Source organism: Streptomyces sp. NPDC005004 (genome assembly GCF_053600675.1).
Genome location: NZ_JBSGAH010000006.1, coordinates 222,002 through 277,780, shown reverse-complemented (window position 1 = coordinate 277,780; position 55,779 = coordinate 222,002). Strand labels below are relative to the sequence as shown.

General features: G+C 72.4%; 52 protein-coding genes and 1 pseudogene (1 of these 53 running past the window's edge). 34 read left to right on the top strand and 19 right to left on the bottom strand.

Annotation, left to right across the window (positions count from 1 at the left end):
• The 3 genes from ACWEEU_RS10950 to ACWEEU_RS10940 all read left to right on the top strand — a co-directional run.
• On the top strand, positions 1-135 hold the 3' portion of the coding sequence (locus tag ACWEEU_RS10950; protein ID WP_451731034.1) for a MarR family winged helix-turn-helix transcriptional regulator. The gene continues 360 nt to the left of window position 1, outside the view; 135 of the gene's 495 nt are visible here — the last part of the coding sequence; its start codon lies beyond the left edge, outside the window; the stop codon is at positions 133-135.
• 135 nt (positions 136-270) lie between these two features.
• Positions 271-843: an RNA polymerase subunit sigma-70 gene (locus ACWEEU_RS10945; RefSeq protein WP_451730887.1), complete on the top strand. Its 573-nt coding sequence runs from the start codon at positions 271-273 to the stop codon at positions 841-843.
• Positions 840-1,088 (top strand): hypothetical protein, encoded by a 249-nt coding sequence (locus ACWEEU_RS10940; protein WP_385741860.1) that lies wholly within the window; start codon positions 840-842, stop codon positions 1,086-1,088. Before ACWEEU_RS10945 ends, ACWEEU_RS10940 begins: the two co-directional genes overlap by 4 nt.
• A gap of 45 nt (positions 1,089-1,133) precedes the next feature.
• On the opposite strand, the gene ACWEEU_RS10935 is transcribed toward ACWEEU_RS10940, so the two are convergent.
• On the bottom strand, positions 1,134-2,291 hold the full coding sequence (locus ACWEEU_RS10935; protein WP_451730884.1) for a cystathionine gamma-synthase: 1,158 nt from the start codon (positions 2,289-2,291) through the stop codon (positions 1,134-1,136).
• A gap of 154 nt (positions 2,292-2,445) precedes the next feature.
• Between ACWEEU_RS10935 and ACWEEU_RS10930 the strand changes: the two genes are divergently transcribed.
• The 5 genes from ACWEEU_RS10930 to ACWEEU_RS10910 all read left to right on the top strand — a co-directional run bounded on the left by ACWEEU_RS10930 (position 2,446) and on the right by ACWEEU_RS10910 (position 7,804).
• Positions 2,446-3,561: a hypothetical protein gene (locus tag ACWEEU_RS10930; protein WP_385741866.1), complete on the top strand. Its 1,116-nt coding sequence runs from the start codon at positions 2,446-2,448 to the stop codon at positions 3,559-3,561.
• 222 nt (positions 3,562-3,783) lie between these two features.
• Positions 3,784-5,415 carry a M48 family metalloprotease gene (locus tag ACWEEU_RS10925; RefSeq protein WP_451730880.1) on the top strand — a complete coding sequence of 544 codons (1,632 nt, stop codon included), beginning with the start codon at positions 3,784-3,786 and terminating at the stop codon, positions 5,413-5,415.
• 62 nt (positions 5,416-5,477) lie between these two features.
• Positions 5,478-6,581: a hypothetical protein gene (locus ACWEEU_RS10920; protein WP_451730878.1), complete on the top strand. Its 1,104-nt coding sequence runs from the start codon at positions 5,478-5,480 to the stop codon at positions 6,579-6,581.
• Between the two features lie 87 nt (positions 6,582-6,668).
• Positions 6,669-7,334 (top strand): peptide-methionine (S)-S-oxide reductase MsrA, encoded by a 666-nt coding sequence (gene msrA / locus ACWEEU_RS10915; RefSeq protein ID WP_385741875.1) that lies wholly within the window; start codon positions 6,669-6,671, stop codon positions 7,332-7,334.
• Between the two features lie 29 nt (positions 7,335-7,363).
• Complete coding sequence (locus ACWEEU_RS10910; RefSeq protein ID WP_451730874.1) at positions 7,364-7,804, top strand: DUF7878 domain-containing protein; 441 nt, start codon at positions 7,364-7,366, stop codon at positions 7,802-7,804.
• Between the two features lie 24 nt (positions 7,805-7,828).
• Here ACWEEU_RS10910 and ACWEEU_RS10905 read toward each other — a convergent pair whose 3' ends face one another.
• Positions 7,829-8,872 (bottom strand): NAD(P)-dependent alcohol dehydrogenase, encoded by a 1,044-nt coding sequence (locus ACWEEU_RS10905; protein WP_385741881.1) that lies wholly within the window; start codon positions 8,870-8,872, stop codon positions 7,829-7,831.
• A gap of 186 nt (positions 8,873-9,058) precedes the next feature.
• On the opposite strand from ACWEEU_RS10905, the gene ACWEEU_RS10900 reads away from it, so the two are divergent.
• The gene (locus tag ACWEEU_RS10900; protein WP_385741884.1) at positions 9,059-9,946 is read left to right on the top strand and encodes a helix-turn-helix domain-containing protein; all 888 of its coding nucleotides are present in this window, start codon (positions 9,059-9,061) and stop codon (positions 9,944-9,946) included.
• 59 nt (positions 9,947-10,005) lie between these two features.
• Here the strand turns inward: ACWEEU_RS10900 and ACWEEU_RS10895 are convergent, their stop codons facing one another.
• From ACWEEU_RS10895 to ACWEEU_RS10875, 5 genes are all read right to left on the bottom strand, one after another.
• Positions 10,006-13,311 (bottom strand): S8 family peptidase, encoded by a 3,306-nt coding sequence (locus ACWEEU_RS10895; RefSeq protein ID WP_451731031.1) that lies wholly within the window; start codon positions 13,309-13,311, stop codon positions 10,006-10,008.
• 221 nt (positions 13,312-13,532) lie between these two features.
• Positions 13,533-14,216, bottom strand: a complete 684-nt coding sequence (locus tag ACWEEU_RS10890) for an ABC transporter ATP-binding protein (RefSeq protein ID WP_385741887.1) — start codon at positions 14,214-14,216, stop codon at positions 13,533-13,535.
• Between the two features lie 113 nt (positions 14,217-14,329).
• Complete coding sequence (locus ACWEEU_RS10885) at positions 14,330-15,781, bottom strand: ABC transporter permease (RefSeq protein ID WP_451730870.1); 1,452 nt, start codon at positions 15,779-15,781, stop codon at positions 14,330-14,332.
• Positions 15,782-15,917: 136 nt separating this feature from the next.
• Positions 15,918-17,165: a L,D-transpeptidase gene (locus ACWEEU_RS10880; protein ID WP_385741893.1), complete on the bottom strand. Its 1,248-nt coding sequence runs from the start codon at positions 17,163-17,165 to the stop codon at positions 15,918-15,920.
• Positions 17,166-17,378: 213 nt separating this feature from the next.
• On the bottom strand, positions 17,379-17,723 hold the full coding sequence (locus tag ACWEEU_RS10875; protein WP_385741896.1) for a hypothetical protein: 345 nt from the start codon (positions 17,721-17,723) through the stop codon (positions 17,379-17,381).
• Between the two features lie 110 nt (positions 17,724-17,833).
• On the opposite strand from ACWEEU_RS10875, the gene ACWEEU_RS10870 reads away from it, so the two are divergent.
• Complete coding sequence (locus ACWEEU_RS10870; RefSeq protein ID WP_199585185.1) at positions 17,834-18,163, top strand: hypothetical protein; 330 nt, start codon at positions 17,834-17,836, stop codon at positions 18,161-18,163.
• 179 nt (positions 18,164-18,342) lie between these two features.
• Here ACWEEU_RS10870 and ACWEEU_RS10865 read toward each other — a convergent pair whose 3' ends face one another.
• Positions 18,343-19,788 carry a DHA2 family efflux MFS transporter permease subunit gene (locus tag ACWEEU_RS10865; protein ID WP_451730865.1) on the bottom strand — a complete coding sequence of 482 codons (1,446 nt, stop codon included), beginning with the start codon at positions 19,786-19,788 and terminating at the stop codon, positions 18,343-18,345.
• Positions 19,789-19,883: 95 nt separating this feature from the next.
• Here ACWEEU_RS10865 and ACWEEU_RS10860 point away from each other — a divergent pair, with 95 nt between their 5' ends.
• Together ACWEEU_RS10860 and ACWEEU_RS10855 are read left to right on the top strand one after the other, a co-directional pair.
• A complete protein-coding gene (locus ACWEEU_RS10860) occupies positions 19,884-20,639 on the top strand; it encodes a TetR/AcrR family transcriptional regulator (RefSeq protein ID WP_451730862.1) in 756 nt (251 codons plus the stop codon).
• Positions 20,640-20,683: 44 nt separating this feature from the next.
• A complete protein-coding gene (locus ACWEEU_RS10855) occupies positions 20,684-21,472 on the top strand; it encodes a hypothetical protein (protein ID WP_451730859.1) in 789 nt (262 codons plus the stop codon).
• Between the two features lie 49 nt (positions 21,473-21,521).
• Here the strand turns inward: ACWEEU_RS10855 and hutH are convergent, their stop codons facing one another.
• The 3 genes from hutH to ACWEEU_RS10840 form a co-directional block, all read right to left on the bottom strand.
• Positions 21,522-23,060: a histidine ammonia-lyase gene (gene hutH / locus ACWEEU_RS10850; RefSeq protein ID WP_385741964.1), complete on the bottom strand. Its 1,539-nt coding sequence runs from the start codon at positions 23,058-23,060 to the stop codon at positions 21,522-21,524.
• Between the two features lie 151 nt (positions 23,061-23,211).
• Positions 23,212-24,354, bottom strand: coding sequence for a diguanylate cyclase domain-containing protein (locus ACWEEU_RS10845; RefSeq protein WP_451730856.1), 1,143 nt, complete (start codon positions 24,352-24,354; stop codon positions 23,212-23,214).
• A 257-nt stretch (positions 24,355-24,611) separates the two neighbouring features.
• Positions 24,612-25,406 carry an enoyl-CoA hydratase/isomerase family protein gene (locus tag ACWEEU_RS10840; protein WP_385741911.1) on the bottom strand — a complete coding sequence of 265 codons (795 nt, stop codon included), beginning with the start codon at positions 25,404-25,406 and terminating at the stop codon, positions 24,612-24,614.
• Positions 25,407-25,605: 199 nt separating this feature from the next.
• Here ACWEEU_RS10840 and ACWEEU_RS10835 point away from each other — a divergent pair, with 199 nt between their 5' ends.
• Positions 25,606-26,352, top strand: a complete 747-nt coding sequence (locus tag ACWEEU_RS10835) for a hypothetical protein (protein ID WP_451730853.1) — start codon at positions 25,606-25,608, stop codon at positions 26,350-26,352.
• A gap of 91 nt (positions 26,353-26,443) precedes the next feature.
• On the opposite strand, the gene ACWEEU_RS10830 is transcribed toward ACWEEU_RS10835, so the two are convergent.
• Together ACWEEU_RS10830 and ACWEEU_RS10825 are read right to left on the bottom strand one after the other, a co-directional pair.
• Complete coding sequence (locus ACWEEU_RS10830) at positions 26,444-27,562, bottom strand: adenylate/guanylate cyclase domain-containing protein (protein ID WP_385741916.1); 1,119 nt, start codon at positions 27,560-27,562, stop codon at positions 26,444-26,446.
• A gap of 480 nt (positions 27,563-28,042) precedes the next feature.
• On the bottom strand, positions 28,043-28,903 hold the full coding sequence (locus ACWEEU_RS10825; RefSeq protein WP_385741919.1) for a biotin--[acetyl-CoA-carboxylase] ligase: 861 nt from the start codon (positions 28,901-28,903) through the stop codon (positions 28,043-28,045).
• Positions 28,904-29,009: 106 nt separating this feature from the next.
• Between ACWEEU_RS10825 and ACWEEU_RS10820 the strand changes: the two are divergent.
• The 5 genes and pseudogenes from ACWEEU_RS10820 to ACWEEU_RS10800 all read left to right on the top strand — a co-directional run bounded on the left by ACWEEU_RS10820 (position 29,010) and on the right by ACWEEU_RS10800 (position 33,092).
• Positions 29,010-30,244: pseudogene (locus ACWEEU_RS10820) on the top strand (RNA-guided endonuclease InsQ/TnpB family protein).
• 102 nt (positions 30,245-30,346) lie between these two features.
• Positions 30,347-31,948 carry an acyl-CoA carboxylase subunit beta gene (locus ACWEEU_RS10815; protein WP_385741922.1) on the top strand — a complete coding sequence of 534 codons (1,602 nt, stop codon included), beginning with the start codon at positions 30,347-30,349 and terminating at the stop codon, positions 31,946-31,948.
• A 29-nt stretch (positions 31,949-31,977) separates the two neighbouring features.
• Complete coding sequence (locus ACWEEU_RS10810; RefSeq protein WP_385741925.1) at positions 31,978-32,187, top strand: acyl-CoA carboxylase epsilon subunit; 210 nt, start codon at positions 31,978-31,980, stop codon at positions 32,185-32,187.
• Positions 32,188-32,321: 134 nt separating this feature from the next.
• Complete coding sequence (gene mmpB, locus ACWEEU_RS10805) at positions 32,322-32,450, top strand: morphogenic membrane protein MmpB (RefSeq protein WP_277952682.1); 129 nt, start codon at positions 32,322-32,324, stop codon at positions 32,448-32,450.
• A gap of 27 nt (positions 32,451-32,477) precedes the next feature.
• Positions 32,478-33,092 carry a Maf family protein gene (locus tag ACWEEU_RS10800; protein WP_385741927.1) on the top strand — a complete coding sequence of 205 codons (615 nt, stop codon included), beginning with the start codon at positions 32,478-32,480 and terminating at the stop codon, positions 33,090-33,092.
• On the opposite strand, the gene ACWEEU_RS10795 is transcribed toward ACWEEU_RS10800, so the two are convergent.
• Positions 33,064-33,600: a hypothetical protein gene (locus ACWEEU_RS10795; RefSeq protein ID WP_385741929.1), complete on the bottom strand. Its 537-nt coding sequence runs from the start codon at positions 33,598-33,600 to the stop codon at positions 33,064-33,066. The genes ACWEEU_RS10800 and ACWEEU_RS10795 overlap by 29 nt on opposite strands.
• Positions 33,601-34,021: 421 nt before the next feature.
• On the opposite strand from ACWEEU_RS10795, the gene ACWEEU_RS10790 reads away from it, so the two are divergent.
• The gene (locus ACWEEU_RS10790; protein WP_385741930.1) at positions 34,022-35,794 is read left to right on the top strand and encodes an acetyl/propionyl/methylcrotonyl-CoA carboxylase subunit alpha; all 1,773 of its coding nucleotides are present in this window, start codon (positions 34,022-34,024) and stop codon (positions 35,792-35,794) included.
• Positions 35,795-36,154: 360 nt separating this feature from the next.
• On the opposite strand, the gene ACWEEU_RS10785 is transcribed toward ACWEEU_RS10790, so the two are convergent.
• Positions 36,155-37,081: a DeoR/GlpR family DNA-binding transcription regulator gene (locus ACWEEU_RS10785; protein WP_385741932.1), complete on the bottom strand. Its 927-nt coding sequence runs from the start codon at positions 37,079-37,081 to the stop codon at positions 36,155-36,157.
• Between the two features lie 185 nt (positions 37,082-37,266).
• Positions 37,267-38,715, bottom strand: coding sequence for an NAD(P)H-quinone dehydrogenase (locus ACWEEU_RS10780; RefSeq protein ID WP_385741934.1), 1,449 nt, complete (start codon positions 38,713-38,715; stop codon positions 37,267-37,269).
• 723 nt (positions 38,716-39,438) lie between these two features.
• Between ACWEEU_RS10780 and ACWEEU_RS10775 the strand changes: the two genes are divergently transcribed.
• From ACWEEU_RS10775 to ACWEEU_RS10755, 5 genes are all read left to right on the top strand, one after another.
• Positions 39,439-39,876, top strand: a complete 438-nt coding sequence (locus ACWEEU_RS10775) for a gamma-glutamylcyclotransferase (RefSeq protein ID WP_018544125.1) — start codon at positions 39,439-39,441, stop codon at positions 39,874-39,876.
• A gap of 146 nt (positions 39,877-40,022) precedes the next feature.
• Positions 40,023-40,835: a purine-nucleoside phosphorylase gene (locus ACWEEU_RS10770; RefSeq protein ID WP_385741936.1), complete on the top strand. Its 813-nt coding sequence runs from the start codon at positions 40,023-40,025 to the stop codon at positions 40,833-40,835.
• A gap of 51 nt (positions 40,836-40,886) precedes the next feature.
• Positions 40,887-42,518 (top strand): phospho-sugar mutase, encoded by a 1,632-nt coding sequence (locus ACWEEU_RS10765; RefSeq protein WP_451730843.1) that lies wholly within the window; start codon positions 40,887-40,889, stop codon positions 42,516-42,518.
• 108 nt (positions 42,519-42,626) lie between these two features.
• Positions 42,627-43,766, top strand: a complete 1,140-nt coding sequence (locus ACWEEU_RS10760) for a phage baseplate protein (RefSeq protein WP_451730840.1) — start codon at positions 42,627-42,629, stop codon at positions 43,764-43,766.
• 11 nt (positions 43,767-43,777) lie between these two features.
• A complete protein-coding gene (locus ACWEEU_RS10755; RefSeq protein WP_451730837.1) occupies positions 43,778-44,146 on the top strand; it encodes a hypothetical protein in 369 nt (122 codons plus the stop codon).
• A 508-nt stretch (positions 44,147-44,654) separates the two neighbouring features.
• On the opposite strand, the gene ACWEEU_RS10750 is transcribed toward ACWEEU_RS10755, so the two are convergent.
• Entirely contained in the window at positions 44,655-45,326 is a 672-nt protein-coding gene (locus tag ACWEEU_RS10750) for a PH domain-containing protein (RefSeq protein WP_385741943.1), read from the bottom strand.
• 136 nt (positions 45,327-45,462) lie between these two features.
• Between ACWEEU_RS10750 and deoC the strand changes: the two genes are divergently transcribed.
• Genes deoC through ACWEEU_RS10735 form a run of 3 tightly spaced genes read left to right on the top strand, consistent with a single transcriptional unit; the run spans position 45,463 to position 48,768 of the window.
• Entirely contained in the window at positions 45,463-46,428 is a 966-nt protein-coding gene (deoC, locus tag ACWEEU_RS10745) for a deoxyribose-phosphate aldolase (RefSeq protein WP_385741945.1), read from the top strand.
• 5 nt (positions 46,429-46,433) lie between these two features.
• Positions 46,434-47,870: an aldehyde dehydrogenase family protein gene (locus ACWEEU_RS10740; RefSeq protein WP_385741947.1), complete on the top strand. Its 1,437-nt coding sequence runs from the start codon at positions 46,434-46,436 to the stop codon at positions 47,868-47,870.
• Positions 47,863-48,768 (top strand): aldehyde dehydrogenase family protein, encoded by a 906-nt coding sequence (locus tag ACWEEU_RS10735; RefSeq protein ID WP_451730832.1) that lies wholly within the window; start codon positions 47,863-47,865, stop codon positions 48,766-48,768. Before ACWEEU_RS10740 ends, ACWEEU_RS10735 begins: the two co-directional genes overlap by 8 nt.
• Before the next feature lie 98 nt (positions 48,769-48,866).
• Here the strand turns inward: ACWEEU_RS10735 and ACWEEU_RS10730 are convergent, their stop codons facing one another.
• Positions 48,867-49,292: a hypothetical protein gene (locus tag ACWEEU_RS10730; RefSeq protein WP_199587859.1), complete on the bottom strand. Its 426-nt coding sequence runs from the start codon at positions 49,290-49,292 to the stop codon at positions 48,867-48,869.
• A gap of 160 nt (positions 49,293-49,452) precedes the next feature.
• Between ACWEEU_RS10730 and ACWEEU_RS10725 the strand changes: the two genes are divergently transcribed.
• A complete protein-coding gene (locus ACWEEU_RS10725; RefSeq protein WP_385747495.1) occupies positions 49,453-50,055 on the top strand; it encodes a uridine kinase family protein in 603 nt (200 codons plus the stop codon).
• Between the two features lie 287 nt (positions 50,056-50,342).
• On the opposite strand, the gene ACWEEU_RS10720 is transcribed toward ACWEEU_RS10725, so the two are convergent.
• Positions 50,343-51,128, bottom strand: a complete 786-nt coding sequence (locus ACWEEU_RS10720) for a SigE family RNA polymerase sigma factor (protein WP_385747446.1) — start codon at positions 51,126-51,128, stop codon at positions 50,343-50,345.
• Positions 51,129-51,398: 270 nt separating this feature from the next.
• On the opposite strand from ACWEEU_RS10720, the gene afsQ1 reads away from it, so the two are divergent.
• The 6 genes from afsQ1 to ACWEEU_RS10690 all read left to right on the top strand — a co-directional run bounded on the left by afsQ1 (position 51,399) and on the right by ACWEEU_RS10690 (position 55,770).
• A complete protein-coding gene (afsQ1, locus tag ACWEEU_RS10715; RefSeq protein ID WP_026248263.1) occupies positions 51,399-52,076 on the top strand; it encodes a two-component system response regulator AfsQ1 in 678 nt (225 codons plus the stop codon).
• Positions 52,073-53,704 carry an ATP-binding protein gene (locus tag ACWEEU_RS10710; RefSeq protein WP_451730827.1) on the top strand — a complete coding sequence of 544 codons (1,632 nt, stop codon included), beginning with the start codon at positions 52,073-52,075 and terminating at the stop codon, positions 53,702-53,704. Before afsQ1 ends, ACWEEU_RS10710 begins: the two co-directional genes overlap by 4 nt.
• Positions 53,701-54,312, top strand: a complete 612-nt coding sequence (locus ACWEEU_RS10705; RefSeq protein ID WP_451730824.1) for a hypothetical protein — start codon at positions 53,701-53,703, stop codon at positions 54,310-54,312. Before ACWEEU_RS10710 ends, ACWEEU_RS10705 begins: the two co-directional genes overlap by 4 nt.
• A 153-nt stretch (positions 54,313-54,465) precedes the next feature.
• Complete coding sequence (locus tag ACWEEU_RS10700) at positions 54,466-55,020, top strand: VanZ family protein (protein WP_385747452.1); 555 nt, start codon at positions 54,466-54,468, stop codon at positions 55,018-55,020.
• 160 nt (positions 55,021-55,180) lie between these two features.
• The gene (locus ACWEEU_RS10695; protein ID WP_451730821.1) at positions 55,181-55,378 is read left to right on the top strand and encodes a hypothetical protein; all 198 of its coding nucleotides are present in this window, start codon (positions 55,181-55,183) and stop codon (positions 55,376-55,378) included.
• A 188-nt stretch (positions 55,379-55,566) separates the two neighbouring features.
• The gene (locus tag ACWEEU_RS10690; RefSeq protein ID WP_161178708.1) at positions 55,567-55,770 is read left to right on the top strand and encodes a PspC domain-containing protein; all 204 of its coding nucleotides are present in this window, start codon (positions 55,567-55,569) and stop codon (positions 55,768-55,770) included.
• The last annotated feature ends 9 nt before the right edge of the window (positions 55,771-55,779 follow it).

The following is a 55,779-nucleotide window of genomic DNA, read 5'->3' as shown; positions in this document are numbered from 1 at the left end:
CGGCAGTTGATGGCCGAGCTGACCCAGGACTGGACCGCGGGGGAGCGCGAGGAGTTCTGCGCGCTGCTCACGCGCTTCAACACCGCGCTCTCCGCCCGTATGACGCCTTCCACGCAGCCGCCCGCCGTCTCCTGAGGCGCGCGGCCCGAGTCCGGCGCTGTTGCCGTCCGGGCTCTTGACCCCGGGCCGTGCCGGGCATCGGATGAGACCGGGCCCATGACGGCGGGCCGGGCCGGTCTTCGTACCGGACCGGTCGGGGGGGGAGGCGCGGTGCGCGGTCGGCAGCCGGCGCGGGACGCCCGGGACAGCGAGTTCACGGAGTTCGCCAGGGGCGTGGGGCCGCGGCTGCTGCGCGCGGCGACCCTGCTCACCGCCGAACCCCCGGACGCCAACCCTCGCGCACGGCGCCTGCTGACGCGGGCGCTCGCCGATGTCTACGCCCACTGGGACCGGCCGCCCGGCGAAGATCCGTACGAGCGGGCCCGTGCGCATCTCGCGGTGCGCTTCGCGCGCGGGAGCTGGTACCGCCGCGCGCCCCTGGGGGGTGTCTCCCCGTTCTTCGCGGGCCGGCGACCACGAGGACCGGGCAGACACCCCCTCGTCCGTCCGCGGGGACCGCTGGCCGCGCTCACCCCGTGGGAGCGGGTGGTGCTGGTGCTGCGGGTGTACGAGGGGGTCGGCGAGGAGCAGACGGCGGCGCTGCTGGGGCTGCCCGCCGAGCGGGTGTACCGGATCTGCGAGCGCGCGACGGTCCGGGTGCTGCGTCCGCCGCCTCCGCCCGCCAGGCGGGCGGCGGTCCGCGGGGCGCCGTCGTGGGTGCGGCGCCCGGGGCGGCCGTCGTGAGCCGGGCCGAGCGGGCGGCAGCCGTACGACGGGTTCTGGAGCGCACGCCGGTGGTCGTGCCGCCGGGGCTGTACGCCGACGCCGCGCGGCGGGGTGCCAGGGCGCTGCGGCTCGGGCGGCTGGCACGCCGGGTGCTGGGGCTGGTGCTGTGCGCGGCGGCGGTGGCGTTCGTGGTGTGGGCGGCGCGGACGCAGCCGTGGGTGGAGCCGCCCTCGCGGACGACTCCACCCGTGCACGGCTGGTGACGGGCGCGGGTGCGTGAGAACCCTGCCCGCTGCCTGCCGGGGCGCTTACTTGCCGAGGGCCTGCTTCAGGTCCTCCAGCAGGTCGTCGGCGTTCTCGATGCCGACGGAGAGGCGCACGAGGTCGGCGGGGACCTCCAGGGCGGAGCCGGACACCGAGGCGTGCGTCATGCGGCCGGGGTGCTCGATCAGCGACTCGACGCCGCCGAGGGACTCGCCGAGGGTGAACACCCGGGTGCGGTTGCAGACCTCGACCGCCGCCTCCTCGCCGCCCTCGACGCGGAAGGAGATCATGCCGCCGAAGGCGCGCATCTGCTTGGCGGCGACCTCGTGGCCGGGGTGCTCGGGCAGACCCGGGTAGAGCACGCTGGTCACTCGCGGGTGCCGGGAGAGCATGTCGGCGATCTTCGTGGCGTTCTCGCTGTGGCGGTCCATGCGCACGGCGAGGGTCTTGGTGCCGCGCAGCACCAGCCAGGAGTCGAAGGGACCGGCGACGGCGCCCATCGAGTTCTGGTGGAAGCCGATCTCCTCGCCCAGGCCCTCGTCGGCGACGATCAGCGCACCGCCGACCACGTCCGAGTGGCCGCCCATGTACTTGGTCAGGGAGTGCACGACGACGTCCGCGCCCAGCGACAGCGGCTGCTGGAGGTAGGGCGTGGCGAAGGTGTTGTCGACGACCAGCTTGGCTCCGGCGGCGTGCGCGACCTGCGCCACGGCGGCGATGTCGGTGATGCCGAGCAGCGGGTTGGAGGGGGTCTCCACCCAGACGGCCTTGGTCTTCGGGGTGATCGCGGCGCGTACGGCGGCCGGGTCGCTGGTGTCGGCGACGGACCACTCGATGCCCCAGCGGGAGGCGACCTTGGCGAAGAGCCGGAAGGTGCCGCCGTAGGCGTCGTTCGGGATCACCACGTGGTCGCCCGGGACGAGCAGCGTGCGCAGCAGGGTGTCCTCGGCCGCGAGACCGGAGGCGAACGCGAAGGCGCGCCGCCCGCCCTCCAGCGCGGCGAGGTTCTCCTCCAGCGCCGTCCTGGTCGGGTTGGCGCTGCGGCTGTACTCGTAGCCGCCGCGCAGGCCGCCGACGCCGTCCTGCTTGTAGGTCGAGACCTGGTAGATGGGCGGGACGACCGCGCCGGTGAGGGGATCGGCGGTGTTGCCCGCGTGGATCGCCAGAGTCTCGAAGTGCTCGCTGATGTGCCTGTCGCTCATGTGCACCGAGCGTAATGCGCTCGCGGGGGTGATGCCGGACGCGAGCGTCCGTGCCCTGTTACGGGAACCTTTCCACAGGCTGTCGCGGGACGTTTTCCACAGGCTGCCCGAGGGGGGTTGGCCAAGTGTCGGGCTCGTCTGGTTCGCTTGTGGCATGGCGATTCTCTGGCTGCTGATGGCGCTGCTCATGCTGTGCTTCGTGCTGCTTCCGTTCCGGCGGCGCAGGCGGGGCATCGAGCAGGTGCACCCCGGGCACCCGGACGCCGCCGACCCGGCGCGGTACGGCTTCGTGCGCCAGGAGGAGCTGGACGTGCGGATGCCCGGTCCCGACGAGGACCTGCTGGAGGTCCTGGACCTGGTGCAGCGCACCGGTGACTACCGGGCCGCGGCCCAGTTGCTGGCGGGCACCGAGGCGGAGAGCGAGACGCGCTGGCAGCGGGTGCAGGCGTTCGCGGGCGCGGCGGCCCTGGAGCTGCAGCGGCGCCCCGGCGGGATACACGAGACGCCGGGCGGTCAGTGGCTCAGGGTGTGGCGGGCCGAGCAGCCGAAGGACGCGGGCGGCGCGGCGGTGCACGCGGAGTTCCTGGTGCAGCAGGCGTGGCGTACGTCGGTGCCGGGCACGGACGACTTCCGGATCATCATGGAGGAGGCCCGGGACGCCTGCGCGCAGGCGGCGCTGCTGGCACCCGGCGACCCGGTGCCGTACATCGTGGAGCTGTCGGTCGCGCGCGGGCTCGGCTACCAGCGCGAGGAGTTCGACCAGCTCTGGCTGAGGATCCTGGACCGCGCCCCGCACCACATGGGCGCGCATCTGGCCGCGCTGCACCACTGGTGCGAGAAGTGGCACGGCTCGCGCGAGGAGGCGTACGCCTTCGCGGAGGCGGCGGCGGCCCGCGCGCCCGAGGGTTCGCTGCTGTCCGCGCTGCCGCTCTTCGCGGTCTTCGAGCACCTGCCCGAGGTCAACCTGGTGATGGGCTTCTACCAGAGCGAGGTCGTCACCAAGGCGATGCACGGCGCGCTGCACGCGGTCGCCACCGCCCGGCCGGACGACCCGGTGCTCGCGCACGTCCGGCATCTGCTGACCTTCTTCCTGGTGCGCGCCGAGCGCTGGGCTGAGGCCATGGACCAGTTCGTGCACGTGGACGGCCATGTCGGGGCGCTGCCGTGGACCCTGTCGGCCGACCCGGCGGCGGAGTTCGCGCTGTACCGCGCGGTGGCGGTCGCGGGGTACGAGGCCAACGGCGGCAGCCCGGCGAACCTGCCGGGCTGACACCACCTCGGCGTCAACCTCGTTTGACCTGACCCGGAATCAGGATTGCCGCGCTGACCTGGGGTAAGGCATACTCCGCTTGCCCCGGTCTTTGCTCCTGCTTTGCCGTGGGCCGCTCCGAGTCCCCCCACACTCACCGGCGGCACCGTCCACCCGGCACCGCCCTGTCCGCGTATCACCGGTTTCCCGATTCACCGGGTCCTGTGGGGGGATCTCTGCCCGATGCTCGCAAGCCTGCGCGCGCTGCGTGCCCTCGTCCTGCTCCTCGGCTTCTACCTGCTGAGCCTTCTCGTGCTCGCCGCGCTGGCCGGCCTCGACATCTCCCTGCTGGAGTACGTCCACGGCTACGCCGCCTTCAAGCTCGTCGGCCTCTCGGTCCTGCTCGCCGTCCCCGTCGTACGCGGCCTGTTCATGCTGCGCACGCCCAAGGGCGAGGACCCGCCCGGCATCGAGGTCACCGAGGCCGACGAGCCCCGCCTGTGGGCGCTGGTGCGCGAGCTGGCCGCCGAGGCGGGCACCCGCGCGCCCGACCGCGTGCTGCTCACCCCCGAGGTCAACGCCTCCGTCCGCGAGGAGCCCCGCCTGCTCGGCCTGCTCCCCGGACCGCGGCGGCTGACGCTCGGGGTGCCGCTGCTGACCGGGCTGAGCGAGGCGCAGGTGCGCGCCATCCTCGGCCACGAGTACGGCCACTTCACCGGCGGCGACACCCGGCTGTCGGTGCTGGTGGTGCGCGGCCGGGTGCAGATCGGCCGGGTCGTCGGACGGTTCCACGAGAGCGCGCGCAAAAAGGCGGCGGAGGAACACGCCCGCCAGGAGAGGGCCGCGGCCAAGCGGATCGCCAAGGGCAAGCAGCCCCGCGCCATCGACACCGCGCACGCCGGGGCGACGTACCGCGCGATGGCGTGGCTCTACACCCAGTACGGCAAGCTCTATCTGCGCGCCTCGCTGTCCACGGCGCGTGCCCAGGAGTACGCGGCGGACCGTACGGCCGCCCGCGTCGCCGGGCGCGACGCGACCGCCTCGGCGCTGCGGGAGGTGGCGGTGCTGGCGAACCGCCACGAGTTCTACCTCGCCTCGTACGCCACCATCGGTCTGTCGGCGGGCTCGATGCCGCCGCGCGGCGAGTTCTTCGGCGGCTTCGGCCGGCTGCTGGCGGCCCGCGAGGAGCAACTGGCTGCGATGCGAGCCGAGTTGCCGAGCGAGGAAACGTCGCCGTACGACTCCCACCCGCCCATCGCCGAGCGGGTACGCCGGATCGAGGAGCTGCCCGCCGACGGGCGCCCGGCCGACGCGGGCGGCCCGGCGCTGGCCCTGCTGACCGACCCGGCGCGCACGCTGGCCCTGCTGGAGGACGCGGCGCTGGTGGAGTCGGCGCTGGCGCTGCCGCGCGCGGCGGACTGGCCCGCGCTGCTGGACGCGACGATGGCCGAGGGGCTGGCGTCGGGGCGGACGCCGTTGCAGCAGGCGCTCGGTGAGTACACCGGGCAGCCGCCGACGCTGGAGGCGCTGCTCAAGCTCGTCGACGACGGGCGGCTGTGGCAGGTGGCCGAGCGGATGCCGCGGTCCGAGGAGGCGTCGGCGGCGACGGGGCGGGCGTTCCGCGAGTTCGCGCGGCCCCGGCTGGTCCGGTCGCTGCGGACGATGGTGCTGGCCGAGCTGAGCGCGCGGTCGCTGCTGCGCTGGGAGTTCTCCTGGTCGCGTCCGGCGGCGGTACGGCTGCCCGCGCTGACGGTGGACCCGGAAGCGGACCCGGACGCCGTGCTGGACGCGGCGCTGTCGGCGGCGGTCGCGGACCGCCCGGACACGGCACCGCTGCGGGCGCTGCTGGAGCGGGCGGCGACACACCCGGTGTGAGACCGGGGCGCTCCTCCCCCACTTGGCAACCAGCTCTTCGCACCTGAACGGACCCCCTCCCGATGACCGTCCTGCTCTGGATCCTCGCCGTCCTGGCCACCCCCCTCGTGCTGCTCGGCGGGTGGCTGGTCTGGGTGTTCCTGAAGGAGTTCTTCTCCACGGACACCGATGCCGCGCTCGCCGAGGACGAGGCCGCCGAGGCGGCGGCGGTGGCCGAGCGGCTCGGGCTGCTGCCCGTCGAACGGCAGAACACCGACCTCGCCGCCCCGCTGCCCGCCGAATGGGCCTCCGCGCTCGCCTCGGTCGGCCGTGGCGAGTGGCGGCCCGCCGCGGAGGTGCTGCACGGCATCGGCCGGGACTGGGAGCGGCGCTCGGCGTTCATGTCCTTGCTCGGGGACAAGGCGGCCGAGGCCGACGAGTGGCTGCTGAGCTGGGAGGACGCGCGGCCCGGCGACCCCGACGCGGCGGTGGTCCGGGCGAGTTCCACGGTGACCCTGGCCTGGAAGCTGCGGGGTGCGAAGCGGGCCAGGTACACCACGAGCGAGCAGTTCGAGGGCTTCCGCCGGACGCTGGAGGGCGCCTCCGTGGACGTGGCACGCGCCGTGGCGCTGAACCCGGACGACCCGACGCCGTATGTCAAGGACATCTGGATCGCGCTCGGCCTCGGCCGCCCGAACGCCGAGATGGACACGCTGTGGGCCCAGCTCACCGAGCGCGCTCCGCACCACTACGAGGCGCACTTCTCGGCGCTCCAGTACTGGTGCGCGAAGTGGCGCGGCTCCGAGCGCCTGGCGGCGGGCTTCGCCGACAAGGCGGCGGCCGGCGCCCCGGCGGGCACTCTGCTGACGGCCCTGCCGCTGATCGCCCATCTGGAACACGACGAGTCCGACGACACGACCGCCGAGAACACCCCGGAGATGATCGCCCGCGTGGACGCCGTCCTCGCGGACGTCGCGGCAGCCGACCCGTCCCACCCGCGCCTGCCCGAGGTACGCCACCTGCTCGCGTACTTCCTCCGCCTCCAGGGCCGCGACCGGGCGGCGCTGGAGCAGTTCCGCCTGGTGGACGGGTACGTCGAGGCACTCCCCTGGCGCTACCGGGCGGACCCGGCGGCGGACTACTGCGCCTTCCGGAACGCGACGGCGAAGGCGGCGGAGGGGGTGTAGCGAGCGGAATGCGAGGGGCACCCGGCCCGTTGCACTAACCGGTGGCCCTTCCGCCATCCCCGAACCACCACAGGGAGACGAGACCCCATGCTCTTCGGCCGCACACCGCAGCTCCCCACCCCTGAGCAGGCGCTGGCGGGGCGCACCACGCCCGCCTTCGACGTCCCCGACCGCCACACCGTCCTCGGCACCCCGCTGCTCGGCCCCTACCCCGAGGGCCTGGAGATCGCCGACTTCGGTCTCGGCTGCTTCTGGGGCGCCGAGCGCAAGTTCTGGCAGCTCCCCGCGGGTGTCTACACCACGCTGGTGGGTTACGAGGGCGGCTACACCCAGAACCCGTCCTACGAAGAGGTCTGCTCCGGCCTGACCGGCCACACGGAGGCCGTCCGCGTGGTCTACGACCCCGCGGTGATCTCCTACGACCGCCTCCTGAAGACCTTCTGGGAATCCCACGACCCCACCCAGGGCTTCCGCCAGGGCAACGACGTCGGCACCCAGTACCGCTCCGCCGTCTACACCCACTCCCCCGCCCAGGCGGCCGCCGCCGAGATGTCCCGCGAGGCCTACCAGAAGGTCCTCACCGCCTCCGGCCTCGGCACGATCACCACGGAGATCCTCCCCGCCGAAGGCCGCCCGTTCTACCCCGCCGAGTCCTACCACCAGCAGTACCTCGACAAGAACCCGGCGGGCTACTGCGGCATCGGCGGCACGGGAGTCTCCTGCCCGATCGGCGTGGCCCCCGCCGAGGGCTGACCGAGCCGTTCGGGGCGAGAGGGGGGACCGTGGCCGTCGAGTTCACGTACCGCAACCTCGGGGCGCGCGACCTGTCCCGGCGGGGGCTGACCCCGCGGAGTGCGCCCGCGCACATCCTGCTGGTCGACCTGGAGGCCGACTTCGTCGTGCGGGACGGGGGGCGGGTCGTCCTGGAGGAGGGGCTGTTCCCGGTGGCGGAGCTGGCTCGGGAGCTGGTGGGGTGGCGCCGGGGAGCCGACGCAAAGCGGGGGGATTTCGCGTTCGACTCGATGTCGTACGACGAGGTCGGGGCGGTGCGGATCGTACGCGCGGACGGCGGCTGGCGGGTCGGGGGTGTGCACGACCCGCAGGTGTGGAGCGCGCCCGTGGCGTGGGACGTGCTGGACACGGCGGTGCGGGAGTTCGTGGACGGGGTGCGGGAGGACGTCGCGGCGATGGGGGTCGGCCCCGGTCTGATCCCTCTGGGGTGAGGGATCGGGCCGGGGCCGGGGGCGTCAGATCGTGGCCGTGTCGATCACGAAGCGGTAGCGGACGTCGCTGGCGAGGACGCGCTCGTACGCCTCGTTGATCTCCTCGGCGGCGATCAGCTCGATCTCCGCGCCGATGCCGTGCGCCGCGCAGAAGTCGAGCATCTCCTGGGTCTCGGCGATGCCGCCGATGCCGGAGCTGCTGAGGCTGCGGCGGTGGCCGAAGAGGGACTGGAGGGTGATCTGCACGGGCTCCTCGGGGAGACCGACGTTGACGAGGGAGCCGTCGGTGCGCAGCAGGGAGGCGTAGGCGGCGAAGTCCAGCGGCGCGGAGACCGTGTTGAGGATCAGGTCGAAGGTGCCGGCCAGCTCTTCGAAGGTCTTGGGGTCGCCGGTGGCGTAGTAGTGGTCGGCGCCCAGACGGAGGCCGTCGTCCTGCTTGCGCAGGGACTGCGAGAGGACGGTGACCTCGGCGCCCAGCGCGTGGGCGATCTTGACGGCGACGTGGCCGAGACCGCCGAGGCCCACGACCGCGACCTTCTTGCCGGGACCCGCGCCCCAGTGCCGCAGCGGCGAGTACGTGGTGATGCCCGCGCACAGCAGCGGCGCGGCCACGTCGAGGGACAGCCCGTCGGGGACGCGGACGACGAAGTCCTCGTTCACGACGATGTTCTGCGAGTAACCGCCGTAGGTGGGCTCGCCGTCCTTGCCGACCGCGTTGTACGTCCAGACGGGACCGCCGCCGGTGCAGTACTGCTCCAGGCCCGCCTCGCAGTTCTCGCACACGCGGCACGAGTCGACCATGCAGCCGACGCCGACCCGGTCGCCGACCGCGAACTTGGTCACCTCCGGGCCGACCTCCGCGACCACGCCCGCGATCTCGTGGCCGGGGACCATCGGGAAGATGCCCTCGCTCCAGCCGTCGCGGGCCTGGTGGATGTCGGAGTGGCAGATGCCGGAGAACTGGATGTCGATGAGTACGTCGTGAGCGCCGACCGGCCGTCGCTCGATGGTGGTCCGCTCCAGCGGGGCCTTGGCGGCGGGCGCGGCGTACGCGGCAACAGTGGTCATGCCGGAACTCTCCTGGTGGGGGTGGTCGTACCTGCCCGGCCGGGGTCCGGCCCGGGCACTCTTCCAGCCTGCCTCCGCTCTCCCCCGGCTGCCCAGTCCTCGCCTTTGCGTACGACCGCCGTGCCTACCACTGGCAAGGTCAGGCTCCCGGACCCACGCACACGCACGGCCACGGATACTGGCCCTATGGACGAACAGCCGGAGACCGGCGGCCCGGCCCTCGACCGGCGGGCCGAGCTGAGCGAGTTCCTGCGCAGCAGACGGGCCCGGCTGAAGCCGGACGACGTGGGCCTGTCCGGCTTCGGCAGGCAGCGCCGGGTACCAGGGCTGCGCCGCGAGGAGCTGGCCCAGCTGGCCGGGGTCTCGGTCGCGTACTACACGCGCCTGGAACAGGGCAACGGACGCAACGTCTCCGCGGAGGTCCTCGACTCCATCGCCCGCGCGCTGCGGCTGACCGACGCCGAGCACGCCCACCTGGTCCACCTGGCCCGGCCGAAGGCGCACAAGAAGCGGCCCGCGGCCCGTCAGCCGCAGGTACGGCCCGCGCTGCGCGAACTCCTGGAGACGATGGACTCGGTGCCCGCGTACGTCGTGGGCCGCCGCTCGGAGATCCTCGCCTGGAACCGGATGGCGGCTGCCCTCTTCGGCGACTGGTCCCGGCTGGCCCCCGCCGACCGCACCTGGGCGCGCCTGGTGTTCCTGCACCCGCCCTACCGCGAGCTGTTCGTGAACTGGGAGCAGAAGGCCATCGACATCGTGTGCGGGCTGCGCATGGACGCGGGCCGCTTCCCTGACGATCCCCGGCTGTCGGCGCTGGTGGGCGAACTCTCCGTGAAGAGCGAGGAGTTCCGCAGGCTCTGGGCCACACACGACGTCAAGGAACAGTGCCACGGCGTCAAGCAACTGCACCACCCCGTGGTCGGCCCGCTCGCCCTCAGCTTCGAGAGCTTCCGCGCCACCGGCGACCAGGACCTCTCCCTGGTCACCTATCACGCCGAGCCGGGCTCGCCGTCGGCCGAGTCACTGCGTCTGCTGTCGAGTTGGGGTACGGACGCGGCGCGCGCCACGCTGTAGGAAACGGGAGGGGCACCCGGAGCCGCGGCCCCGGGTGCCCCCTTTCCCAATCCGTGGAATCACTTGCCCCGATAGGCGTCGTGCACCGTGATCCGCGCTGTGTTGCCCTTCTTGTCAGCGATCTTGGCGCGGAACGAGACGGTCTTGTTCTTCGCCGGGTTCTTCACGGTGATCCGCCCGTCGTGCACGGCGACCTTGGTGAAGGTCGTGCCGTCGTACGAGACGTACACCGCGAGGGACTTGAGGTCGCGGCCCGCCGCCGCGCCCTCGACGGTGACCGGGAAGGTGACCTTCTTGCCCGCCGCGACCCGGCCGTCCAGGCCCACCGAGGCGCCGAAGCGGATCGTGGAGACGGGCAGGACGGTGACGTCGTCGGACTTCTTCTTCGAGCGGAAGGTCCAGGACGCGTCGATGCGCGAGGTGGCCCCGGCGACCTTGGCCGAGCGCTTGACCGAGGTGGTCAGCAGGTAGGCGGCGTCGCCGGACGGGACCGTGAAGAGCCCGTCGCCGTTCAGCGGGTCCGTGTTGGAGCCGACCTTGCTGCCGTTGCGGTACAGGGTGGTGCGCGCCGAGCTGACGGCCGAGCCGCCGAGGTGGCCCGCGCCGTCCGTGAAGAGGGCGAGACGGCCGTAGAGGGTGTTGCCCTCGCGGAAGATGCCGGAGACGTCGCTGACGCGCGGGGCGAAGACCGGCGTGTTGATCTTCTCGCCGTAGGTCTTGCCCGCCTTGTAGCCGCGCGGGTCACCGATGTAGCCCGCGTCGCTGAGCGGGAAGCCGTCCGCGTCCTTGCCGCCGTACTGCTCGAAGTCCAGCTCCCACTTCGCGCCGCCGGTGGCGGACAGGTGCAGGGTGCGGGTGCCGGGCAGCTTCTGCGTGACGGAGATGGAGGTGGCGCCGGAGACGTCGGGCAGCCAGCCCACCGCGCTCACGGCGCCGGTCTTGTTCGCGGCGCTCGCGCCCAGTCCGGCCTTGACGGTGGCCAGTTCGCTCGCCTTGTAGTGCTTGGTGTAGCCGGTGGCGAGGCGGGAGACCGGGCCGCCGGTGGTGGTGTCGTACTCCTCGGTCCTGCCCTTGGTCCAGTGGGTGTCCCACTGCTGGGTCAGCGTGCCGGCCGGGGCCTTCGGGCCGAGGTGCGCGACGCGCAGGCTCTTGAAGCTGTCCATGAACCAGCCGGCGCCGAAGCCGTAGTCACCGGCCTCGACGTCGTACCCGCTGTACCCGGCCTCCAGCTTGGCGCCCGTGGTGGGCACGGTGATGTCCACCGGCCGTGCGGTGCGCGCGTCGACGGTGACCGTGGCGTTCTTGGTGACGGTCAGGTGCGGCTGGGCTATCCAGTCCATGCCCTTGGCCGCGGAGATCGAGCTGTCCAGGACGTACGAGCCCTTGGGCAGCCGCACCTTCGCGGTGCCGGAGGGGTCGTACGGCGTCACCGTGCTGCCCTTGGCCTCGCCCGTCAGGGCGCTGAGGGAGACCTCGTAGTCGGGCGTCGCCCTGCCGTCACGGCCGAGGAACTTCAGCGTCACGTCGTACGACTCGACCTCGCGCTGGACGGCGGCGGCGGTGCGGACGCTCTGGCCGCCGCCCGTCGCCGTGATGTACGCGGAGTAGGCACCGTCGGTGGTGCCGCCGAGGCGGGTGTCGACGGTGAGGCCGACGGCGGCCTTGCCGTGCGCGGGGACGGTGACGTGGTCGTCGGCGAGCTTGAAGAACCCGGCCGGGGCCGCCTTGCCGGTGGGCCCGGTGGCGGTGGTGGAGAGGTCGAGGGTGACGTCCTTGTCGCCGAGGTTGCGGTAGGTCAGCTCCTTGGTCACCGGCTTGTCGTCGGTGTGCGGCCACTGCTGCTCGGGGAAGCTGACCGAGACCGGGTCCGCGATCACGGACTGCCCGATGGCCTTGTCGACCTGCACGCGGCCCGAACCCTGCTCGAACGGCGTGTAATCGCCGCCCTTCGTGGAGCCGGTGAGCGCGCCCTTCAGCTCGGCGTAGCCCCAGTCGGGGTGCTCCTGCTTGAGGATCGCGGCGGCGCCCGCGACGTGCGGGGTGGCCATGGAGGTGCCGGAGATGGTCAGGTAACCCGGCGGGTTCTCGCCCACCTCGTCGTCGATGACGCTGCCCTTGGCGGCCGCGGCGGTGATGTCGACGCCGGGCGCGGTGAGGTCGGGCTTGATGGCGCCGTCGCCGTTGCGGGGGCCGGTGGAGGAGAAGTCCGCGAGCTTGTCCTTGCCGTCCACGGCGCCGACGGTCAGCGCGGCGTCCGCGCTGCCGGGCGAGCCGACGGAGTGCGGGCCCTCGTTGCCCGCCGCGATGGCGAACAGGATGCCCTTCTCCTTGGACAGCTTGTCGACCTCGGCCTCCAGCGGGTCGGTGCCGGGGCTGTCCTCGCCGCCGAGGCTGAGGTTGACGACGTCGGCGCCCTCCTTGGCGGCCCACTCCATGCCCGCGAGGATGCCGGAGTCGTCACCGAAGCCGTCGTCGTCGAGGACCTTGCCGCTCAGGAGCCGGGCGTCGGGCGCGACGCCCTTGTACTTCCCGCCCGACTTGGCGCCGGTGCCGGCGACGATGGAGGCGACGTGGGTGCCGTGGCCGAAGTGGTCGGTGGCGTCGCGGGCGGTGGAGAAGTTCTTCGCCGCGATCACCTGGGTCTTGAGGTCCGGGTGACTGGTGTCGACGCCGGTGTCCAGCACGGCGACCTTGACGCCCTTGCCGGTGTATCCGGCGGCCCACGCGACGGGGGCGCCGATCTGCGGCACGGACTTGTCGAGTGCGGCCTTGCGTACGCCGTCGAGCCAGACATGGGCGATGCCGGAGGCGGCTCGGTCCCCGTCGGTGACCGCGTGCCACAGGGCGGCGGTGTCCCCCGCCGGGGTGCGTACGGCGTCGGCGTCGAGGGCGCCGAGGCTGTGGCGCAGGGTGCCCGCCTCGCGCACGTCGGTGCGGGCGGCGCCCGCGGAGCCCCGGTAGCCGACGATGACCTTCAGGCCGTCGCGCTGGGCCTTGCGGGTGGCGGGCCTGTTCAGCTCGGTGACGTCGAACAGCCGCTGGTCGAGGGTGCCGGAGGCGAGCAGCCGGGCCGCGTCGGCCGGGACGACCAGCGTGTGCGTGCCGGCCCTGCGGACCTGGACGGGTATGTGCTCGCGGCCCTTGGCCCGGTCGAGGCCGACGACGCGGCCCTTGGCGTCGAGGACGACGCGGTCGCCGGTGATCAGGGTGACGTGGTGGCGCCCGGTGCCGGACGTGACGCCGGGCGCGCTCTTGGCGGCCGCCGAAGCGGGCCGTACGGGGTTCGCCGACGCGGGGCTGGTCATTCCCGCTGCGAGGGCGACGGCCGCGGCGGTGGCCACGGTGGCCGCCGCCGCGTTCTTCACTTGTCTGCGCAAGACTCTCCCCCTGGAGATGAGGTGACGGACGAATCCGTGATTCATCCGTTCGGGGGATTGTTCGCACGTATGCTCCACCACCCCCGGATCACGGAGTATGCCGGGGGCGGTCAGGGGGCTCAAGAGGGCTCAGGGGGTCGAGTCGCCCTCTGTGACACGCGTGTGACAGGGAATCAAAGGCTCCGGGACGCTGCCGCCCGGGTGTGCGCTCAGGCGTCCGCGTTCTCCCGCACGGTGATCCTCCCCTTGCGGATCGTCGCCAGGCGCGGGGCCTTGCGGGCGATGGCGGAGTCGTGGGTGACCATCACGAAAGTCAGCCCCTGTTCCTTCCAGAGGCGTTCGAGGACGTCCATGATCTCGTCGCGCGTGTTCTCGTCGAGGTTGCCGGTCGGCTCGTCCGCGAGCAGCACCTTCGGCTTCTTCACCAGCGCGCGGGCGATGGCGACCCGCTGCTGCTGACCGCCGGACAGCTCCGAGGGGAGGTGCCCGAGCCGCTCACCGAGACCGACCGACTCCAGCGCCTCGGCGGCCAGTTCACGCCGCTGCCTCGCCTTGACGCCGAGCGGGACGAGGGCGGTCTCGACGTTCTCCTGTGCGGTGAGCGTCGGGATGAGGTTGAAGGACTGGAAGACGAAGCCGATGCTCTCGCTGCGCACCTTCGTCAGCCGTGCCTCGGACAGCCTGGCCAGATCGGTCCCGTCGAGAACGACCTCCCCGGAGGTGGGCCGGTCAAGGGCACCCAGCATCTGCAACAGCGTCGACTTGCCACCCCCGGTCGGCCCCTGGATGACCAGCCGGTCACCGGCCCCGATGGTGAGATCGACCCCGTCGAGGGCCGGCACGGTGTCCTTGCCGCGGGTGTAGCGCTTGGTGACGTTTCTCAGTTCGTACATGAAGGCTCCTGGGAGGGGTTCGGGGGGCGGGGCGGGTGTGGGCGGGAAGCGGGGCGCCGGACCCGGCGGCACGAGGCACCGACGGGCCGGGCGCCGAGCGGCCGTCGCGGCCGCTACTCCACGCGGCGCAGGGCGTCCGCCGGGCGGAGGCGGGAGGCTCGCCAGCCGCCGAAGGCGCCGGCGACCAGGCCGCCGGCGACCGCGAGGCCCACCGCCAGGGCGATCGTGGTGACGCTGACCGGGGCGGTGAGGGCGACCTCCAGGGTCTTCGCCGCCTGCCGGCCGCGGTCCCCGAAACCGCCGCCGCCGAACCCGCCACCCCCGCCGAACCCGCCGCCCGTACTGCCGAGCTGGGCCTGGAGGGTGGGGCTGATCGCGGTGACCGCGTAGGCGCTGGCCAGGCCGAGCGCGATGCCGAGGGCGCCGCCGACCAGACCGTTGACCATGGCCTCACCGGCGACCTGGCGCACCACCCGGCCCGACTTCCAGCCGAGCGCCTTCAGCGTGCCGAACTCGCGCACCCGGCGGGAGACGGCGGCCGAGGTGAGCAGCCCGGCGACCAGGAACGCGGCGATCAGCACGGCGATGGAGAGCCAGCGGCCGACCTTGGTCGCGAGCGAGGAGGCGGTGGACAACGAGCCGGAGACGGTCTTGGCGAGGTCGGCGGAGGTGGTGACCGTCGTACCGGAGACGTTCTTCTGGATGGCGCTCTTGACGGCCGCGATCCGCTGGGAGTCGGTCGCCCGGACGTACACCGTGGTGACCTTGTTCTTCTCGTCCGCGAGGCTCTGGGCCCGCTTGAGCGGGATGTAGAGATCGGCCGCCGCGTCGCCGCTGTCGGCGGTGGCGATGCCGATCACTTTGAAGCTGGTGCCCTTGACGGTGACGGTCGAACCGACCTTGTACTTCTTCTGCTTGGCGTAGGCGGAGTCGACGACGGCCACCTTGGCGTCGGTCTCGGACGCCTTGAACGTACGGCCGCCGGTCAGCTTGGAGGAGGACAGCGGACCGAGGGCGGTCCGGGTGACGTCGGTGCCGAAGATGGTGTACTGGTTGATGTCGAAGTTCGCTCCACCGCCCCGGACTTCGCCCTGCGGCTGGCCGTAGCCGCGCGAACGGCCGCCGCCGGCGCCGCCGTTCTGCTGGAACTGCCCCCGGGTGAACTGCCCGTTCACCTTGAACACGTTGAGGCTGAGGCCCCCGGTGGCCGCCGAAACCCCCTTCTGCGCCGCGACCTTGGAGACGGTCGAGGAGGAGAGGGTGGTGAAGCCCTGGACCATGACGCGGTCGCTGCTCTGCTTGGAGTCGTCGTCGCTGCCACGCGCGTCGAACTTGAAGCGGGGACGCCCCGCGCCGCTGGAGCCCGGCGTCGACGCCTTGGTGACGGTCATGTCCGTGCCCAGGCCGTAGAGCGACTGGAGCACCTTGTCCTGGGCGCTGCTCATGCCGCTGGAGACGGAGTTGACCACGATGACCAGGGCTATGCCCAGGGCGAGACCGGAGGCGACGACGAGGGCCGCCTTTCTACGGCGGCGCAGTTCGCGCCTCAGGTAGGTGAAGAACATGGCGGCACGGTAGGAAGGCCGCCTGATGGCTTGCTGAGGCCGTCATAAGAGCGGGATGAGAAGCGCCGGGAAACGCCGATGCCGCCCTCGGGGAGGGCGGCATCGGTGCGCTCGGGGGGGGCGGGTGGCGGTGGGGTCAGACCGCCGAACCGGCCTTCCACTGCGCCCAGTCCATGTTCCAGCCGTTGAGGCCGTTGTCCGGGGCCACCGTCTTGTCACCGGTGTTCTTCAGGACCACGACGTCACCGACCAGGGAGTGGTTGAACATCCAGGCGGCCGGGGTGTTCGGGTCGCCCGCGCCCTTGGTGTCGGACAGACCGACACAGCCGTGGCTGGTGTTCACGCTGCCGAAGATGGACTTCGCGCCCCAGTAGTTGCCGTGCAGGAAGGTGCCGGAGCTGGTGAGACGGATGGCGTGCGGCACGTCCTTGATGTCGTACTCGCCCTTGCCGTCGTCGTCCGTGAAGCCGACCGTCGCGCCGTTCATGCGGGTCTGCTGGAACTTCTCGGACATGACCATGATGCCGGCGTAGGTCTTGTTCTCGGGCGAACCGGCGGAGATCGGGATCTGCTTGATCACCTTGCCGTCGTGCGTGACCTTCATCTGCTTGGTCGCCGCGTCGATGTACGAGACCTGGTTGCGGCCGACGTGGAAGGTGACCGTCTTCTGCTGGACGCCGTAGACGCCGTTGGCGCCCTCGACACCGTCGAGCGCCAGCTTCAGCGTGACGGTGGAGTTCTCCTTCCAGTACGTCTCCGGACGGAAGTCGATGCGGTTGGCGTTGAACCAGTGACCGACGACCTCCTGACCGCTGCTGGAGGTGACCGTGATCCCCTTCTGCACGGCGGCCTTGTTGGTGATCGCCTTGTCGAAGTTGATCGACACGGGCATACCCACCCCGACGGTGCTGCCGTTGTCCGGGGTGAAGTTGCCTATGAAGCTGTTGGCCGGCGCGACCGTGGTGAAGGACGCGTTCTCGTGGGCGACACGGCCCTTGGAGTCCTTCGCCTCGGCCGAGACCTTGTAGGTGGTCGAGCGCTCGAGCTGGGCGCTCGGCTTCCAGCTCAGCTTGTCGGCGGAGAGGGCACCCGCGACGTCGTGACCGTCCGACGTGGTCATGTGCACATCGGTGAGCTTGCCCTTGGCGACCTTGACGGCCGCCGAGTTGTTGATGGAGGCGTTGTTCGAGCCGTCCTTCGGCGTGATCGTGATCTGCGCCTCGGACGACTTCGCCGCCGCGGCCTCGTCGGCCTTGGCCGCCGAGTTGTCGCCGCCGTCCGCCGCGCTGGCGTCACCGCCGCCGGAACAGCCCGTCAGTACGAGCACACCACCGAGCAGTGCGGACGCGACCGTGAGGCCCTTGCGCCGCTTACTGTCCGTCATCACACGCTTCTCCATCGTCGCCGAATCCGAAAACCCCGAGAGTCCCCGCTGGAAGATTTCAACGTCACGGCCACGCCGTCCCGTTCCCCGTTCCGGGGAGGTGTGGGACACGCCACGCCCCTGCGAAGGAGGCGGGATCGGCCGTGCTCTCCTGTACAGACGAGAGAACCCGGACGGTGGTTGCCGTCCGGGTTCACGGATGCCCCAGGACGCTCAGCCGATGCCGTCTTCCTCGTCGTCGTCCGACCCATCATCCTCGTCCAGGTCCCACTCCGGCGAATCCGGGTCGTAGTCGATCTGCTCGCTGGACCAGGAGGCTTGCTGGAGCTCGACCCCGGCCACCCCGTTGACCAGGCTGAACGGATCGACGAGATACGCCAGCGCCTCTTCGGTGTCTTCCGTCACAGCGGACTCGACGTGCGCCCGCTCGTCCTCCGGGACCTCCGGATCGCCGGCCAGGCGGTTCACCGCGGCCTGCGTCAGCTCGTCCTCGTCGGTCACCTCCAGGATCAGCTCCACCTGAAGTCGTACAAAACGTGATGTCTTTTCAGCGTCCATGACGTGAGCCTAGGGCCGAAACCTGTCGTGACTTTCCTGTGACCCGCGATTTTCACTAACATCGCTCCACACGGCCAATTCGCCAGTGCCGCAAGGGGGATCGATATTCCGTGTCATCCGCTCGCCGTCCGCTGCTGACCGCCACCGCCGCGGGCACGCTGCTGTGCGCTCTGTGGTTCGTCCCGTCCGCGAACGCGTCCCAGGACGGCCTCCCGAGAGACGTGGTGGAGCAGTCGGCCGTCGCCGACTCCTCGACGCGGATCACCCAGCAGACCGCCACGGTGTCCGGTGACACCGGGCGGCAGGTGACGGAGGAGACCGAACTCGCCGACACCGGCAGCTTCGACACCACGCCGTACGTCGTCACCGGCACACTGCTGCTCGCGGTGGGCGCCGGATTCGTCGTGTATTCGGTACGCCGGGAACGGCTCGGTTTCTGAGACTTCCGAGGTTTCGGGGCTTCTGGGATTCTCGGGGTTTCTGGGGCTTCTGAGGCTTTCGGGGTTTCTTTTCCCGTGACTTCCCGGAGTCTCCCGCGGCTTCCCGCTACTTCCCGCGGCTTCCCGGAGGGGAATTCCGGCGCCGTGCTTTCCGCCCCGCGGAAATGCCCGCGCCGCCCTCAGCCGTGTGCCGACTGCGCGTGCCGGGGCAGCAGCCCCACCAGCAGCAGCGTGCCGAGATTCAGCGCGGCGGCGATGCCGAAGACCAGCTCGGCCGCGCCCAGGTACGACGACACCGACCCGCTGCCCGCCCGCGCGAGGAACACCGTGCCGAGGGCGGCGACGCCGATCGCGCCCGCGAATTGCTGCACGGCGTTGAGCAGGCCCGCGCCGGTGCCGACCTCCTCGGGAGTGGCGTCGCCGATGATGAAGTCCACCAGCGGGACGAACACCAGCCCCGAGCCGAAGCCGGTGACCAGCAGCGCGGGCGCGAGCGTCCAGCCGGTGACGTCGGCGCCCCGGTGGGCGACGGTCCACCACAGGGCCAGCAGCCCCACCACGGCGAGGGACAGCCCGAGGCGCAGGCTCGCGCGGCCCAGCTTCTCGGCCAGTACGGCGCCCGCGAGCAGCACGGCGACGGCGGTGCCGAGCGCCCACGGGATCAGCGCGAGGCCGGTGCGCAGCGGGCTCCAGCCCAGGCCCTGCTGGAGCAGCAGGTTGACGACGAGCACGAAAGCGCTGAGCGAGGCGTAGAACCCGGCCACGACCGCGAGTCCGACGACGAAGCTGCGCTTGCGGAACAGCGACGGCGTGATGACCGGGTGGTCGGTGCGCCGCTGGGAGACGACGAACAGGGCGAGCAGGACGACCGAGCCCGCCGGCATGACGTAGGTCCAGGCGGGCCAGCCGAGGTCGCGGCCCTGGATGAGCGGCACGACCAGCAGGGCGGAGGCGGCCGTGAGCAGCCCGACGCCGGTGAGGTCGAGCCGGGCGGTGCGGTCCTCGCCGCCGTGGCGGGGCAGGACGCGGTGACCGAGGGCGAGGGCGGCGAGACCGAAGGGCACGTTGATCAGAAAGATCGAGCGCCACTGGCTGCCGAACAGGTCCAGACGCAGCAGCCAGCCCGCCAGGATGGGCCCGCCCACCATGGTCAGCCCCATCAGCGGGCCGACCGGGGCGAGCGCCCGGCGCAGATGCTTCGGCGGGAACACCACCTTCACCAGGGCGAGCCCCTGCGGGATCATGACCGACCCGAACAGGCCCTGGAGGGTGCGGGCGACGATCAGGAAGACCGCGTCGGGCGCGAGACCGCAGGCCAGCGAGGCCAGGGTGAAGCCGGTCATGCCGAGCAGGAACAGCCGTCGCCGGCCGAGAAGGTCCCCGAGCCGCCCCGAGGTGACGAGGCCGAGCGCGAAGGCGGCGGTGTAGGCGCTCAGCACCCACTGGACGGTGACCTGACCGGCGCCGAGGTCGGCGCGGATGGCGGGTCCGGCGAGGTTGGCGACGCTGGAGTCGATCAGATCCATGACGTCGGCCAGGACCACGACGACCAGAACGAGCCACGCGGTGCGCAGCGGCAGCGTGGTGGCGGGAGGCGCTTCGGAGGCGCGCTGATTGATGGACACGAACGGTGTTCTACTGCGGAACGGTGTTCGTAGCAAAGCGAACACCGTTCAAAGTGATGCAGAACACTGTTCGCCCCTTCGCTAGACTGCCCCCCATGTCACCGACTCCGCAGCAGCGGCGCGCAGCACGGCACGGCGCCGGTTCGAGCACCTCCGCGACGCGGCGCGGACCGTCCGGCGGGCGCAAGAAGCCGATCACGGTCGACGCCATCCTCGACGCCGCGTTCGGCATCGTGGAGCGGGAGGGCTACGCGGCCCTGACCATGCGGCGCGTGGCCACCGCGCTGGAGACGGGACCGTCCTCGCTCTACGCCCACGTGGTCAACAAGGAGGACCTGGACGAGCTGCTCATCGGGAAGCTGTGCGCGGAGATCGAGCTGCCCGAGCCGGACCCCGCCCACTGGCGGCGGCAGATCACCGACGTCTGCGCCCGGCTGCGCGACCAGTATCTGCGCTACCCGGGCATCTCCCAGGCGGCCTTCGCCGCCGCCCCGTCCAACCTGGACACCCTGCGCGTCGGGGAGGGAATGCTCGCCATCCTGCTCGCCGGGGGCGTCGCACCCCAGGCCGCCGCCTGGGCCATCGACTCGCTGATGCTCTACGTCAACGCCTACAGCCTCGAAGTCTCCCTGGCGAACAGCCGGCTCGACCGCGCCGGGGACACGAGCGGCGGCGGCTGGGTGGTCGGCCGCGACGAACTGCTGCGCCGCTTCGCCGCGTTGCCCGACACCTTCCCGCAGACCAAGCGCTACGCGGGTGAGTTGACCGCCGGAACCGTCCACGACCGCTTCGACTTCACCATCGCTCTGATGCTCGACGGTCTGGGCTCCGGATCGGTGAATATGACATAACGTCTGTTTGACGATCCTTTGACCGAGCGCGCATAGTCCGCCCCATGAGGAGATCATCGGGCGTCCGCCTGTGCGCCACCGCCGCCGTGAGCACACTGTCCGTCGCCCTCGTCACGGGCTGCTCCGGATCGGGCTCGGGATCGGGCTCCGGCACGCGCGGCCGGGCGCTGAACGCCGCCGCGCTGGACCGGCTGGTCATCGCCGAGGGCGAACTGCCCGGTTACGAGATCCGGCCCACCGACCCCGGCACCACCGCCGGTGATCCGCCCCGCTCCGCCGAGGCCGCGTGCCGCCCCCTGCTCCCGCTCCTCGCCGGCAGCGCACCGGGCGCCCCGGCCGCCCAGGTCAGCCGCACGGCGGCGGAGAGGAGCGGCCCCCAGACCCATGCGTCGGCCCTGGACGGCCTGTCCGAGGAGGAGATGAAGGACGCCGTGCGCCGGAGCATGGACCGCGACGTCACCGTGATCACCCTCGCCTCCTACGGCGGCAACGGCGCCCACCGCGCGCTGCGTTCGGTCTCCGGCGCGGTACGAGCCTGCGCCGACGGCTTCGGCGGCACCGGGCCCGGCGTCCGGACGTTCACCGCCTTCACGCGCGAGCACGCCTCGGACGCGGGCGAGGAGTCGGTGGCGTTCGCGGCGGAGGGCGGCGGCTCGGCGGGGAGTTCGTCGGGCGAGGGCGCGGCGGGCGGCGGCTCGGTCCACTTCCAGGTGGTGCGCCACGGCACCACTCTCGCGACGTACATGACGGTGAACGTCGGCGCGATGATGGCGCGTCGGACGTACGCCGTCCCGGCCCGGGTGATCGGCGCGCAGTCGGCCAAGCTGCGCTGACGGACGGGGGCGCCGCCCGGCCGGACGGCGCCCCCGTTTTCCCACCGCCTTACCGCAGCGGCCCGGTGACCGTCTCGGCGGCCGCGACGACCCCGCCCGCGCGGACGAACTCCGCGGCGGCCGCCAGGTCGGGCGCGAGGAAGCGGTCCGGACCCGGACCCTGCACCCCGGCGGCACGTGCCGCGTCGATGACGGCTCGCGAGGCGGGCGCCGGCTCAAGCCCCTCGCGCAGCTCGACGGCGCGCGTGGCGGCGTACAGCTCCACGGCGACGATCCGCGTCAGGTTGTCCACGGCGGTGCGCAGCTTGCGCGCGGCCGACCAGCCCATGGAGACGTGGTCCTCCTGCATCGCGGAGGACGGGATGGAGTCGGCGGAGGCGGGTACGGCCAGCCGCTTCATCTCGCTGACCAGCGCGGCCTGCGTGTACTGGGCGATCATCAGCCCGGAGTCCACGCCCGCGTCGTCCGCCAGGAAGGGCGGCAGACCGTGGCTGCGGTTCTTGTCGAGCAGCCGGTCGGTACGGCGCTCGGCGATGGAGCCGAGGTCGGCGGCGGCGATGGCGAGGAAGTCGAGCACGTAGGCGACCGGGGCGCCGTGGAAGTTGCCGTTGGACTCCACCCGCCCGTCGGGCAGCACCACCGGGTTGTCGACAGCGGCAGCCAGCTCGCGCTCCGCCACCAGGCGGGCGTGCGCCATGGTGTCGCGGCCGGCTCCGGCGACCTGCGGGGCACAGCGCACCGAGTAGGCGTCCTGGACGCGGGGCGCGTCGTCCTGGTGGTGCCCGGTGAGCTGGGAGCCCTTGAGGACGGCGAGCATGTTGGCGGCGGAGTCGGCCTGGCCCGGGTGCGGGCGGATGGCATGCAGCTCGGGGGCGAGCACCTTGTCCGTGCCGAGCAGTGCCTCCAGGCTGAGGGCGGCGGTGACGTCGGCGGACTTGTAGAGCGTGTCGAGGTCCGCGAGCGCCATGACCAACATGCCGAGCATCCCGTCGGTGCCGTTGAGGAGGGCGAGCCCCTCCTTCTCGCGCAGCTCGACGGGCTGGATGCCGTGCTCCCGCAGCAGCTCACCGGCGGGACGGACCTCGCCGTCGGCGTCCTCCGCGTCACCCTCACCCATCAGGGTCAGCGCACAGTGGGACAGCGGGGCGAGGTCACCGGAGCATCCGAGCGAGCCGTACTCGTGCACGACCGGGGTGATGTGGGCGTTCAGCACGTCCGCCATGGTCTGCGCGACCTCGGGGCGGACGCCGGTGTGCCCGGAGCAGACGGTCTTCAGCCGCAGGAACATCAGCGCCCGCACGACCTCGCGCTCGACCCGCGGGCCCATGCCGGCGGCGTGCGAGCGGACGATGTTGCGCTGGAGCTGGGCGCGCAGCTCGGGGCTGATGTGCCGGGTCGCCAGGGCGCCGAAGCCGGTGGAGACGCCGTAGACCGGGTCGGGCTTCGCGGCGAGCGCGTCCACGATCTCGCGGGCGGCCGCGAGGGCCGCCACCGCCTCGGCCGACAGCTCGACGCGGGCGCCGCCGCGCGCCACGGCGAGCACGTCGGACGCGGTCACGCCGGAGGTCCCCACCACCACAGTGTGCATATCCATATTCAGGAGCGTACGCATTGAATTCCGCGCTGTCACCAGTGGATTGCGGTCTCACCCCTTACTTCTCCTGTGCTCCCGCTCACGGCGGCGAGTCCGGCCGCTCACGGCTGCGAGTCCGGCCGCTCACGACGACGGGCTCCGCCGCTCACGGCAGCCGGCCCCGGAAGCGACGGCGCTCGGGCCGGGCGGGCGACGCCTCGTCGGCCAGCCGGACCACCGGGTCGTCCGGACCCTCCCGCCCCGCCACCACCGGCCGGTCCGCCCGCTCCGCCTTGGCCCGGTACTGCGCCGCGTCCGCCAGCCGGAACAGCCGCCGCGCGTCGCGCACCGGCCCGATCGGGTCCTCCGTCGAGGCCACCCCGCACGCCACACCCTCGCCCAGTTCCAGCTCCCCGGCCCTGCGGCACAGCTCGTCGGCCGCCTTCACCACGTCGTCGGCGGGCGCCCCCACAGCGAGCAGGCAGAACTCGTCCCCGCCGAGCCGCGCCGCGAGCGCCCCGGGCACCATCGCCCCGCACAGCGACAGCACCGACCCGAACCGCTCCAGCAACCGGTCCCCGACGGCGTGCCCGTGCGTGTCGTTGACCCGCTTGAGCCCGTTCAGATCGCAGACCACGAGACTGACGGGCACGCCCTCCGCACGGTGCCGCTCGATGGCCTCCTCCAGGCGTACGTCCACGGCCCGCCGGTTGGCGAGACCGGTCAGCGCGTCGGTGAACGCGAGCCGGTTCGCCTCCTCAAGCCGCTCGGTCTGCGCGATGCCCGCCGCCACGACCGCAGCCAGCACGGTCGCGAAGTCGGCGTCCCCCCGGTCGAACACCGGAGCGTCGGCCGCCCGCGCCACATACAGCTCGCCCCACGCCCGGCCGTGCAGCACGACCGGCGCGACGACACAGCAGCCCCGGCCCCGGCGGCGCAGGGCGGCGACCCGCTGGTGGAAGTAGCCCGGGGTGCCCGCCGCGGGCCCCCGCGCGGTCTCGACCCAGGCGTTCGGCTCCCCGCCCCCGGCCCACCGCTCGTGCAGGAACTCGGTGATCTCCGGAAACTGGTGCACCGGATACGCCTCCGCCTCCGGAAACTCCTCCTCGTCCGCCGCCCGCTCCCCCACGTTCACCAGCACCCGCAGCCGACCCAGCTCACGCTCCCACACCGACAGCGCGGCAAAACTCCCGTCCAGCGCCCGGCACGCCCCCAGCGCCGCTGCCCGCCACGACTCCGGCCCGGTCCGCGCCGCCGCCATCCCCTGAGCCAGCGCCACCACCGCGGCCAGCCGCTTGTCCTCACCCATTACTCCAGGTTAGGCATCAATTGCGCCGTGGGTGCCTCCGGCACCGCGATCAGGTGGATTGTGCGGAACGAGCTGCCCTGTAAAGCACGAGGAAAGGGCAGGCTTTCCGCCTGGAGGGGCGCGGGGAGCCTCGCGGCCGGCCCTCACGGCACGTGAAGCCGACGCGGCACCGCAGCCACCCGGGGGCGCGGACAACCGCGCGACAAGCCACGACGGCGCCGCACCGGCTCACCGCCCCCGGCGCCGCACGGCAACCCTCACTCGCCGGGCCACGCGGGCTCCCGCTTCTCGTTGAACGCCGCCACCCCCTCCGCCCGATCCCCCGAGAACGCCGTGGTCCGCCAAGCCGCGTCCTCGACCTCCAACCCCGCCCGAAGCTCCAGCCCCACCCCCAACCGCAACGCCCTCTTCGCAGCCCGCAGCCCCACCGGCGAGTTCCCCGCGATCCGCGCGGCCAGCGCCAACGCCTCCTCGCGGTCCCGCCCCGCCTCCACCACCTGGTCCACCAGCCCCAGCCGCCCCGCCTCGTCCGCCTCCACGCGCCGCGCAGTGAAGATCAGCTCGGCCGCACGCGCCGCGCCGACCCGCCGGGGCAGCAACTGCGTACCGCCGCCGCCCGGGATCACGCCCACCGACACCTCCGGCAGCCCCACCACCGCCGTACCGTCGGCGACGATCAGGTCGCAGGCGAGCGCCAGCTCGAAGCCGCCGCCGAGGGCGAAGCCGTGCACCGCCGCGACGGTCGGCATGGGCAGCTCGAGGACCCCGGTGTAGGCGGCGCGCGCCACCGGCCGCTGGCGCATCAGGTCAGCGTCGGTGAGGGAGTTCCGCTCCTTGAGGTCCGCCCCGACGCAGAACGCCCGTTCGTGCGAGGAGGTCAGCACGACCACCCGCGCGTCCCGGTCGGCGGCCAGCGCCGCGCACGCCGCCGTGAGCGAACGGGCCATCTCCGTGGAGACCGCGTTCATGGCCTTGGGCCGGTCCAGCACCAGCTCCGCCACATGCCCGTGCCGCCGCACCAGCACGAACTCCCCGAACCGCTCCTCGCTCATGACACCCTCCGGTTAACGCGGGTTAACTGAATCCGCCTCGATCATCGCAGCCCCGCCGGGCCCAGGGGAAGGCCGGCCGACCCTGACGTCGCCCTGACTCGACCCTGAGGCCGCCCTACACCCGTTCGAGTGACATCCCGTTCGACTCCTCCCACACCGCCCACAGCAGCGCATAACGTGCGCGGCGGGGAGGGATGACATGACGCCGAGCGATTCGAATGCGAAGACACCGGGCACGAAGACACCGGGGACACGGCGCGACGGCCGGTCCGGCACGCCGTCGAACGCCCCCACCCCCACCAGGCCGATCGCGATCACCCTGGCCGATCTGCCGGAGTCGACGCAGGACGCGGCCGTACCCCCGCCGCACCGGGGCCGGCACCGCCGTCCCCGCCCCCGCAAGGTGCTCCTCGCCGCCGGTGGCCTCGCACTCGCCGCAGGAGTCCTCAGCCTCGTCCGCGTCGCCCCGGAGTCCGGGCTCGCCGGACCCGCCACCGCCGAGGCCGAGCCGCAGCACGGGTGGGGCGCGCAGCGCACCACCGACTCCCCCGGCGCGTCCGCGACACTCGCCGCCGCGCCCACGGCACTGCCGTCGACCGCCGCGGCCCTGGGCGGTACGCGCCCCGCGCCGACCAGTACGGGCGCCGCCGGGCACGAGAAGTCGTCCGCGCCGAGGAACGCTGCAGAAACGGTCGGCCAGGGCACCTCGGCGGCGCACACCTCGCCCCGCACGGACACCGGCACCGGCACCGGCACTCGGCCGAACGGCGCCCCGCACACCACCGACCCCGGACCCGCCCCCGTGCCCCGGCCCGCCACGACGGCCCCCGCCCCGGCGCCGTCCCGCACCGCCGCCCCCGCGCCGGAACCGGCCCACAGCACGGCCCCGCCGCAGCAGAGCGGGGTGTGCCTGCTCGGGCTGTGCCTGCGACTGGGCGGCTCGTGAGGGGTCGTACCCTCCGCACGACCGGTCAGGACGGGCGGCTGCACAGGGGACAGGCGGGTCCCGTAAGCACACGCGAGGACAGGCGAGTCGGTCAGGAAGGCCGGCGCGAGAGCAGCCAGGGCTCGATCACACCGAGGCCACGCACCGGCCGCTGCCACATGGGCTGGAGCGCGAAGCGGTAGGGAGGCGGCTCCTTGCCCTCCTTCTCGGCGGCGGCCACGGCTTCGGCGGCCTCCGCCTCCGAAGCGGGCGCGACGCCGGTCCGGATCAGTTCCTCGGCGAAGGCGCTGTCCACCAGTACGGCGTCGCGCGGCGCTATCGAGGTCAGCCGGGAGGCGAGGTTCACGGTCGTACCGAACACGTCGCCCATCCGGGTGGTCACCGTGCCGAACGCCATGCCGACGCGCAGCTCGGGCATCGTCTCGTCGTTGGCCAGCGTCTCCACCAGGCGCAGCGCGATGTCGGCGGCGAGGGCGGCGTCGTCCGCGACGTACAGCACCTCGTCGCCGAGGGTCTTGATCAGCCGTCCGCCCCGCGCTGCCACCAGGTCGGCGGCGGTCGTCTCGAACGCCTCGACCAGCTCGCCCAGCTCCTCCTCCTCCATCCGCCGGGTCAGGCGGGTGAAGCCGACGAGGTCCGCGAAGGCGACGGCGAGACGGCGGTCGACCATCTCGGCGTCGTCCACCGTCTGCATGACGCGGCCCGCCGACGCGGCGAGCTGGCGCCGCCAGACGTAGACCAGGAACTCCTCCAGCTCGGGCAGGAGCAGCTCGATGATCGGGTACGTCACCTCGGTCCGGGTCATGCCCGGCTCCGGAGGCTCGGTCAGACCCTCCAGGAAGGAGTCGATCTGCCATTCGGCCAGACGGGCGGTGGTCTGCCCGGTGGACCGGGCGACCTGTACGGCCATCGCCTCGCTGAGCAGGCCCGCCTCGACAAGACCGGCGAGCCGTCGCAGGGCGAGTACGTCGGCCTCGGTGAGCGCCTTCGCCTGGCCTATGTCCGCGAAGCCCATGGCCCGCCAGAAACGGGACGCCAGCTCCATGGAGACACCGGCGCTCCGGGCGGCCTGGAAGGGGGTGTAACGGCGCTCGGCGCCGAGGATCAGCTGTTCGAGGCGGAGAGCGAGCGGGTCGTCGCCGGGGTCGGGGGCATCGGGGTCCACCCGGCCCTCCGCGCCCGCGCCGGAGCCCGTGTCGTCGACGCTCACGCCTGCTGCCCTTCCGATCTGCCGCGGTCAGGTCCGACCGGCCTCAACTCTACGGCAGGTGTGCGCCAGCTCACTCCGCTGGGACCGGCCGACCGGACGAACGCGCCCCGCCACTGAAGCACCCGGGTCGCACGGGGCGCGGGCTGCCTCCGGCGGCGAAGCCGTCGCACACCGCCCGGCGCTTCCCCGGCGCCACGCGCCCCCTGCCACGACCCGACCGCCCCCACGGAGGACACCCCGCGCCCCCGCCGGGGCGCCGCAGAGCTGTCGCGCACCCGGCGCGCGGGCCACCCGGGCGCGCCGGGTGCGCGGCAGCGGTCCGCGGCCACCGGCTCTTCCCTCGCGGGGCACCCTCCGAGCCGGACCGACGCCCCAGCCGAGGTCCACCCGGCTTGGCCCGACCCCCTCGCCGGGGACCGCCCGAGTCGATCCGGCTCCGCTGCCGAGGGCCCCTGCGCGCCACCGCGCCTTCGCCCGGACCTACTCCGGCCGCAGATGCACGATGTCCCCCGCCCCCACGGCCTCCCGCTCGCCGCCCGCCGTCGTGATGACCAGTCGCCCGTCGCCGTCGATGGCCGTGGCCTCGCCGCGCAGGACCCGGTCGCCCGGAAGCTCCGCGCGGACCTGGCGGCCGAGGGTGGCGCAGCCTGCCGCGTAGGTCTCCTGGAGACCGCTCGCGGCGGGGTCGCCGGAGGCAGCGCGCCAGCGGCCGTACCACTCCTCGAGGGAACGGAGCACCGCACGGAGCAGCGGGTCGCGGTCGGTGTTCGCGGCGCCGGCCAGCAGGAGGGAGCCGGCCTGGGGGACGGGCAGCTCGTCGGCGCTCAGACTGACGTTGAGGCCGACGCCGATGACCACGCCGTCCGCACCGGCGCGCTCGGCGAGGATGCCGCCGGCCTTGCGCTCCTCGCCGCCGACGGTGACGAGGAGGTCGTTGGGCCACTTCAGGGCGGTGTCGACGCCCGCCGTACGGGACAGCGCGGTGGCCACCGCGACGCCGGTCAGCAGCGGCAGCCAGCCCCACCGTTCCATCGGCACCTCGGCGGGTCGCAGCAGGACGGAGAAGAACAGCCCCGAGCGCGGCGGAGCCGTCCACCGCCGGTCGAGCCGTCCCCGCGCCGCCGTCTGCGCCTCGGCGACCAGCACCGCCCCCTCGTCGACCTCCCCCGCGTTCGCCCGCGCGACCAGGTCGGAGTTGGTCGACCCCGTACTCGGCACCACGTCGACCCGCGACCACAGACCCCCCTCCCGCACCAGCCCCCGCCGCAACGCGACGGAATTCAGGGGCGGCCGGTCCAGATCGGACCAACGGCTGTTCTCTGCTGCATCGCGGGGCGTCATCGGGGTTCCTTCGTGGGCACCCCGGCCTTCGGGCCGGGAGAGATCGAAAGTCCGCCCGCTGCCGACCGTCCTCGCGGCTCACTCGGAAGCCACTGTGATCCGAGACATGGCGCGGCTGGTGAAGCGGGCGTTCACGTACCGTTTCTACCCCACGGAGGAGCAGGCGGCGGAGCTGTCCCGCACGTTCGGCTGCGTACGTCTCGTCTACAGCCGCGCCCTGGAGGAACGCTCGCGGGCCTGGCACGACGAGCGGCGCCGGATCTCCTACGCGCAGTCCTCGGCCGCGCTGACCAGGTGGAAGAAGACGGAGGAACTCGCCTTCCTCGCGGAGGTCTCCTCGGTACCCCTTCAGCAGACACTGCGGCACCTTCAGACGGCGTTCGCGCACTTCTTCGCCAAGCGCGCCAAGTACCCGCGGTTCAAGTCGCGGAAGAGGTCCCGCACGTCGGCGGAGTACACCCGTTCGGGTTTCACGTGGCGTGGGGGTCGGCTGACGTTGGCGAAGATGGCCGAGCCCCTGGACATCCGCTGGTCGCGTCCCTTGCCCGGGGACACCGAGCCGTCCACGGTGACGGTGTCCAGGGACAGGGCGGGGCGCTGGTTCGTGAACCTGCTCTGCGAGGACACCATCACCCCTGCCCCGGCCACGACAGGGGCGGTCGGCATCGACGCCGGGATCACCTCCCTGGTCACCCTGTCCACCGGCGAGAAGATCACCAACCCGGGGCACGAACGCCACGGCCGCGCCCGGCTCGCCAAGGCCCAGCGACAGTTGTCCCCCAAAGCCAAGGGCTCGAACAACCGGGAGAAGGCGCGCCGGAAGGTCGCGCGTGTCCCTGCCCGGACCGCCGACCGGCGCCGGGACTTCCTGCACAAGCTCACCACTCGGCTCGTCCGTGAGAACCAGACGGTCGTGATCGAGGACCTCGCCGTCCGCACCTGCCGAAGAACCGCAGCCTGGCGCGCGCCATCTCCGACGCGGCCTGGGCGGAACTCCGGTCGATGCTGACCTGCAAGTGCGCCTGGTACGGGCGCGACCTCGTCGTGATCGACCGCTTCTTCCCCAGCTCCAGGCTGTGCGGAAACTGCGGCACGGTCCTCGACGCGCTGCCGCTGAACGCCCGCGAATGGACGTGCGACCACTGCGGCGCCGTCCACGACCGCGACGAGGACGCGGCACGCAACATCCTGACCGCCGGGCCGGCGGCCACTGCCTGTGGAGGCGGTGTAAGACCCCGGCGGGAGCCGTCCCGCACGGGGCGGCCGCCCATGAAGCAGGAAACCCGGCGGGCGACCGCCGGACTCCCGCCCTTAAAGCGGGCGAAGAGGCCAAGCAAGTAACCCTAGGTGTGGGAAACGCCGCACTGCCGACCGGCAGGTGCGCCACTACGCTACGGATGACTTACCGTCCCCCCTTTTGAGCAGGCAGGGAGCCGCATCCCGATGTCCGAGCCGGAAGAGCGTCACGAGATCGACATTCACACGACCGCGGGGAAGCTCGCGGACCTCACGCGGCGGATCGATGAGGCGACGCACGCCGGGTCGGCGCGGGCCGTCGAGAAGCAGCACGCCAAGGGAAAGCTGACGGCTCGTGAGCGGGTGGAACTCCTGCTGGACGACGGGTCGTTCGTGGAGCTGGACGAGTTCGCCCGGCACCGGTCGACCAACTTCGGGCTTGAGGCCAACCGGCCGTACGGCGACGGGGTCGTGACCGGGTACGGCACGGTGGACGGGCGTCCGGTGGCCGTGTTCTCGCAGGACTTCACCGTGTTCGGCGGGGCGCTCGGCGAGGTGTACGGGCAGAAGATCGTCAAGGTGATGGACTTCGCGCTGAAGACGGGTTGTCCGATCATCGGGATCAACGACTCCGGTGGTGCCCGCATCCAGGAGGGTGTCGCCTCGCTCGGGGCGTACGGCGAGATCTTCCGGCGCAACACGCACGCTTCGGGTGTGATTCCGCAGATCAGCCTCGTCGTCGGGCCCTGTGCCGGTGGTGCCGTGTACTCGCCGGCGATCACCGACTTCACGGTCATGGTCGACCAGACCAGCCACATGTTCATCACCGGCCCGGACGTGATCAAGACCGTCACCGGTGAGGACGTCGGCTTCGAGGAGCTGGGCGGCGCCCGGACCCACAACACCGCCTCCGGCGTGGCCCACCACATGGCGGGCGACGAGAAGGACGCGATCGAGTACATCAAGCAGTTGCTGTCGTACCTGCCGTCCAACAACCTCAGCGAGGCTCCGGTCTTCGCCGAGGAGGCCGACCTCGCCGTCACGGACGAGGACCGCGAGCTGGACACCCTGGTGCCGGACAGCGCGAACCAGCCGTACGACATGCACACGGTGCTCGAACACGTCCTGGACGACGGGGAGTTCTTCGAGACGCAGGCGCTCTTCGCGCCGAACATCCTCACCGGGTTCGGCCGGGTCGAGGGGTACCCGGTGGGGCTCGTCGCCAACCAGCCGATGCAGTTCGCGGGGTGCCTGGACATCAAGGCGAGCGAGAAGGCCGCCCGCTTCGTGCGCACCTGCGACGCCTTCAACATCCCGGTGCTCACCTTCGTGGACGTCCCCGGCTTCCTGCCCGGCGTCGGCCAGGAGCACGACGGCATCATCCGCCGCGGCGCCAAGCTGATCTACGCCTACGCCGAGGCGACGGTCCCGCTGATCACCGTGATCACCCGCAAGGCGTTCGGCGGCGCGTACGACGTGATGGGCTCCAAGCACCTGGGCGCCGATCTCAACCTGGCCTGGCCCACCGCGCAGATCGCGGTCATGGGCGCGCAGGGCGCCGTCAACATCCTGCACCGCCGCACCATCGCGGAGGCGGAGGCGGCCGGCGAGGGCGACGCCACGCGCGCGCGGCTGATCCAGGAGTACGAGGACACGCTGCTCAACCCGTACGTCGCGGCCGAGCGCGGGTACGTCGACGCGGTGATCATGCCGTCCGACACCCGCTCGCACATCGTGCGGGGCCTGCGTCAACTGCGGACGAAGCGGGAATCCCTGCCTCCGAAGAAGCACGGCAACATCCCCCTGTAGGACCATGCAGCCGTAGACCGGGAGCCGTCATGAACATCAAGGTCGTACGAGGCAATCCGACCCCGGAGGAGCTGGCCGCCGCACTGGCGGTGGTCCGGGCCCGCGCCGTGGCGGCCGCCGAGGCGCCGTCCGGCGCGGCGGGAGCACGGGACGCGTGGTCCGACCCGGCCCGGATCGCGGGGCGGCGGCTGCCGCAGCCGGGTCCGGTGTCCTGGAGCCGCACCTACTGGCCGTCCTGACGCGAAGGACCAGCCTGCCCGGCGCGCGGGACCGGCTTGCCCGGTACGGAGGACCGGGCGGATCCGGAAGACCCGCCTCAGGTGAGTACGCGTACTCAGGCGCCGGACCCGGCCGCCCCCGCACGCTGGACAGCATGTTGTGGTCAGACCCCGAGAACGAGCCGCCCGAGGATCTCCGCCGGATGGAGGAGAAGCTCAGGCGGCTCGGTCTCTTCGTGGCCCTGGCGATGGTGCTGACGATGATCGTGATCGGCCTGAGGTGAGCGGCCCGGCGGCGCTACGCTGACGGCATGACCGACCAGCAGCGCCGTCTCGTTCTCGCCTCCCAGTCCCCCGCCCGGCTCGGCCTGCTGCGGCAGGCGGGGCTCGCGCCGGAGGTGATCGTCAGCGGGGTCGACGAGGACGCCGTCACCGCGCCCACCCCGGCCGAGCTGGCGCTCGCGCTGGCGGAGGCGAAGGCGTCCGTGGTCGCGGCGCGGCCCGAGGTGCAGGGCGCGCTGGTGATCGGCTGCGACTCGGTCCTGGAGCTGGATGGGCAGGCACTCGGCAAGCCCGCCGACTCCGAGGAGGCGACCGCCCGCTGGAAGGCGATGCGCGGCCGGGCCGGGGTGCTCCAGACCGGGCACTGCGTGTGGGACACGACGGCGAAGCGGTACGTGTCCGCGACCGCCTCCACGGTGGTCCGTTTCGGTGAGCCCTCGGACGAGGAGATCGCCGCCTACGTCGCCTCGGGCGAGCCGCTGCACGTCGCCGGGGCGTTCACGCTGGACGGCCGTTCGGCGCCGTTCATCGAGGGCATCGACGGCGACCATGGCAACGTGATCGGCATCAGTCTGCCCCTGGTCCGCAAGCTGCTGGCCGAACTGGGCGTCGGCATCACGGAGTTGTGGGCGCCGGCCGGGTGAAGGGGGCGCGGCCGGGAGTGTCCTGCGTGCGTGGGGCCGGGATGACGGGCGCCGGGGTCTGCGGAGCGGCTTCGGCAGTCGCCGTACCGTCGCCCTTGCCGCTGTCGCCGCCGTCCACCCCCTGGGGCGCCGGCTCCGCGTCGTAGGTCATCAGGAGCAGCAGGAGCAGGGCGAAGGTCACGATCAGCGTGACGTACACCGCGGGGTCCGTGAGGGCCAGTGCGGCGGCGGCCAGCAGGGCGTGCACCACGGCGGCGCTGACGAGCAGGATGCGGCCGAAGCCGGCCGGGGCGCGGTCGCGCACCGCGACCAGGAGGGCGACGAGCGCGCAGAGCGCGAAGTAGAGCCCGAAGACCACGCCGCCGATCTTCGAGGACGCCGACATCAGGTCGGGGTCGATTCCGGCGAGCGACATGTGCTGGCGGTCGGCGACCATGCCGAGGAACCAGTTGAACGCCGCGATCACGCAGCCCTCGGCCAGCAGGACGACCGCCACGATCCATGCCACCGGTCTGCGCACCACCGGCCCCCACCCACTCTCGACCCAAGCCCGAACAGTTCTGCTGTTACCCGAAGTACGTTCGTGTCAACCGCGAACGCTACATCCGGTCACGGCCGACCGGGAGGGGTCGGCGGAGGGTAAAGCGGAGGACAAGCGGCGGGGCCGCCGCAAAGAATCATTGGGCCATTCGTAGGGACTCCACAAAGAAACCGCGTGGCCCGCAGCACGCTTTCACAGAGACCTTGGCCACATGGCAGGGCTAGGGTTTTCCGGTGGAGTCCTGCGTACCGAGGTGCGACATGGGCTTTCGCGGGACGAGTGAGCCTCGCATCACGCTCCGTGTGGGCAAGCTCACCATTGGGGACGGGTCGAAGTGCCGTGTCGGCAGTCCCTAAACTCGGCTTGTTTCAAGGAGGGAGCCTCAATCGTGCGCAAGGTGCTCATCGCCAACCGTGGCGAAATCGCTGTCCGCGTAGCCCGGGCCTGCCGGGACGCCGGGATCGCGAGCGTGGCCGTATACGCCGACCCGGACCGGGACGCTCTGCACGTCCGGGCCGCGGATGAGGCGTTCGCCCTGGGCGGTGACACTCCGGCCACCAGTTACCTGGACATCGAGAAGGTCCTGAACGCCGCCCGGGAGTCCGGCGCGGACGCCATCCACCCGGGCTACGGCTTCCTCTCGGAGAACGCCGAGTTCGCGCAGGCCGTGCTGGACGCGGGCCTGAACTGGATCGGCCCGCCGCCGCAGGCCATCCGGGACCTGGGTGACAAGGTCGCCGCGCGGCACATCGCGCAGCGCGCCGGTGCCCCGCTGGTCGCCGGCACGCCGGACCCGGTCTCCGGGGCCGACGAGGTCGTCGCCTTCGCCAAGGAGCACGGGCTGCCGATCGCGATCAAGGCCGCATTCGGTGGCGGCGGTCGCGGTCTGAAGGTCGCCCGCACGCTCGAGGAGGTGCCGGAGCTGTACGACTCGGCGGTCCGCGAGGCCGTCGCGGCCTTCGGCCGGGGTGAGTGCTTCGTGGAGCGCTACCTGGACCGTCCGCGGCACGTGGAGACCCAGTGCCTGGCCGACAAGCACGGCAACGTGGTCGTCGTCTCCACCCGTGACTGCTCGCTGCAGCGCCGCCACCAGAAGCTGGTGGAGGAGGCTCCGGCGCCGTTCCTCTCCGAGGAGCAGGTCGCGGAGCTGTACCGCGCGTCCAAGGCCATCCTGAAGGAGGCCGGGTACGAGGGCGCGGGCACCTGTGAGTTCCTGGTCGGCCAGGACGGCACGATCTCCTTCCTGGAGGTCAACACCCGGCTCCAGGTCGAGCACCCGGTGACCGAGGAGGTCGCGGGCATCGACCTGGTGCGCGAGATGTTCCGTATCGCCGACGGCGAGGAGCTGGGCTACGGCGACCCGGAGCTGCGCGGGCACTCCTTCGAGTTCCGCATCAACGGCGAGGACCCGGGCCGGGGCTTCCTGCCCGCCCCCGGTACGGTCACCCGCTTCGACGCGCCGTCCGGTCCCGGTGTCCGTCTGGACGCGGGCGTGGAGTCCGGCTCGGTCATCGGCCCGGCGTGGGACTCCCTGCTGGCCAAGCTGATCGTCACCGGCCGCACCCGCAAGGAGGCGCTGGAGCGGGCCGCGCGGGCGCTGGACGAGTTCCAGGTCGAGGGCATGGCCACGGCGATCCCCTTCCACCGTGTGGTCGTGCGCGACCCGGCGTTCGCGCCGGAGCTGACGGGCTCCTCGGAGCCCTTCAAGGTCCACACCCGCTGGATCGAGACCGAGTTCGTCAACGACATCAAGCCCTTCACCGCCGTCGCCGACACGGAGGCCGAGGAGGAACTGGGCCGCGAGACGGTCGTGGTCGAGGTCGGCGGCAAGCGCCTCGAGGTCTCCCTGCCGACCTCGCTCGGCATGTCCCTGGCCCGCACCGGCCTCGCCGCCGGCGCCAAGCCCAAGCGCCGCGCCGCCAAGAAGTCCGGCCCCGTCGCCTCCGGCGACACCCTCGCCTCCCCCATGCAGGGCACGATCGTCAAGATCGCGGTCGAGGAGGGCCAGGAGGTCAAGGAAGGCGACCTCGTCGTCGTCCTCGAAGCCATGAAGATGGAACAGCCCCTCAACGCCCACCGCTCCGGCACCATCAAGGGCCTGACGGCGGAAGTCGGCGCGTCCATCACGTCGGGCGCCCCGATCTGCGAGATCAAGGACTGAAGTCCCGGTCCTGCCCCCGCTGCACCACGGACGCCCGGCCTCGGCCGGGCGTCCCCCGTTTCAAGGACCGAATCGCCCTGACCTTCGTGGCGACAGGGAAATGCGACAGAGGCGAAGACGCCCCGAGGGGCGCGGGGAACCGCGCGAGCTACCGAAGACGGACTCGCACAGGCAAACGCGTCGCGAGCCGCCCTCAAGGGGCGCGAGGAACTGGGCGAAGGGCCGAGACGGCCCCGCACACGAAACTCGACACGAGCCACCCCCCAAGGAGCGCGGGGAACTGCGCGACAAGCCGCCACGCACCCGCACACACCCACGCACCGCACCCGGCAACACCCCCCGGCGCCGCATCGGCGAAGCCTACCGCCGCCGCAGATCAGCGACGCGCCCCTCGCCAAGCCCCGCCGCAGGCCGAAGCGCGGTCGGCGGGTGCCCTCGCCGCGGGCCGGGAAGACCCCGCTGGCGGGGAGGCGCCGCAGGCCCCGGCTCACCCCCCGGCGCCCCGTTCGCGCCGGCGACGGCGATCTGCACCCCCTGATCGGCGAGCGCCTGGAGTTCCGTGGCGGCGCGGTCGTCGTGCGGAGGCGGATCGTCGGTGACCAGGCGGGTGATCAGCTCGGTCGGAACCGTCTGGAACATGGTGTCGGTGCCGAGCTTGGTGTGGTCCGCGAGGACCACGACCTCGGCGGCCGCCTGGACGAGCGCCCGGTCGACGGAGGACGACAGCATGTTGGACGTGGACAGCCCGCGCTCGGCGGTCAGGCCGCTCCCGGAGAGGAACGCCTTGGAGACGCGCAGCCCTTGCAGGGACTGCTCGGCGCCGGAGCCGACGAGGGCGTAGTTGGACCCCCGCAGGGTGCCCCCGGTCATGACGACCTCCACCCGGTTGGCATGGGCCAACGCCTGTGCCACCAGCAGGGAGTTGGTGACCACGGTCAGCCCGGGCACCCGGGCCAGTCTGCGGGCCAGCTCCTGCGTGGTCGTACCGGCGCCGACCACGATGGCCTCGCCCTCTTCGACGAGCCCCGCCGCGAGATCGGCGATGGCCGTCTTCTCGGCGGTCGCGAGATGGGACTTCTGCGGGAAGCCGGACTCTCGCGTGAACCCGCCCGGCAACACCGCACCGCCGTGCCGGCGGTCGAGGAGTCCTTCTGCCTCCAGCGCGCGCACGTCCCGCCGTACGGTCACTTCGGAGGTCTGGACGACGCGGGCGAGTTCACGGAGCGACACGGCCCCGTTCGCTCGCACCATTTCGAGGATCAATTGACGACGTTCTGCAGCGAACACGAAACTGACAGTAACCCCAACGACCGTCTGCTTTCAGCAGTTTGCGCCGAATAGCAGAAGTTGTTCGCAACGTGGGGCCCGAGGTGGTATAGGAACCGCCGTACACCGTCGTGCCGCCGGAAACACGAGAACTCCCCGCGCCCGGCGGGGAGTCCGTGTTCAGCGGCGGATGCGGAAAAGCCCTCTCAGCCCTCCGCGCCCGCCTTCCGCGTGTGCAACTGCCGCGCGACCTCGGCGATCGAGCCCGACAGGGACGGGTAGACCGTGAACGCCTTCGCGATCTGTTCGACCGTCAGGTTGTTGTCCACGGCGATCGAGATGGGGTGGATGAGTTCCGAGGCGCGCGGCGCGACGACCACCCCGCCGACGACGATCCCCGTGCCCGGACGGCAGAAGATCTTGACGAAGCCGTCCCGGATGCCCTGCATCTTGGCGCGCGGGTTGCGCACCAGCGGCAGCTTCACCACACGCGCGTCGATCTTGCCCGCGTCCACGTCGGCCTGGGTGTAGCCGACGGTGGCGATCTCGGGGTCGGTGAAGACGTTCGAGGAGACCGTCTTGAGGTTCAGCGGGGCCACCGAGTCGCCGAGGAAGTGGTACATCGCGATACGGCCCTGCATCGCGGCCACCGAGGCGAGCGCGAAGACACCGGTGACGTCACCGGCGGCGTACACGCCGGGCGCGGTCGTACGGGAGACCCGGTCGGTCCAGACGTGACCGGACTCGCGCAGCTTGACCCCGGCCTCCTCCAGGCCGAGCCCGGCGCTGTTGGGGATCGCGCCGACGGCCATCAGACAGTGCGTACCGGTGATCACGCGGCCGTCGGCGAGCGTGACCTCGACCCGGTCGCCGACCCGCTTGGCGGACTGGGCGCGGGAGCGGGCCATGACGTTCATGCCCCGGCGGCGGAAGACGTCCTCCAGGACGGCGGCGGCGTCCGGGTCCTCACCGGGCAGCACGCGGTCGCGGGAGGAGACCAGGGTGACCTTGGAGCCGAGCGCCTGGTACGCGCCGGCGAACTCGGCGCCGGTGACGCCGGAGCCGACCACGATCAGCTCTTCGGGCAGCTCGTCGAGGTCGTAGACCTGGGTCCAGTTCAGGATGCGCTCGCCGTCGGGCTGCGCGTCGGGCACCTCGCGCGGGTGGCCGCCGGTCGCGATGAGGACGGCGTCGGCGGTGAGGGTCTCCTCGGAGCCGTCGGCGGCGGTGACGACGACCTTGCGGGAACCGTCGAGCGCCTGCATACCCTCCAGGCGGCCCCGGCCGCGCATGACGCGGGCACCGGCGCGGGTGACGGAGGCGGTGATGTCGTGCGACTGCGCGAGCGCGAGCCGCTTCACCCGGCGGTTGACCTTGCCGAGGTCCACGCCGACCACGCGGGCCGCCTGCTCGATGTGCGGGGTGTCGTCGGCGACGATGATGCCCAGCTCCTCGTACGAGGAGTCGAACGTGGTCATCACCTCCGCCGTGGCGATGAGCGTCTTCGACGGGACGCAGTCGGTCAGCACCGACGCCCCGCCCAGACCGTCGCAGTCGACGACGGTCACCTCCGCGCCGAGCTGCGCCGCCGTCAGCGCCGCCTCGTACCCGCCGGGTCCACCACCGATGATCACGATCCGAGTCACGTACCCCATTGTCCCGCACGAGCGTCTCCGGCGGTTCGCCGGGGGCGGGCAGTCTCCGACGGTTCGGCGGCGACGACCCCCCGGCGTCCCCGTACGTCCCCGGGGGGACGCGCACCCGGACGCTCCGAACAGCGCGAAAGCCGCACGTCACGTCTCCGACGGTTCCGCGGGGGCACGGGCCTTCCCCCGACGATTCGGGGAGACGGCCCCCGGCGGACCTGCGGCGGCGCACACCGCACTTCCGACGATCCGGCAGGGGCTGGAGGCCCCGGCTCCCGACCGATCGGCAGGGGCGCGCGTCCGGCTTCCCGGTCCGGGCAGGGGCGCGCCGGGACTTATCGGGCAGCTCAGAAGGCCGTCACCGGTCTCCGACGGTCCGGCAGGCGCGGGCCACCGGCCCCACAGCGGAACGACAGGGGCACGCGCCCGCCTTCCCCCGACCCAGCAGGGCACGCGCCCGAATGTCGGGGCAGCCCGGAAGGCGGCAGCACCGGGTCTCCCGGGGGCTCGGAGTCCCGGTGCTCGGCTGGGCCGGCACCGAGTCCGAGTGCTCCCGCCGGTGGCGGGGGCGCGCGCCGAGGGCGTCTCAGCGGCCGGGAAGAAACGCGCCCCCAGCCGTCCCGCCCGCCTGGAAGGGCACACGCCGGGTCTCCCAGGCACCGGGGAGCGGCGCTCACCCGCGGGCGCCTTCCGCTTCGGAGGCCCCGCTTCCCCCTGCCGTACCCTCTGTCCATGTCGCTCTACGCCGCCTACGCCGGCAACCTCGACGCGCGGCTGATGTCGCGCCGCGCCCCGCACTCCCCGCTGCGGGCGACCGGCTGGCTGAACGGCTGGCGGCTGACCTTCGGCGGCGAGCAGCTCGGCTGGGAGGGCGCACTCGCGACGCTGGTCGAGGAGCCCGGGGCACAGGTCTTCGTCGGGCTGTACGACCTCGCACCGATGGACGAGGACTCGCTGGACCGCTGGGAGGGCGTCGGCCTCGGCGTCTACCGCCGCCTGAAGGTGCGCGTGCACACCCTGGACGGCGAGGAACCCGCCTGGGTGTACGTGCTCAACGGCTACGAGGGCGGTCTCCCCTCCGCCCGCTACCTGGGCGAGATCGCGGACGCCGCCGAGTCCGCGGGCGCCCCGCACGACTACGTGATGGAACTGCGCAAGCGGCCCTGCTGAACCCCGTCCCGAGCCGCCCCACGAAGGGCTGTCCGCCCCTTCGCCACCGGTTTGCCCGTCGTGTTCGGGATTCTTCCTGACAACGATCTCATTCCCGTGGGCTACGTCATCTACGCGCGTAGGCGAAGACCGGCTACCCTCGTGCCGTGAACGCATCTCTCCTTCCGGACGACCCCCACGCCGCCGCCGACGCCGCCGCCGCGCGGCTGCGCGAACTCACGGGTGCCGAGACCCACGACGTCGCCCTCGTGATGGGCTCCGGGTGGGCCCCGGCCGTGGACGCCCTGGGCGCTCCCGACGCCGAGTTCGCGGTGACCGAGCTGCCCGGCTTCCCGCCGCCCGCCGTCGAGGGCCACGGCGGCAAGATCCGCTCGTACACCTTCGGCGCCAAGCGCGCGCTGGTGTTCCTCGGCCGCACGCACTACTACGAGGGCCGTGGCGTCGCCGCCGTGGCGCACGGTGTGCGCACCGCCGTCGCCGCGGGCTGCAAGACCATCGTGCTGACCAACGGCTGCGGCGGCCTGCGCGAGGGCATGCGCCCCGGCCAGCCGGTGCTGATCAGCGACCACCTGAACCTGACGGCCACCTCCCCGATCGTCGGCGCCAACTTCGTCGACCTCACGGACCTGTACTCGCCGCGCCTGCGCGCCCTGTGCAAGGAGATCGACCCCTCCCTGGAGGAGGGCGTCTACGCGCAGTTCCCCGGCCCGCACTACGAGACCCCGGCCGAGATCCGCATGGCCCGTGCCATCGGCGCCGATCTGGTCGGCATGTCCACGGTCCTGGAGGCCATCGCCGCGCGCGAGGCGGGCGCCGAGGTGCTCGGCATCTCCCTGGTCACCAACCTCGCCGCCGGCATGACCGGCGAGCCGCTGAACCACGAGGAGGTCCTCCAGGCGGGCCGCGACTCGGCGGCGCACATGGGCGAGCTGCTGGGACAGGTGCTGAACCGGCTGTAGTACCGGCGGCAGCGGACAGATCGAGAGAGAGGTTCACCCGAGGTGCAGGACGTGCAGGACGAACTCATCGCGCGGGCCCGGACGTGGCTGGCCGAGGACCCCGACCCCGAGACCCGCGCGGAGCTGAGCGCGCTCCTCGACGCCGGGGACACCGCCGAGCTGGCCGCCCGCTTCGGCGGCACGCTCCAGTTCGGCACGGCTGGGCTGCGCGGCGAGCTGGGCGCGGGGCCGATGCGGATGAACCGCGCGGTCGTGATCCGCGCCGCCGCCGGTCTCGCCGCGTATCTCAGGACCAAGGGGCAGACCGGCGGCCTGGTCGTCGTCGGCTACGACGCCCGGCACAAGTCGGCCGACTTCGCGCGGGACACCGCCGCCGTGATCACCGGTGCCGGGCTGCGCGCGGCGGTACTGCCCCGTCCGCTGCCCACGCCCGTCCTCGCCTACGCCATACGGCATCTCGGCGCGGTCGCGGGCGTGGAGGTCACCGCGAGCCACAACCCGCCCCGGGACAACGGCTACAAGGTGTACCTCGGCGACGGCTCCCAGATCGTCCCGCCCGCCGACGCGGAGATCGCGGCGGAGATCGACGCGGTCGCGGCCCTCGCCGACGTACCGCGCCCGGAGTCCGGCTGGGAGATCCTCGGCGACGAGGTCCTGGACGCGTATCTGGCCCGTACGGACGCGGTGCTCGCGAAGGACTCGGCGCGCACGGCCCGTACCGTCTACACGGCGATGCACGGCGTCGGCAAGGACGTGCTGCTCGCGGCGTTCGCGCGGGCGGGCTTCCCGGAGCCGGTGCTGGTGGCCGAACAGGCCGAGCCCGACCCGGACTTCCCGACCGTGGCCTTCCCCAACCCGGAGGAGCCCGGCGCGATGGACCTCGCCTTCGCGGCGGCCCGCGCGTCCTCGCCCGACCTCGTCATCGCCAACGACCCCGACGCCGACCGGTGCGCGGTGGCCGTGCGCGACGGCGGCGACTGGCGGATGCTGCGCGGCGACGAGGTGGGCGCGCTGCTCGCCGAGCACCTGGTGCGCCGGGGCGCGCGGGGCGTGTTCGCGGAGTCCATCGTCTCGTCCTCGCTGCTCGGCCGGATCGCGGAGCGGGCCGGTGTCCCCTACGAGGAGACCCTGACGGGCTTCAAGTGGATCGCCCGCGTGGAGGGTCTGCGCTTCGGGTACGAGGAGGCGCTCGGCTACTGCGTCGACCCGGAGGGCGTGCGCGACAAGGACGGCATCACGGCCGCGCTGCTGATCACCGAGCTGGCGTCGGAGCTGAAGGAGGAGGGCCGGTCCCTGACCGACCTGCTGGACGACATCGCGGTGACGTACGGCCTGCACGCCACCGACCAGCTCTCGGTCCGGGTGGAGGACCTGTCCCTCATCGCGGACGCGATGCGCCGCCTGCGCGAGCAGCCGCCGACGCGGCTCGCGGGCCTGGCGGTCACCTCGGCGGAGGACCTCACCCGGGGCACGGCCACCCTCCCGCCCACCGACGGCCTGCGCTACGCCCTCGACGGCGCCCGCGTCATCGTCCGCCCCAGCGGCACCGAGCCCAAGCTCAAGTGCTACCTGGAGGTCGTCCTCCCGGTCGCCACCCACGCCGACCTCCCGTCGGCGCGGGCGAAGGCGACGGAACTCCTGACGGCGATCAAGCAGGACCTGTCAGAGGCGGCGGGGATCTGATCCCCTCAGTACGGCATCGAGGGCCCGTCTCCGTGGGGAGGCGGGCCCTCGTCAACTACCCGGCACATGCGACGGGTTGTGACAGCCCCGCCCGCTACAGTCCCCGGCATGACCATGAACATGACCCGCCGTAACCTCATGCGCGGCGGTACCGGCCTGGCCGTGGGCGCCGCCGCCGCGCTGACGCTGCCCGCTCAGGACGCGGCCGCCGAGCCCGTCGCGAATCCCGCGAGCGTTCCGGGCGGGACGGCGCTGATCGACGTCGCCGCCGGGTCCACCCGCTGGCTCGCGGGCGTCGGCAACCAGGACAGCTCCACCACGCTCCAGGGCATCGCCTTCGACTCGGTCAACGGCCACCTGTACACGCTGCAGATCGCGGGCGCGAGCCAGGTCGCCTACCTCCGCTCGGGCAGTCAGGCAGCCATCACCCCGTCGATCGGCGGCGACGACCACGCGGAGTCGGGCGACCTCTGTCTGACCCGCCACGACCTGTCCACGGGCGCGGTCACCGGCTACATGTATCTGCTGGGCTTCGGCCACGGTGTCTCGCTCGGCGTGGAACCGGCGAAGAGCGGCTCCCCGGCGTACGTCTGGACCGAGGCGGGGGCGGGGCAGAGCGGCTACGGGCAGGAGTTCGTCCGCTTCCCCTTCGCGAGCCAGACGGTGCTGTGGACCAGCCACCCGGCCGTGCAGCGCTTCGGCTCGCCGGACCCGGCGGCCACCTCCATGACCCCCTCGGTGGACGTGGACCACGACATCCTGCTGATCCGCTACGCGCTGGGCTCGGCACACTGGTTCGCGGCGTACGACCTCTCCGCGACCATCGCCACCGCGAACACCTCGACGCTGCCCGCCCCGCTGGCCCGCATACAGCAGCCGCCGCTGTACAAGTACACCGCCGACGGCACCCCGGACACGAACACGCCCGCGACCTTCCAGGGCTTCACCTCGTACGGCCAGTACGTCTACATGCTCGACGGCGACCCGCGCACCGGCACGCCCTCCGGCACCCTGACCGGCACGGACAAGTGGGCGGTCCACACCACGTCCTTCGACCTCAACGGCACCCAGAACAACCCCGCCACCGGCTACATCGCCAGCACCCACTCCGAGGCCGACGCCGCCGCCGACCCCCGCGAACCGGAAGGCATGGCCGTCTACACCGGCTCCGGCTCCCCCCGCCTGAGCTTCGGCATCACGAACAACGCGGGGAGCAACCGGCAGTTCGACCTCTACTACAAGGTCTGAGGAGGCGGCGCGTGGGCGTCTACGTGTCGGTGAGAGGCTGGCTGGAGTGCGACGAGTCGCAGCTCAGGGCGGTTCAGGAGATCGTCGCCGCCCACGACGACGGCCACCACTACACGAGCGGATGGGGCGTACCCCGTCGGCACGTCAACTGGACCCACTACGTCTTCTTCGGCGCCGACATCCGGGAGTCGGCCCTGGACTGGTTCACCGGGCAGATCGAGGAGATCGCCCGGATCCCGGCGTCCGACGACGACGGAGACCTCGTCCAGGGTCTGTTCCTCGTCAGCCACGAGGTCGACGGCATGAGCGAGTGGCAGGTGCGGGACGGGCGGCTCTTCATCGCCCCGGCGGACGCGAGGTACCGGTACCTCGACGCCTAGAGGGTGTCTCCCCGGTCCTCGTGGAGCAGTCCGCGGGGAGCGCCCGGCAGGAGACCGGGCGAGCCGCAGGCCCGCGAAGATCGGGGGGAGGCACCTCCTGGCAGCACGGGAAGCCACCGGGGGCGACCCGGTCTGCCCCCGCCCCCGCTCGCTCGGAAGCGTCCCAGCAGCTCGCGTGCCGAGGCGCTCTCCGCGTCGAAGCCGTGGATGCCCGTATGGGCGGCGGGGACGACCGGGCCCCAGAGGCGGACGCCGTGGCAGTCGTAACGGAGGGCCAGCCGGTACAGGGGGCCGTCGGGGCCGTGGGCGCACAGGCCCCAGCCCGGGGCGAAGCAACGGCGGAGGTCGCCGGGCGGCAGGGCGTGGATCAGGTCGAGCGCGCCGGCGTCCTCCCAGAGGGCGACGAGGTCACCGGTGAGGTCGTCGGCGCGGAACCGGCCCGGGGGGGGTGATGCGGACGACCGCGACCAGCCGGTCCGGCCGGGGGCCGGGAGCCGCGCCGGGGGCGTCAGCCCGTCGCCAGCAGGACCGCCAGCGCGATCGCGCCCACCAGCGCGGGAACCAGGATCTCGTAGGCCCAGCGGACCGTGACCTCGCCCTTGGCGACGTCCGCGTGTCCCTCATGGAGCTCGCGGAGGTCGTCCATGATCTTGTCGGTCGCGGCACGGGTCGGCTCGTCCGAGTCGCCGGCGCGCGGCGCGGTGAAGACGGAGGGCAGCCCGCCGGAGCGGGAAGGGGTGACACCGGCGGCTTCCATCTGCAGCCGGGCCTGCTGGCGGTTGGCGCGCTTGCGGGCACGCAGGGATACCGGGATGGCCCAGAGCTGGTACTTGGTGCCGTCGTCGGTGAAGACCTCGTTGGAGTAGCCGGAGCGCAGCCCGGAGACCTGCCCCCAGGGCAGGGTGATCACGCGGAAGGGGTTGCGGACCCGCAGCCGCCGCTCGTTCACGAACACGGCGGGCCGCAGCGTGAAGGCGATCACGAACGGGAGCACCAGGACCATCCCGGCGAGGGCGAGCCAGGGGGTGCGCCCGTCGCCGTGGACCAGCGCGTCGATGCCCAGCCAGCCGACGATCGCGCACAGCAGGAGACCGCCGCCGATGCCCATCGTCGAACGGTGCGCCCAGTCCTCGTGGGCGGGCGCCGGGGGCGCGGTCGGCTGCTGCTGCGGGCTCGTCATGGCCCCGATTGTGCACGACATGTCCGCCTCGCCCGCGGCCGGTGCCGAAACCGGCGCCCAACCGTGATCTGCGCCGGTCCCTTTACGTCCCGCTCCGGGGGTATACAGCCGCTACGCGCGTAGATATGCTCGTCTGGTGACCATGCCCACCACATCCTCCCCCGCGACAGCTTTCGCCGACGTCACCGCGTCCGACAGCACGCTGCGCCGCTTCCTCCACGGGCTGCCCGGCGTCGACGCGGTCGGCCTGGAGGCGCGCGCCGCCGCCCTCGGCACCCGATCCATCAAGACCACCGCGAAGGCGTACGCCATCGACCTCGCCATCTCGATGGTCGACCTGACGACGCTGGAAGGCGCGGACACCCCCGGCAAGGTCCGGGCGCTCGGCGCCAAGGCGGTCCATCCGGACCCGACGGACCGGACGACTCCGACGACCGCCGCCGTCTGCGTCTATCCCGACATGGTGGCCGTCGCCAAGGAGGCCGTCGCCGGTTCCGGCGTCAAGGTCGCCTCGGTCGCCACCGCCTTCCCGGCCGGCCGCGCCGCGCTCGCCGTGAAGCTGGCCGACGTGCGCGACGCCGTCGCGGCGGGCGCCGACGAGATCGACATGGTCATCGACCGGGGCGCGTTCCTCGCGGGTGACTACCTGAAGGTCCACGACGAGATCACCGCCGTGAAGGAGGCCTGCGGGACGAGCGCCCGGCTGAAGGTCATCTTCGAGACCGGCGAGCTGTCCACGTACGACAACATCCGCCGCGCGAGCTGGCTCGGCATGATGGCGGGCGCGGACTTCATCAAGACCTCCACCGGCAAGGTGGCCGTCAACGCCACCCCCGCCAACACCCTGCTCATGCTGGAGGCGGTGCGCGACTTCCGCGCCCAGACCGGCGTGCAGGTCGGTGTGAAGCCCGCGGGCGGCATCCGCACCACCAAGGACGCCGTCAAGTTCCTGGTCCTGGTCAACGAGACCGCGGGCGAGGACTGGCTGGACAACCACTGGTTCCGCTTCGGCGCCTCCTCGCTCCTGAACGACCTGCTGATGCAGCGTCAGAAGCTGGCCACCGGCCGCTACTCCGGCCCCGACTACGTGACGGTGGACTGATCACCATGGCATCCGCATTCGAGTACGCACCGGCGCCCGAGTCCCGCTCGGTCGTCGACATCGCCCCCTCCTACGGCCTGTTCATCGACGGCGAGTTCACCGAGGCGGCCGACGGCAAGGTCTTCAAGACCGTCTCCCCGTCCACCGAGGAGGTCCTCTCCGAGGTCGCGCAGGCCGGCGAGGCCGACGTGGACCGCGCGGTGAAGGCCGCCCGCAAGGCGTTCGCTAAGTGGTCGGCGCTGCCCGGCTCCGAGCGCGCCAAGTACCTGTTCCGCATCGCCCGGATCGTCCAGGAGCGCAGCCGCGAGCTGGCCGTCCTGGAGACGCTGGACAACGGCAAGCCGATCAAGGAGACCCGCGACGCGGACCTCCCGCTGGTCGCCGCGCACTTCTTCTACTACGCGGGCTGGGCCGACAAGCTCGACCACGCGGGCTTCGGCGCGAACCCGCGTCCGCTGGGCGTCGCGGGCCAGGTCATCCCCTGGAACTTCCCCCTCCTGATGCTGGCGTGGAAGATCGCCCCCGCGCTCGCCGCGGGCAACACGGTCGTCCTCAAGCCCGCCGAGACCACCCCGCTGTCCGCCCTGTTCTTCGCGGACATCTGCCGCCAGGCGGGCCTGCCCAAGGGTGTCGTCAACATCCTTCCCGGCTACGGCGACGCGGGCGCGGCGCTCGTCGCGCACCCAGACGTGAACAAGGTCGCCTTCACCGGCTCGACGGCCGTCGGCAAGCAGATCGCCCGCACGGTCGCGGGCACGGACAAGAAGCTCACGCTGGAGCTGGGCGGCAAGGGCGCCAACATCGTCTTCGACGACGCCCCGATCGACCAGGCCGTCGAGGGCATCGTCACCGGCATCTTCTTCAACCAGGGCCAGGTCTGCTGCGCGGGCTCGCGTCTGCTGGTCCAGGAGTCGATCCAGGACGAGCTGCTCGACGCTCTCAAGCGCCGTCTGTCCACGCTGCGCCTCGGCGACCCGCTGGACAAGAACACCGACATCGGCGCGATCAACTCCGCCGAGCAGCTGGCCCGGATCACCGCGCTGGCGGAGAAGGGCGAGGCGGAGGGCGCCGAGCGCTGGTCCCCGGCCTGCGAACTCCCCTCCTCCGGCTACTGGTTCGCCCCGACGCTCTTCACGAACGTCACCCAGGCGCACACCATCGCCCGCGACGAGATCTTCGGCCCCGTCCTGTCGGTGCTGACCTTCCGCACGCCGGACGAGGCGGTCGCCAAGGCCAACAACACGCAGTACGGCCTCTCGGCGGGCATCTGGACCGAGAAGGGCTCCCGCATCCTGGCCGTGGCGAACAAGCTGCGCGCCGGGGTCGTCTGGTCCAACACGTTCAACAAGTTCGACCCGACCTCGCCGTTCGGCGGTTACAAGGAGTCGGGCTTCGGCCGCGAGGGCGGCCGCCACGGCCTGGAGGCGTACCTCGATGTCTGAGAAGACCGAAAAGACCGAGCCCCGGCTGTCGGTCTTCAAGACCTACAAGCTGTACGTCGGCGGGAAGTTCCCGCGTTCCGAGAGCGGCCGGGTGTACGAGGTGACCGACTCCAAGAACAACTGGCTGGCGAACGCACCGCAGTCGAGCCGCAAGGACGCCCGTGACGCGGTCGTCGCCGCGCGCAAGGCGTTCGGCGGCTGGTCCGGCGCGACCGCTTACAACCGCGGTCAGGTCCTCTACCGCGTCGCGGAGATGCTGGAGGGCCGCAAGGACCAGTTCGTCCGCGAGGTCGCCGAGGCCGAGGGCCTGTCGAAGGCGAAGGCGGCGGCGGTCGTGGACGCGGCCATCGACCGCTGGGTCTGGTACGCGGGCTGGACCGACAAGATCGCCCAGGTCGTCGGCGGCGCCAACCCGGTCGCGGGCCCGTACTTCAACCTCTCCTCCCCCGAGCCGACCGGTGTCGTCGCCGTACTGGCCCCGCAGGACTCCTCGTTCCTCGGCCTGGTCTCGGTGATCGCCCCGGTGATCGCGACGGGCAACACGGCGGTGGTGATCGCGAGCGAGAAGTCCCCGCTCCCCGCCCTCTCGCTCGGCGAGGTGCTGGCCACCTCCGACGTGCCCGGCGGTGTCGTCAACATCCTGTCCGGCAGGACGGCGGAGATCGCCGCGCCCCTCGCCGCGCACCAGGACGTCAACGCGATCGACCTCGCGGGCGCCGACGCCGAGCTGGCCAAGGACCTGGAGATCGCGGCGGCGGACAACCTCAAGCGCGTCCTACGTCCACAGCCTGTGGACTACACCGCGACCCCGGGCATCGACCGGATGACGGCGTTCCTGGAGACGAAGACGGTCTGGCACCCCACCGGGGCGCTGGGCGCGGCGGGTTCGTCGTACTGACCCCCGCCCCGCCTCCGTACGTTCCATGGGCGCGCGAGCCGCGTCGCCCCCGTCCACGAAGGCGGGGGCGGCGCGGCTCGCCCGCGTAGGGGGTCAGGTCAGCTCTGCGGGGTGCCCGCGCCGAGGAGGCCGAGGACCTGGCCGACGACCGGCATGTGCCCGAAGGACCGCGCCTCGGCGATGGGCGCGGTCAGGGCCTGGGAGGTGAGCGGCTTGAAGTCGGCGAGCTGGGTGCCCACTCCGTTGTTCAGCGGGTCGACGCCGGTGCCCGCGAGGGGGTTGGGCTTGAGACCGGCGATCGGGCCCGTGGCGTAGCCGAGGGTGGTGGTGAGGGCGGACAGGCCCGCCTGGGGGTCCACCTTGCCGAGGGAGGTCGGGCGGGAGGGGAGGTCCACGAGGGGCGCGGACGCGTCGGCGTGGGCCGTCGCCGCGCCCGCGCCGAGGGCCGCTCCGGCCGTCGCGAGGGCGATCAGGGCGCGCCGGGCCGGGTTCCGGGGGGACCGGGGTGCGGAGTGTCGGGCCATCGCTGGTGCCACCTTCGGGTGCGCGGGGTAATGCGGTCGACACGTAGGGTAGTTGAGGTGTGACGCACGTTCCAAAGCCGACCCGCGTGGTCGGCAACGGGGCCGCCATGCGTCAAACTGGTGTTCCGTGAGCATCCATCCCCCGTTCCCCGCCCGTGTGGTGCTGCTGTGCGGCCCTTCGGGTTCGGGCAAGTCACTCGTCGCCGCCCTCTCCGGGCTGCCCGTCCTGCGCCTCGACGACTTCTACAAGGAGGGCGACGACCCGACGCTGCCGCTGGTGGACGGGAGTGCGGACATCGACTGGGACCACCCGCTGTCCTGGGACGCGGACGTGGCCGTCGCGGCCATCACCCGCCTGTGCGCGACGGGTTCGACGCCGGTGCCGGTGTACGACATCTCGCGCAGCGCCCGTACCGGCGAGGACACCCTGGACATCGGCCGTACGCCGCTGTTCGTCGCCGAGGGGATCTTCGCGGCGGAGATCGTGGAGCGCTGCCGTGAACTGGGTCTGCTGGCGGACGCGCTGTGTCTGACCCGGGGTCCGCTCACCACGTTCCGGCGCCGTTTCCTGCGCGACCTGAAGGAGGGCCGCAAGTCGGTGCCGTTCCTGCTGCGGCGCGGCTGGCGCCTGATGCGCACCGAGCGCACGATCGTGACCCGTCAGGTCTCACTGGGCGCCCACCCGTGCGGCCGCGACGAGGCGCTGAGCCGTCTCGCGGCGGCGGGGGCGGAGCCGGAGACGGCCCAGGAGGCGGCGGCCTAGCCTCTCCGCGCCCGGCCCGCCTGACGCACCACGGGCCCGCATGACAAAGGGGCGGGACTGGTGGCCCCCCGGCCCTCCAGTCCCGCCCCTCCGTTCCGTGCTCCCCCGTGTTTCCCCGTTCCCCCGTGGGTCCCCCGTGTCGTGCCCGGTGGGACCGCCCCCCAGCGGTCCCCCGGTTCCCCCCGTTTCCCCTTGCCCCCTCGGGCCTCGCCCCAGGGCTTCTCCCCCATCGCCCCGGGGCTTTCCCCGTCGGCCCGCCGAACCTCCGGCGGAGCCTACGGAAACTCTCAGGCGACCAGTTCGCCGAACGCGCTCTCCTCGTCGCGGCCGAGGCTCAGCACCTCGTCGTCGCGCAGCCGGCGCAGCGAGCGCCAGATGCTGGACTTCACCGTGCCGACGCTGATGCCGAGTATGTCGGCGATCTCGGGGTCGGTACGGCCCTCGTAGTAGCGCAGGACCAGCATCGTGCGCTGGAGTTCGGGCAGCCGGGCCAGCGCCTGCCACAGGACCGCGCGCAGCTCGGTGCCGCGCATCGCGTCCGTACCGGCGGGCGTCTCCGGCAGTTCCTCGGTCGGGTACTCGTTCAGCTTGCGGCGGCGCCACGCGCTGATGTGCAGGTTGGTCATGGTGCGGCGGAGGTAACCGCCGACCGCGGCCTTGTCGCTGATGCGGTCCCAGGCCCGGTAGGTCGAGAACAGCGCGCTCTGCAGCAGGTCCTCGGCCTCGAACCGGTCACCGGTGAGGTGATAGGCGGTCGCGTACAGGGAGGCGCGGCGCTCCTGGACGTAGGCGGTGAACTCCGCCTCCGTCAGGGAGCGTCGCTCCCCCTGCTCCTCCCCGTACGCGCCCGTCCCGTACGCCTCCCCCTGGCGTGCGTCGACCACCGTCATGTACCCGGTGTGCTGACGCCCGGTGCCGCGCGCGCACCCCCGTACGCTCCCGGGCTCCCGGCCGCGTTCCAGCAGCGCGGTGCCCGTGCCGGCACCGGACTTCCCCGAGTTCTCGATCCCCCGGTGCACGTCGTGCAGACGTGTGACCACTGCGCTGGTGCTCATGCCGTGCGGCGTGTTCATCTCGCGCTCCCCGTCGTGGACTTTCCGGTGTTCGGGCTGTTCGGTGCTGTTTCCCCCGTGCCGAAAAGCTTGCCGAACGACCTTCATGGCCGTGTCCGCCGACTGTCACAGACCTGTCACAGGGACCCCGCCGGGCGGGTCGTTCCCGGCTGTCGGGTAATCCGGGTGGCAGAGCCATATGCCCTCTGACCTCGCCGGACCCGCCTGCCGCCGTAGTGCGCGGTGCGGCACGGGTCGTACGGGAGCCGGTGCATGGGCCAGAATGAGCCCGTGCCTTCCCTGTTGCTGATCGAGGACGACGACGCCATCCGTACGGCCCTGGAACTCTCCCTGACGCGCCAGGGGCACCGGGTCGCCACCGCCGCCAGCGGCGAGGACGGTCTGAAGCTGCTGCGCGAACAGCGGCCGGACCTGATCGTGCTGGACGTGATGCTGCCCGGCATCGACGGGTTCGAGGTGTGCCGGCGCATCCGCCGCACCGACCAGTTGCCGATCATCCTGCTGACCGCGCGCAGCGACGACATCGACGTGGTGGTCGGTTTGGAGTCCGGCGCCGACGACTACGTGGTGAAACCGGTGCAGGGCCGCGTCCTCGACGCCCGTATCCGCGCCGTGCTGCGGCGCGGGGAGCGCGAGTCCAGCGACTCCGCCACCTTCGGCAACGTGGTCATCGACCGCTCGGCGATGACCGTCACGAAGAACGGCGAGGACCTCCAGCTCACCCCGACCGAGCTGCGGCTGCTGCTCGAACTGAGCCGCAGGCCCGGACAGGCGCTGTCCCGGCAGCAGTTGCTGCGGCTGGTGTGGGAGCACGACTACCTGGGCGACTCGCGCCTGGTGGACGCGTGCGTGCAGCGGCTGCGGGCCAAGGTGGAGGACGTGCCGTCCTCCCCGACCCTGATCCGCACGGTCCGTGGTGTCGGCTACCGCCTGGACGCGCCTCAGTGAACGAACGAGGGGGACTCGGCCGCTGGCTGGCCGAGCGGGGGAGAAAGCCGGCCGGGCTGCGCTTCACGAGCCTCAGGCTGCGTCTTGTGCTGGTCTTCGGTCTTGTCGCGCTGACCGCCGCGGTGTCCGCGTCGGGTATCGCCTACTGGCTCAACCGCGAGGCGGTGCTCACCCGCGCCCAGGACGCGGTACTGCGCGACTTCCGCCTGGAGATGCAGAACCGCGCGGGCGCGCTGCCCACGCATCCCACCCAGGACGAACTCCAGATCGCTGCCGGGCAGATGGCGGGCAGCAGCCAGCGCTTCAGCGTGCTGCTCGTCGCCCAGGACGCCGACCGCCGCACGGTGTACGGCAGTTCGGAGGGGCTGAACGGCTTCTCGCTGAAGGACGTGCCCGCCTCACTGTCGGCGGCCGTCAACAAGCAGCAGAAGGCGAGCGGTTCGGGCGAGGCGCCGTACCACCTGTACTGGCAGCGGGTCACCGAGCACGGCACGCCGTATCTGATCGCGGGCACCAAGGTGATCGGCGGCGGTGCGACCGGCTACATGGCCAAGTCCCTCGAACCGGAGGCCAAGGACCTCAACTCCCTCGCCTGGTCGCTCGGTATCGCCACCGGACTCGCGCTGATCGGCTCCGCACTGCTCGCGCAGGCCGCCGCCACGACCGTGCTGAAGCCGGTGCACCGGCTCGGGGTGGCCGCGCGAAGGCTCGGCGAGGGGCACCTCGACACCCGGCTGCGGGTCTCCGGCACGGACGAACTCGCGGACTTGTCACGGACGTTCAACAACGCGGCCGCCGCGCTGGAGAAGCGGGTCGCGGACATGGCCGCGCGCGACGAGGCGTCCCGGCGCTTCGTGGCCGACATGTCGCACGAGCTGCGCACCCCGCTGACCGCGATCACCGCCGTCACCGAAGTCCTCGAAGAAGAGCTGGAGTTCGAGGGCGGAGGCATAGACCCGATGATCGAGCCCGCGGTACGGCTCGTGGTCAGCGAGACCCGGCGCCTGAACGACCTCGTGGAGAACCTGATGGAGGTCACCCGCTTCGACGCGGGCACCGCCCGTCTGGTCCTCGACGACGTCGACATCGCCGACCAGATCACCGCCTGCATCGACGCCCGCGCCTGGCTCGACGCGGTCGACCTGGACGCCGAGCGCGGCATCCACTCCCGGCTCGACCCGCGCCGCCTCGACGTCATCCTCGCCAACCTCATCGGCAACGCCCTCAAGCACGGCGGCTCCCCGGTGCGCGTCTCGGTGCGCATCGACGGGGACGACCTGGTCATCGCGGTGCGCGACCACGGCCCCGGCATCCCCGAGGACGTCCTCCCGCACGTCTTCGACCGCTTCTACAAGGCCAGCGCCTCCCGCCCCCGCTCCGAGGGCAGCGGCCTGGGTCTGTCCATCGCGCTGGAGAACGCCCACATCCACGGCGGCGAGATCAGCGCCGCCAACTCCCCCGAGGGCGGCGCGGTGTTCACGCTGCGACTGCCACGGGACGCCTCGGCGCTGACCGAGGAGGAGGGCGAGGACGGCAAGGACGACAAGGGCGGCGGCGCCGTCGGGGACGGCCCTGCGGGCGGCGGTTCCGGCGCTTCCGGCGCTTCCGGCGGGGAGGGGCGCGGATGAGGGCGCGTACGCTGCGGCCGCTCCTGGCGCTGCCCCTGCTCGGCGCGCTGCTGACGGGGTGCGGCATCCGGCCCACCGAGGTGCCGACCGACTTCGGACGGGCGCCCTCGCGCGTGCCCTGCTCGCTCACCGGCTCCGGTCTGCCGGACGAGTCCGCGCACGGCGTGCCCGTCCAGGTGTTCCTGCTGTGCGAGTCGTCGCTGGTCGCGGTGGACCGTACGGTGCGGGTGCCGGAGGGCACCCCGGACGCGCGGCGCCGGATCATCGTCGCCAAGGGCCTGCTCGACCAGCTCGCCGCCGCGCCCTCCGCCGGGGAACGCGCGGCGGGGTACGCGACCCGGGTGCCGGGCGGTCTCGGCGTGTCCGGGCCGGGCCACGACGACCCCGAGGACGCGCTCCGGCTGAGCACCGCGCCCTCCCGGCTCTCCGCCTACGCCCTCGCCCAGGTCGTGTGCACCCTCTCCGACTCCACGGCCACCGAGGAGGACGGCGCGGTGGTCCTCGGCGGCCCCGGCACCGGCGGCCTGCGCCGCTACGAGTGCACCGACGACGTCCGCGACCGGCCGGGCCGCACGGACCCGCCGTCCAGCGCGGTGGACCGGGGCTGAGCCGGGGCGCCGCCCCTGGGGTGGCGCGCGGTGCCGCGGTGCGCACCCCTTCGGCGCGCGGCAGCGGGCCACAGGGAGGTGTGGCGTACGCCTCACGAGGGCGTGCGTGGTGCGTGCGGAACCGACCGGGCGGGATGGCGCGTCTTGGGAGGCGTGCAGCGTCAAGGCTCCATCGGCGGCAATGCCGTGATCCGCATCCGTGTGACAGGGGGCGTCCTCCTCGTCGCGCACCTCGCCCTCGTCGCCTGGCTGACGCTGCGTCCGCTGGACGTGCCCTGGGTGCGGCCCGCCAATCTGCGCCCGCTCGCCGGGGTCCGCGCCGACCTGGCGCTGGGCTGGCCCGACGCGACCGCCCGCATCGGCGCCGGTCTGGCGCTGCTGGCCCCGCTGGGCTTCCTGCTGCCGATGGCCGACGGCAGGCTCACCGTCTCCCTGCTCGGCTCCCTGTTCCGCACGGCCGCCGCGGGCGCCCTGATCTCGCTGGGGATCGTGCTCGTGCAGACGGGGGTACCGGGGCGGGTCGCGGACGTGGACGCGCTGCTGCTGAACACCGCCGGGGTGGTCCTCGTCCATCTGGCGCTCGTCCCGGCGGGCCGGTCCTGGCTGCGGCGGCGGGCACGGAACGGGAAGCGGGGAGCGGTCGCGGTTCCGGGGGAGGCGCCCCAGGGCCGTACCCCGACGATTCCCCGGGTCGGCATCGTGCCGTAGGGGCTTCGCCCGTGAGGGGTGCCGGTGTCCGTCCGTCGCTCCCGTGTTCGTCGCCCGCGCGGAGGCGGGAACCCACCGCCGGCGACAGGCTCGTCCGTACGGCACGGCCGACGACGACGGTCCGTGCGGCACACCCCCACGAGTCGGCGAAGGCAGCGCCATGACCACCGCCTGGTTCGTCACCGGCGCCTCCTCGGGTTTCGGCCGGCTGCTCACCGGGCGCCTGTCGGCGCGGGGCGACCGGCACAGCGCCGGGGCCGGGGCGCCGCCTGGGGCGCCGGCCGTCGCCGTGCTGCGGGATCCGCTTCCCGCCGAGGGGACGAGCGACGACGTCGCGCCGGTGGCCGTACGCCGGTGACCGAGGCGCTCTCCGGGGTCGTCTCAGGGGCGGACCCCGACGAATTCCAGGGTCGCCGTCGCCCCTTGGAGTGATGAATTCTCCCCCTTTGCCCTCGTACCGTGGAATCACAGAACGGGGGCGGCGCATCGGCCGCCGACCGGCCAACGGCCCGCCCGCGGGCCGACGATGACGACGGAGGAACAGCCATGACCGCCCTTGCCCGCCCCACCGACGGCCGCATGATCGGCGGAGTGTGCGCAGCGCTGGCGCGCCGCTTCGGCACCTCGGCGACGACGATGCGGGTGATCTTCCTGCTGTCCTGTCTGCTGCCCGGCCCGCAGTTCCTGCTCTACATAGCCCTGTGGATCCTGCTGCCCTCCGAGGACAAGGCACGCCCGGCCACCTGGTGAGCACATGCG

Excerpts from the sequence above, each read along its gene's own strand:
- ACWEEU_RS10935 (WP_451730884.1), bottom strand. The coding sequence starts at position 2,291 with ATGAGCGACAGGCACATCAGCGAGCACTTCGAGACTCTGGCGATCCAC.
- ACWEEU_RS10930 (WP_385741866.1), top strand. The coding sequence starts at position 2,446 with ATGGCGATTCTCTGGCTGCTGATGGCGCTGCTCATGCTGTGCTTCGTG.
- ACWEEU_RS10925 (WP_451730880.1), top strand. The coding sequence starts at position 3,784 with ATGCTCGCAAGCCTGCGCGCGCTGCGTGCCCTCGTCCTGCTCCTCGGC.
- ACWEEU_RS10920 (WP_451730878.1), top strand. The coding sequence starts at position 5,478 with ATGACCGTCCTGCTCTGGATCCTCGCCGTCCTGGCCACCCCCCTCGTG.
- msrA (WP_385741875.1), top strand. The coding sequence starts at position 6,669 with ATGCTCTTCGGCCGCACACCGCAGCTCCCCACCCCTGAGCAGGCGCTG.
- ACWEEU_RS10905 (WP_385741881.1), bottom strand. The coding sequence starts at position 8,872 with ATGACCACTGTTGCCGCGTACGCCGCGCCCGCCGCCAAGGCCCCGCTG.
- ACWEEU_RS10900 (WP_385741884.1), top strand. The coding sequence starts at position 9,059 with ATGGACGAACAGCCGGAGACCGGCGGCCCGGCCCTCGACCGGCGGGCC.
- ACWEEU_RS10890 (WP_385741887.1), bottom strand. The coding sequence starts at position 14,216 with ATGTACGAACTGAGAAACGTCACCAAGCGCTACACCCGCGGCAAGGAC.
- ACWEEU_RS10885 (WP_451730870.1), bottom strand. The coding sequence starts at position 15,781 with ATGTTCTTCACCTACCTGAGGCGCGAACTGCGCCGCCGTAGAAAGGCG.
- ACWEEU_RS10880 (WP_385741893.1), bottom strand. The coding sequence starts at position 17,165 with ATGACGGACAGTAAGCGGCGCAAGGGCCTCACGGTCGCGTCCGCACTG.
- ACWEEU_RS10875 (WP_385741896.1), bottom strand. The coding sequence starts at position 17,723 with ATGGACGCTGAAAAGACATCACGTTTTGTACGACTTCAGGTGGAGCTG.
- ACWEEU_RS10860 (WP_451730862.1), top strand. The coding sequence starts at position 19,884 with ATGTCACCGACTCCGCAGCAGCGGCGCGCAGCACGGCACGGCGCCGGT.
- ACWEEU_RS10855 (WP_451730859.1), top strand. The coding sequence starts at position 20,684 with ATGAGGAGATCATCGGGCGTCCGCCTGTGCGCCACCGCCGCCGTGAGC.
- hutH (WP_385741964.1), bottom strand. The coding sequence starts at position 23,060 with ATGCACACTGTGGTGGTGGGGACCTCCGGCGTGACCGCGTCCGACGTG.
- ACWEEU_RS10845 (WP_451730856.1), bottom strand. The coding sequence starts at position 24,354 with ATGGGTGAGGACAAGCGGCTGGCCGCGGTGGTGGCGCTGGCTCAGGGG.
- ACWEEU_RS10840 (WP_385741911.1), bottom strand. The coding sequence starts at position 25,406 with ATGAGCGAGGAGCGGTTCGGGGAGTTCGTGCTGGTGCGGCGGCACGGG.
- ACWEEU_RS10835 (WP_451730853.1), top strand. The coding sequence starts at position 25,606 with ATGACGCCGAGCGATTCGAATGCGAAGACACCGGGCACGAAGACACCG.
- ACWEEU_RS10825 (WP_385741919.1), bottom strand. The coding sequence starts at position 28,903 with ATGACGCCCCGCGATGCAGCAGAGAACAGCCGTTGGTCCGATCTGGAC.
- ACWEEU_RS10815 (WP_385741922.1), top strand. The coding sequence starts at position 30,347 with ATGTCCGAGCCGGAAGAGCGTCACGAGATCGACATTCACACGACCGCG.
- ACWEEU_RS10810 (WP_385741925.1), top strand. The coding sequence starts at position 31,978 with ATGAACATCAAGGTCGTACGAGGCAATCCGACCCCGGAGGAGCTGGCC.
- mmpB (WP_277952682.1), top strand. The coding sequence starts at position 32,322 with ATGTTGTGGTCAGACCCCGAGAACGAGCCGCCCGAGGATCTCCGCCGG.
- ACWEEU_RS10800 (WP_385741927.1), top strand. The coding sequence starts at position 32,478 with ATGACCGACCAGCAGCGCCGTCTCGTTCTCGCCTCCCAGTCCCCCGCC.
- ACWEEU_RS10780 (WP_385741934.1), bottom strand. The coding sequence starts at position 38,715 with ATGGGGTACGTGACTCGGATCGTGATCATCGGTGGTGGACCCGGCGGG.
- ACWEEU_RS10775 (WP_018544125.1), top strand. The coding sequence starts at position 39,439 with ATGTCGCTCTACGCCGCCTACGCCGGCAACCTCGACGCGCGGCTGATG.
- ACWEEU_RS10760 (WP_451730840.1), top strand. The coding sequence starts at position 42,627 with ATGACCATGAACATGACCCGCCGTAACCTCATGCGCGGCGGTACCGGC.
- ACWEEU_RS10750 (WP_385741943.1), bottom strand. The coding sequence starts at position 45,326 with ATGACGAGCCCGCAGCAGCAGCCGACCGCGCCCCCGGCGCCCGCCCAC.
- ACWEEU_RS10740 (WP_385741947.1), top strand. The coding sequence starts at position 46,434 with ATGGCATCCGCATTCGAGTACGCACCGGCGCCCGAGTCCCGCTCGGTC.
- ACWEEU_RS10735 (WP_451730832.1), top strand. The coding sequence starts at position 47,863 with ATGTCTGAGAAGACCGAAAAGACCGAGCCCCGGCTGTCGGTCTTCAAG.
- ACWEEU_RS10730 (WP_199587859.1), bottom strand. The coding sequence starts at position 49,292 with ATGGCCCGACACTCCGCACCCCGGTCCCCCCGGAACCCGGCCCGGCGC.
- ACWEEU_RS10720 (WP_385747446.1), bottom strand. The coding sequence starts at position 51,128 with ATGAACACGCCGCACGGCATGAGCACCAGCGCAGTGGTCACACGTCTG.
- ACWEEU_RS10705 (WP_451730824.1), top strand. The coding sequence starts at position 53,701 with ATGAGGGCGCGTACGCTGCGGCCGCTCCTGGCGCTGCCCCTGCTCGGC.
- ACWEEU_RS10695 (WP_451730821.1), top strand. The coding sequence starts at position 55,181 with ATGACCACCGCCTGGTTCGTCACCGGCGCCTCCTCGGGTTTCGGCCGG.
- ACWEEU_RS10690 (WP_161178708.1), top strand. The coding sequence starts at position 55,567 with ATGACCGCCCTTGCCCGCCCCACCGACGGCCGCATGATCGGCGGAGTG.